55 protein-coding genes and 1 pseudogene (1 of these 56 cut by a window edge) are annotated in these 57,187 nt (G+C 69.2%); 40 read left to right on the top strand and 16 right to left on the bottom strand.

All coding sequences use genetic code 11. From position 1 onward, the window contains the following. From Vau01_RS65515 to Vau01_RS64195, 4 genes are all read right to left on the bottom strand, one after another. Positions 1–409, bottom strand: a 409-nt coding sequence (locus Vau01_RS65515; RefSeq protein ID WP_204011101.1) for an IS3 family transposase, incomplete at its 3' end; no start/stop codon positions are given. Then, on the bottom strand, positions 406–729 hold the full coding sequence (locus Vau01_RS65520; protein ID WP_204011107.1) for a transposase: 324 nt from the start codon (positions 727–729) through the stop codon (positions 406–408). The genes Vau01_RS65520 and Vau01_RS65515, both read right to left, overlap by 4 nt. Before the next feature lie 111 nt (positions 730–840). After that, positions 841–1,965, bottom strand: coding sequence for a hypothetical protein (locus tag Vau01_RS56495; protein ID WP_204011109.1), 1,125 nt, complete (start codon positions 1,963–1,965; stop codon positions 841–843). 245 nt (positions 1,966–2,210) lie between these two features. After that, entirely contained in the window at positions 2,211–3,512 is a 1,302-nt protein-coding gene (locus Vau01_RS64195) for a ricin-type beta-trefoil lectin domain protein (protein ID WP_239152853.1), read from the bottom strand. 351 nt (positions 3,513–3,863) lie between these two features. Here Vau01_RS64195 and Vau01_RS56505 point away from each other — a divergent pair, with 351 nt between their 5' ends. Then, entirely contained in the window at positions 3,864–4,226 is a 363-nt protein-coding gene (locus Vau01_RS56505) for a hypothetical protein (RefSeq protein WP_204011111.1), read from the top strand. Between the two features lie 254 nt (positions 4,227–4,480). Beyond that, entirely contained in the window at positions 4,481–5,512 is a 1,032-nt protein-coding gene (locus tag Vau01_RS56510; protein ID WP_204011113.1) for a hypothetical protein, read from the top strand. A gap of 362 nt (positions 5,513–5,874) precedes the next feature. Here the strand turns inward: Vau01_RS56510 and Vau01_RS56515 are convergent, their stop codons facing one another. Then, positions 5,875–8,961, bottom strand: a complete 3,087-nt coding sequence (locus tag Vau01_RS56515) for an AfsR/SARP family transcriptional regulator (RefSeq protein WP_204011115.1) — start codon at positions 8,959–8,961, stop codon at positions 5,875–5,877. A gap of 133 nt (positions 8,962–9,094) precedes the next feature. On the opposite strand from Vau01_RS56515, the gene Vau01_RS56520 reads away from it, so the two are divergent. The 8 genes from Vau01_RS56520 to Vau01_RS56555 all read left to right on the top strand — a co-directional run bounded on the left by Vau01_RS56520 (position 9,095) and on the right by Vau01_RS56555 (position 16,079). Beyond that, positions 9,095–9,958, top strand: a complete 864-nt coding sequence (locus tag Vau01_RS56520) for a hypothetical protein (RefSeq protein WP_204011117.1) — start codon at positions 9,095–9,097, stop codon at positions 9,956–9,958. Between the two features lie 675 nt (positions 9,959–10,633). Next, the gene (locus Vau01_RS56525; protein WP_239152855.1) at positions 10,634–11,596 is read left to right on the top strand and encodes a phosphotransferase family protein; all 963 of its coding nucleotides are present in this window, start codon (positions 10,634–10,636) and stop codon (positions 11,594–11,596) included. Positions 11,597–11,726: 130 nt separating this feature from the next. Then, complete coding sequence (locus Vau01_RS56530) at positions 11,727–12,242, top strand: P-loop nucleotide/nucleoside kinase family protein (RefSeq protein WP_204011119.1); 516 nt, start codon at positions 11,727–11,729, stop codon at positions 12,240–12,242. Positions 12,243–12,421: 179 nt separating this feature from the next. Then, positions 12,422–12,781, top strand: coding sequence for a hypothetical protein (locus Vau01_RS56535; protein WP_204011121.1), 360 nt, complete (start codon positions 12,422–12,424; stop codon positions 12,779–12,781). A gap of 227 nt (positions 12,782–13,008) precedes the next feature. Beyond that, a complete protein-coding gene (locus Vau01_RS56540; protein WP_204011124.1) occupies positions 13,009–13,512 on the top strand; it encodes a DinB family protein in 504 nt (167 codons plus the stop codon). Positions 13,513–13,782: 270 nt separating this feature from the next. Then, a complete protein-coding gene (locus Vau01_RS56545; protein ID WP_239152857.1) occupies positions 13,783–14,256 on the top strand; it encodes a hypothetical protein in 474 nt (157 codons plus the stop codon). A gap of 330 nt (positions 14,257–14,586) precedes the next feature. After that, positions 14,587–15,099, top strand: coding sequence for a SigE family RNA polymerase sigma factor (locus tag Vau01_RS56550; RefSeq protein WP_204011126.1), 513 nt, complete (start codon positions 14,587–14,589; stop codon positions 15,097–15,099). Further along, a complete protein-coding gene (locus Vau01_RS56555) occupies positions 15,096–16,079 on the top strand; it encodes a hypothetical protein (RefSeq protein ID WP_204011129.1) in 984 nt (327 codons plus the stop codon). The genes Vau01_RS56550 and Vau01_RS56555 overlap by 4 nt, the downstream gene beginning before the upstream one ends. A gap of 241 nt (positions 16,080–16,320) precedes the next feature. Here the strand turns inward: Vau01_RS56555 and Vau01_RS56560 are convergent, their stop codons facing one another. The 3 genes from Vau01_RS56560 to Vau01_RS56570 all read right to left on the bottom strand — a co-directional run bounded on the left by Vau01_RS56560 (position 16,321) and on the right by Vau01_RS56570 (position 18,979). Beyond that, positions 16,321–16,620 (bottom strand): class I SAM-dependent methyltransferase, encoded by a 300-nt coding sequence (locus tag Vau01_RS56560; RefSeq protein WP_204011132.1) that lies wholly within the window; start codon positions 16,618–16,620, stop codon positions 16,321–16,323. A gap of 49 nt (positions 16,621–16,669) precedes the next feature. Continuing rightward, positions 16,670–17,776, bottom strand: a complete 1,107-nt coding sequence (locus Vau01_RS56565; protein ID WP_204011135.1) for an outer membrane protein assembly factor BamB family protein — start codon at positions 17,774–17,776, stop codon at positions 16,670–16,672. A 273-nt stretch (positions 17,777–18,049) separates the two neighbouring features. Next, positions 18,050–18,979, bottom strand: coding sequence for a hypothetical protein (locus tag Vau01_RS56570; RefSeq protein ID WP_204011138.1), 930 nt, complete (start codon positions 18,977–18,979; stop codon positions 18,050–18,052). 153 nt (positions 18,980–19,132) lie between these two features. Here Vau01_RS56570 and Vau01_RS56575 point away from each other — a divergent pair, with 153 nt between their 5' ends. From Vau01_RS56575 to Vau01_RS56660, 18 genes are all read left to right on the top strand, one after another. Further along, a complete protein-coding gene (locus Vau01_RS56575; RefSeq protein ID WP_204011141.1) occupies positions 19,133–19,801 on the top strand; it encodes a response regulator transcription factor in 669 nt (222 codons plus the stop codon). Then, complete coding sequence (locus tag Vau01_RS56580) at positions 19,798–22,293, top strand: lantibiotic dehydratase (protein ID WP_204011148.1); 2,496 nt, start codon at positions 19,798–19,800, stop codon at positions 22,291–22,293. The genes Vau01_RS56575 and Vau01_RS56580 overlap by 4 nt, the downstream gene beginning before the upstream one ends. After that, positions 22,286–23,131, top strand: coding sequence for a lantibiotic dehydratase C-terminal domain-containing protein (locus Vau01_RS56585; protein ID WP_204011151.1), 846 nt, complete (start codon positions 22,286–22,288; stop codon positions 23,129–23,131). Before Vau01_RS56580 ends, Vau01_RS56585 begins: the two co-directional genes overlap by 8 nt. Continuing rightward, on the top strand, positions 23,128–24,174 hold the full coding sequence (locus Vau01_RS56590) for a thiopeptide maturation pyridine synthase (RefSeq protein WP_204011152.1): 1,047 nt from the start codon (positions 23,128–23,130) through the stop codon (positions 24,172–24,174). The genes Vau01_RS56585 and Vau01_RS56590 overlap by 4 nt, the downstream gene beginning before the upstream one ends. Position 24,175: 1 nt before the next feature. Next, complete coding sequence (locus Vau01_RS56595) at positions 24,176–25,609, top strand: SagB/ThcOx family dehydrogenase (protein ID WP_204011156.1); 1,434 nt, start codon at positions 24,176–24,178, stop codon at positions 25,607–25,609. Continuing rightward, complete coding sequence (locus tag Vau01_RS56600; RefSeq protein ID WP_204011168.1) at positions 25,599–27,365, top strand: YcaO-like family protein; 1,767 nt, start codon at positions 25,599–25,601, stop codon at positions 27,363–27,365. The genes Vau01_RS56595 and Vau01_RS56600 overlap by 11 nt, the downstream gene beginning before the upstream one ends. After that, complete coding sequence (locus tag Vau01_RS56605) at positions 27,355–29,286, top strand: TOMM precursor leader peptide-binding protein (RefSeq protein ID WP_204011173.1); 1,932 nt, start codon at positions 27,355–27,357, stop codon at positions 29,284–29,286. The genes Vau01_RS56600 and Vau01_RS56605 overlap by 11 nt, the downstream gene beginning before the upstream one ends. A 16-nt stretch (positions 29,287–29,302) precedes the next feature. Then, positions 29,303–29,656, top strand: coding sequence for a hypothetical protein (locus tag Vau01_RS56610; protein ID WP_204011176.1), 354 nt, complete (start codon positions 29,303–29,305; stop codon positions 29,654–29,656). 93 nt (positions 29,657–29,749) lie between these two features. Next, positions 29,750–29,935 carry a thiomuracin/GE37468 family thiazolyl RiPP peptide gene (locus Vau01_RS56615; protein WP_204011178.1) on the top strand — a complete coding sequence of 62 codons (186 nt, stop codon included), beginning with the start codon at positions 29,750–29,752 and terminating at the stop codon, positions 29,933–29,935. 32 nt (positions 29,936–29,967) lie between these two features. Beyond that, a complete protein-coding gene (locus Vau01_RS56620; protein ID WP_204011181.1) occupies positions 29,968–30,297 on the top strand; it encodes a DUF6355 family natural product biosynthesis protein in 330 nt (109 codons plus the stop codon). Between the two features lie 111 nt (positions 30,298–30,408). Then, positions 30,409–30,600 carry a hypothetical protein gene (locus Vau01_RS56625; protein ID WP_204011183.1) on the top strand — a complete coding sequence of 64 codons (192 nt, stop codon included), beginning with the start codon at positions 30,409–30,411 and terminating at the stop codon, positions 30,598–30,600. Positions 30,601–30,614: 14 nt separating this feature from the next. Beyond that, on the top strand, positions 30,615–31,535 hold the full coding sequence (locus tag Vau01_RS56630; protein ID WP_204011195.1) for a SagB family peptide dehydrogenase: 921 nt from the start codon (positions 30,615–30,617) through the stop codon (positions 31,533–31,535). A 9-nt stretch (positions 31,536–31,544) separates the two neighbouring features. Next, complete coding sequence (locus Vau01_RS56635) at positions 31,545–32,582, top strand: hypothetical protein (protein WP_204011197.1); 1,038 nt, start codon at positions 31,545–31,547, stop codon at positions 32,580–32,582. Continuing rightward, positions 32,579–33,898, top strand: coding sequence for a YcaO-like family protein (locus Vau01_RS56640; RefSeq protein WP_204011201.1), 1,320 nt, complete (start codon positions 32,579–32,581; stop codon positions 33,896–33,898). Before Vau01_RS56635 ends, Vau01_RS56640 begins: the two co-directional genes overlap by 4 nt. A gap of 41 nt (positions 33,899–33,939) precedes the next feature. Then, a complete protein-coding gene (locus Vau01_RS56645) occupies positions 33,940–34,656 on the top strand; it encodes a CPBP family intramembrane glutamic endopeptidase (RefSeq protein ID WP_204011212.1) in 717 nt (238 codons plus the stop codon). 109 nt (positions 34,657–34,765) lie between these two features. Further along, positions 34,766–35,401, top strand: coding sequence for a CPBP family glutamic-type intramembrane protease (locus Vau01_RS56650; RefSeq protein ID WP_204011214.1), 636 nt, complete (start codon positions 34,766–34,768; stop codon positions 35,399–35,401). Positions 35,402–35,569: 168 nt separating this feature from the next. After that, complete coding sequence (locus Vau01_RS56655; RefSeq protein WP_275424052.1) at positions 35,570–36,292, top strand: tetratricopeptide repeat protein; 723 nt, start codon at positions 35,570–35,572, stop codon at positions 36,290–36,292. Positions 36,293–36,331: 39 nt separating this feature from the next. Then, positions 36,332–36,799: a DUF5959 family protein gene (locus Vau01_RS56660; RefSeq protein WP_204011218.1), complete on the top strand. Its 468-nt coding sequence runs from the start codon at positions 36,332–36,334 to the stop codon at positions 36,797–36,799. Positions 36,800–36,929: 130 nt separating this feature from the next. Here Vau01_RS56660 and Vau01_RS56665 read toward each other — a convergent pair whose 3' ends face one another. The 3 genes and pseudogenes from Vau01_RS56665 to Vau01_RS65525 form a co-directional block, all read right to left on the bottom strand. Beyond that, positions 36,930–37,430, bottom strand: coding sequence for a DinB family protein (locus tag Vau01_RS56665; protein ID WP_204011221.1), 501 nt, complete (start codon positions 37,428–37,430; stop codon positions 36,930–36,932). Positions 37,431–37,681: 251 nt separating this feature from the next. Next, positions 37,682–38,140 (bottom strand): hypothetical protein, encoded by a 459-nt coding sequence (locus tag Vau01_RS64200; RefSeq protein ID WP_239152861.1) that lies wholly within the window; start codon positions 38,138–38,140, stop codon positions 37,682–37,684. Between the two features lie 128 nt (positions 38,141–38,268). Beyond that, a pseudogene (locus Vau01_RS65525) lies at positions 38,269–38,616 on the bottom strand (GNAT family N-acetyltransferase); the annotation flags it as partial. Positions 38,617–38,752: 136 nt separating this feature from the next. Here Vau01_RS65525 and Vau01_RS56675 point away from each other — a divergent pair. Beyond that, entirely contained in the window at positions 38,753–39,115 is a 363-nt protein-coding gene (locus tag Vau01_RS56675; RefSeq protein ID WP_204011233.1) for a nitroreductase/quinone reductase family protein, read from the top strand. Positions 39,116–39,342: 227 nt separating this feature from the next. Here the strand turns inward: Vau01_RS56675 and Vau01_RS56680 are convergent, their stop codons facing one another. Beyond that, positions 39,343–40,179, bottom strand: a complete 837-nt coding sequence (locus tag Vau01_RS56680; RefSeq protein WP_204011235.1) for an SAM-dependent methyltransferase — start codon at positions 40,177–40,179, stop codon at positions 39,343–39,345. A 405-nt stretch (positions 40,180–40,584) separates the two neighbouring features. Between Vau01_RS56680 and Vau01_RS65805 the strand changes: the two genes are divergently transcribed. Further along, on the top strand, positions 40,585–41,058 hold the full coding sequence (locus tag Vau01_RS65805; RefSeq protein ID WP_506020669.1) for a transposase family protein: 474 nt from the start codon (positions 40,585–40,587) through the stop codon (positions 41,056–41,058). Between the two features lie 276 nt (positions 41,059–41,334). Continuing rightward, the gene (locus tag Vau01_RS56690) at positions 41,335–43,944 is read left to right on the top strand and encodes a DEAD/DEAH box helicase (protein ID WP_239152863.1); all 2,610 of its coding nucleotides are present in this window, start codon (positions 41,335–41,337) and stop codon (positions 43,942–43,944) included. 24 nt (positions 43,945–43,968) lie between these two features. Here the strand turns inward: Vau01_RS56690 and Vau01_RS56695 are convergent, their stop codons facing one another. Next, positions 43,969–44,988 carry a methyltransferase gene (locus Vau01_RS56695; RefSeq protein WP_204011247.1) on the bottom strand — a complete coding sequence of 340 codons (1,020 nt, stop codon included), beginning with the start codon at positions 44,986–44,988 and terminating at the stop codon, positions 43,969–43,971. 86 nt (positions 44,989–45,074) lie between these two features. On the opposite strand from Vau01_RS56695, the gene Vau01_RS56700 reads away from it, so the two are divergent. After that, positions 45,075–45,854 (top strand): phytanoyl-CoA dioxygenase family protein, encoded by a 780-nt coding sequence (locus Vau01_RS56700; RefSeq protein WP_204011259.1) that lies wholly within the window; start codon positions 45,075–45,077, stop codon positions 45,852–45,854. Between the two features lie 394 nt (positions 45,855–46,248). After that, positions 46,249–47,256: an RNA polymerase subunit sigma-70 gene (locus Vau01_RS56705; RefSeq protein WP_239152865.1), complete on the top strand. Its 1,008-nt coding sequence runs from the start codon at positions 46,249–46,251 to the stop codon at positions 47,254–47,256. 33 nt (positions 47,257–47,289) lie between these two features. Here the strand turns inward: Vau01_RS56705 and Vau01_RS56710 are convergent, their stop codons facing one another. Continuing rightward, on the bottom strand, positions 47,290–47,874 hold the full coding sequence (locus Vau01_RS56710; RefSeq protein WP_204011261.1) for a dihydrofolate reductase family protein: 585 nt from the start codon (positions 47,872–47,874) through the stop codon (positions 47,290–47,292). 206 nt (positions 47,875–48,080) lie between these two features. Here Vau01_RS56710 and Vau01_RS56715 point away from each other — a divergent pair, with 206 nt between their 5' ends. The 7 genes from Vau01_RS56715 to Vau01_RS56745 all read left to right on the top strand — a co-directional run bounded on the left by Vau01_RS56715 (position 48,081) and on the right by Vau01_RS56745 (position 54,692). Continuing rightward, complete coding sequence (locus Vau01_RS56715) at positions 48,081–48,641, top strand: RNA polymerase sigma factor (RefSeq protein WP_204011263.1); 561 nt, start codon at positions 48,081–48,083, stop codon at positions 48,639–48,641. Further along, entirely contained in the window at positions 48,641–49,780 is a 1,140-nt protein-coding gene (locus Vau01_RS56720; protein WP_204011264.1) for a CU044_5270 family protein, read from the top strand. The genes Vau01_RS56715 and Vau01_RS56720 overlap by 1 nt, the downstream gene beginning before the upstream one ends. 716 nt (positions 49,781–50,496) lie before the next feature. Further along, entirely contained in the window at positions 50,497–51,699 is a 1,203-nt protein-coding gene (locus tag Vau01_RS56725) for an FAD-dependent monooxygenase (protein ID WP_204011265.1), read from the top strand. Between the two features lie 62 nt (positions 51,700–51,761). Beyond that, on the top strand, positions 51,762–52,136 hold the full coding sequence (locus Vau01_RS56730; RefSeq protein ID WP_204011266.1) for a GntR family transcriptional regulator: 375 nt from the start codon (positions 51,762–51,764) through the stop codon (positions 52,134–52,136). Then, on the top strand, positions 52,133–52,975 hold the full coding sequence (locus Vau01_RS56735; protein WP_204011268.1) for an ATP-binding cassette domain-containing protein: 843 nt from the start codon (positions 52,133–52,135) through the stop codon (positions 52,973–52,975). Before Vau01_RS56730 ends, Vau01_RS56735 begins: the two co-directional genes overlap by 4 nt. Before the next feature lies 1 nt (position 52,976). Then, on the top strand, positions 52,977–53,633 hold the full coding sequence (locus tag Vau01_RS56740; protein WP_204011270.1) for an ABC-2 transporter permease: 657 nt from the start codon (positions 52,977–52,979) through the stop codon (positions 53,631–53,633). A 63-nt stretch (positions 53,634–53,696) separates the two neighbouring features. Continuing rightward, the gene (locus tag Vau01_RS56745; RefSeq protein ID WP_204011272.1) at positions 53,697–54,692 is read left to right on the top strand and encodes a toll/interleukin-1 receptor domain-containing protein; all 996 of its coding nucleotides are present in this window, start codon (positions 53,697–53,699) and stop codon (positions 54,690–54,692) included. Positions 54,693–54,717: 25 nt separating this feature from the next. Here the strand turns inward: Vau01_RS56745 and Vau01_RS56750 are convergent, their stop codons facing one another. Continuing rightward, complete coding sequence (locus Vau01_RS56750) at positions 54,718–55,656, bottom strand: phosphotransferase (RefSeq protein WP_204011274.1); 939 nt, start codon at positions 55,654–55,656, stop codon at positions 54,718–54,720. A gap of 578 nt (positions 55,657–56,234) precedes the next feature. Beyond that, positions 56,235–57,187 carry the final stretch of an FxSxx-COOH system tetratricopeptide repeat protein gene (fxsT, locus tag Vau01_RS56755; RefSeq protein ID WP_308440533.1) on the bottom strand. It continues 1,681 nt past the right edge of the window, so only the last 953 of its 2,634 coding nucleotides appear in the window; the start codon falls outside the window, past its right edge — the gene reads right to left on this strand; its stop codon occupies positions 56,235–56,237.

Here is a 57,187-nt window from a genome sequence, read left to right on the forward strand (position 1 = left end):
CGTTCGGCGCCGGGGCGGTGAAGTCCCGGCCGATGAGGTCGGGTGCCTTGGCCGCGGCCGGGTCCGCGATCGTGGTCCGGGTGCGGCGACGCAGCCGCAACCCGGCCAGACCGACACCGCGCATGACACGGGCGACCCGCTTGTGATTGACCCGCTCCTGCCCGCCGTGGCGGCTGGCGGGGTCGCGGAGCTCGGCGGTGATCCGGGGCACGCCGTAGGTGCCGTCGAACGCGGTGTGCACGGCCCGGATCCGCATCGCCAGCGCCGCATCGGCAGCCTGGCGGGCGGCCCGCGCCGCCGCGGTGGCCTTCCAGTGGTAGAACGAGGACCGGGCGATCTTCAGGACCTGGCATAACCGCTTCACGCCGTAGCGTGGCGAGTGGTCAGCGACGAACTGGAAGCGGTTCACCAGCGCGTCTCCCCGGCGAAATACCGGGCCGCCTTCCGCAGAATGTCCCGCTCCTCCTCCAACTCGCGGACCCGCCTGCGCAACGCGGCATTCTCCGCCTCAACCTGCGACGCCGCCGACCCCGATCCCGGCGCCGACGCGGCCGGTTCGGCCCGGACCACCGCCGGGCCCTTGCGCCGCCCGTCCGCGAGCCGGATCCAGTTCCGTAGCGTCTCCGGGTTCACACCCAGATCCTCGGCAACGGACCGGATCGTCGCGTCCGGCCGGGAGTGGTACAACGCCACCGCATCGGCCCTGAACTCGGCCGAATAGTGTTTCATCGCCATCTGTCTATGGACTCCTGTCCACCCGGACCATCAAGATCCAAGTCTCGGGTGTCCAAGATCGGGGGTCAACTCCCATCAGTATCAGTGGTCTGGTCGTGGTCCCGGTCAGTTAGGCGGGATACCGATCCGCACGCTACCGACCGTGTCGCCGTCGTAGTGGACGAGCAGTGCCCGGTTCCGATCGGGAGTCAACCAGTGCTGCCTGGCGCCGACGTCCGTGACCGGCGGCCCCAGCCGCGCTGCGAGCGACTCCCGTGTGTCGCTGAACGTGACGCCCCACGGTAGGGGACCGTCGAATGCCCGGAAGCGGGATCCGTAGGGGTGGGCCCGGCCCAGGCCCGGCGGCGCCCACGCGTTGTGCATGGTGACGCTCCAGAGCATGCGCCGCCGGGCGTCCTCGAACTCGGTACGCAGGCTCGGGGTGTAGCGGGTCTTCAGCGTCTGATTGCGGTACTCCCATGGATAGGCGAACTCCAGCTCGAACCCGGCGTCGAAGCGGGCCAGCGACCGGAACTCGTCCGGGCCGGGCACCGTGCGTAGGTCGATGCCGAGGGACGCGCAGTAGGCGACGATCTCCGGCTCGTCGGTGAACCGACCGAGCATCGGTTCGGCTGTCGCGGCGACGGTCAGCGCGGCGGCGGCGGTCAGAGCCGGATCCGCGGGCACTATCGGCGGGAGAGCGGCGATCCTGGCCACCCGGTCCCGCTCGGTGCGCTCGGTCACCTCGTCGATCCAGGCGCCGAAGTCCGGCGCCGGTGGGACCTCGGGGACGACGAGACCCTGAGTGCGCAGCCACGCGGCGAGGTCGGCATGGCGGGACGGCTCCCGATCCTCCTCGTCGTCCTCGTCGTCCCGGTTCAGTTCCCACACGCCGCAGGCGCGGTCGCCCCAGCCGAGGAGAAACGCCTCAAGGCTGTCGGTCAGGGTGCGGTACTCGCCCTCCGAGTCGATGTTCACCACTGCCGGCGCCGGACCACCGTGATCCCACAGGGCCAGCTGCGAGCCCTCCGGCAGGGTGAGGAAGATCCCCACCCGTTCGCGGACCGCGAGCGACGCGTCCTCCAGCGGCGTGACGTACTCGTCCGACGGCTCGCTGGAGAAGGTGTTGAAGTAGCCGACGGACCCGTACGGCTGCTCCGCGAGCCACCGGCCCAGCGCTGGGAGCACCGGCGGCACGGACATGCCCGGCGGGAAGCCGGTGGCGAACGACGCGACGTCGACGTGGTACACGGCGCTGAACGTAGCAACGCCCCACCGCAGGCGCGACCCCGCCGGGCACAGATGTGGGACCTGCCCGGGAGGGGCTACAAGGGCACCGCGCCCGCGTAGATCGTTCTTTCGGGCTCTCGCGTGTTGGTCCATCGCCAGCGGGGCCGGGCGAACCCGGCGCGGGTCGTATCCCGGAACGCGCGGAAAGGGCGCGGGAGCCTGTCCGCTCCCGCGCCCTGACCGTCAGCGTGCCCCTCGGCCGGCCGTCACGCGGCCTTCACGAAATACTGTGCGGCCGATCCGTTGCAGTCCCAGATCTGCAGTCGCGCGCCGTCCGCTGTCGAGCCTCCCGGGGAGTCCAGGCACTTGTTGGAGTTCGGGTTGCGCAACCGGTTACCTTCCTGGACCCAGTTCTGTGCACCGCTGCCGTTGCAGTCCCAGAGCTGCACCTTCGTGCCGTTGGACGTACCCGCGCTGGCGACGTCGAGGCACCGGCCCAACGTCCGCAGGGTCTGGCCGTCCCAGCTCCACTGCTGGTCCTTCGAAAGAGAAGGCCCCTGGCACGTCCACAGCTGCACGGCCGCGCCATTGCCGCCCGTGTCGTTTCCGGCAACGTCCACGCACTTACCGCCCGGCCCGTTGATCTGCGTCGCGGGTCCGCCCGTGGGAGGCGGCGTCGTGCCCCCGCCGTCCTGGTAGTAGCGCACGTAGTCGATCGATGCGGTGAGCGGGAACTGGCTCTGCACGGGGTTCTGTCCGGGGTACGTGCCGCCCAGCGCCAGGTTGAAGATGACGTGGAACGGCTTGCGGAACTCCTCCAACGTCGCCGGTGTCGTGTCGATCACGTGCGTTTGCGCACCGTCCACGTACCAGCGGATCTGCGCGGCCGTCCACTCGATCGCATAGACGTGGAAGGCCGCGGCGTTGTTGACGGCGGGGTTCGCGACGTAGTTGGCGTTCTGACCCGCTGTCCACGGGAACACGCCGGTCCGCAGATCCCAGAAGATGTTGTTCGTCACGGTCGCGTTCGCGTTCGCGTGCTCCATGATGTCGACCTCGCCGCAACTGGCCCAGTTGGTGGGCAGGCGGTCGTAGTAGGTCTGCGCCGGGTTGTAGGCGCTCGTGGACGTCTCGTCGCACGAGTCACCGAGCATCCAGAAAGCCGGCCACGAGCCGGTGGCGGTCGGGAGCGCCATGCGCGCCTCGATGCGGCCGTACTGGAAGGACTTCTTCGTGTCCGTCGTCATGCGGCACGACGTCTGGTAGAAGTTGCGGCCGTTGACCGTGATGGGCGTCGTGAGCCAGTTGGCGCGCATCACGAGGTTGCCGCCGGACTGCGTGCAGTTCTCGGGGCGGTACCACTCCCACTCGCCGTTGCCCCAGCCGTCGAAAGCATTGAGGCCGGGGTTGAGGCCGTTGCCGACGTTGTAGTTCCAGTTGGCGCTGCTGGGCGCGCCGGACCCGTTGAACTCGTCGGCCCACACGAGGTTCCACGCGGCGTGTGCGGGCTGCTGCTGGACGACCGCGATGCCGACAAGTGCGGTGGCGGCCGCGGTGAGGAGGACCATGAGGCGCCGGTGGCCGCGTGACAGCGCTCGGTCGGCAGCGCGGCCACGGAGCCTGGGGGAGGTGCGTTCTTGTTGAGTCTCCACAGCGGGGGTGCCCTTCTCGAGCAGGGGCGGCGATGGGACGATTGGCGGAAATGCCTGTTCTAACCCCCACGTGGCGGACGTGAGAGCGCTCTCAGGATAGCTCAACCTCGATCTGTTACGAAGTATGGAATTGAGCGGCGTAGATACGACGAAAGTGCCCTTTGTGCTGGGATGATCGGGTTTGTTGAGGACCAGATCAGGGCCAGCGGGACGGGCACTTTCGGGGCGAATATCTCAAGCCTGGCGGGGGCGGAGCCGCGGTGTTCGATGAGAAGATCTCGTGTCAACAGTGCCCTCATCGACGCGCACGCCGAGCGGGTCGCGCGGGCGCTCGCGGCGGCCGACAAGGCGGTGTCGAAGGCGGAGACCGCCACCGAGAAGCGCTTCGAGAGCGTCGACGAGTTCCGGCAGAGGCTCTCCGACCAGACCAGGTCGCTCGTCAGCAAGGTCGAGTTCGACGCGGTCCGGGATAGCAGCGCCGTGCGCATCGCCGATCTGGCCAGTCGGTTGGACAAGACCGAGGGAAACGCGGTCGGGCTCAACGCCGGCTGGGTCTACCTGATTGGCGGGCTGTCGGTCGCGGCTACGCTGGCGAGCCTTGTCGTTCTCGTCGTCCAGTGGACGAGTTGACCGGCGAATAGGTGGGGTCCGGGAGACCCTACCGAGCATCAGGCTGAGGCGACCGCGATCGAACGGGCGCTGGCCGAACGGCGACACGACAAGCGGTGAGTGGGCTCCGGCGGCCAACTTCGGGACGGACCGGCGGGCTCTACATTTCGCCAGCACCTTGTTGCCTGGGGCTGCCTCCTTGGAGATGATCTCGACTGTCGCCACCGAGATCGAGTTCTCGGGGTGTGGATCAGGTATCGCGCGGGAGGCCTGAATTGGGGACCAGCTATCAGACGGTCGTGGTGGCCGCGTCGATCGAGTCGGTGCGATGCGCTTTGGAAGCGGACCAGGTCGAGGCGCTGCTGGTGCCGGCCGGACCGGACCGCACCGCGGTCCTGCCCAGTGAGGGCGACCACGACTTCGTCGACCCCGGCAGCGTCGCGGAAGCATTGAGCGCCGACCTGAAGGTCGACGCGTTGGCCCAGGTGGTCTTCGACTCCGACCTCATTTTCCTGGACCTTTACCGCGGCGGTGAACGGATCTTCGAGTACGTATCGGACCCGGCGATGCGGGCCAGCCTCGACGGCGAACCCGCCCCGCCGCCATCGGCCGACCCCGCAGGTGATGCCGCTTTCGCCGCCGCGGCGTTGGCGCCGTTGGGGGTTGGGCAGGTCGACCTGGCGATGCTGGCCGCCACGCTCCGCACCGATCAGGACGGGTGGGTGTTCGCAGAAGCGTGGCACGCGGAGATTCTGACCGTGTTGAACCTCGACCCGACCGCGGCGACGATGGCCTTCCGGTGGGCGGTCTCGGAGGACCTGCCCGGAGCCGTCCGCACAGTGGCAATGTCGGATGCCGACGCCATCGAGCAGTCGGAGTGGTGGCCGTTTCCGGTCATCATCTACACCGCGATTCCACTGGACGTCGACCCGGCCGACGCCGCACAGGTACTCGCCGACGCCATTGCCGACCAGACGATCGCGATGCGCACCCACGTCGGCTACGCACCCGTCGTCCCCGGCGCCGCCGTCAATCCGGCCAGCCGCTTCCCGGGAGTCCCGATCCGCACCGGCCAGCAATCGGCGACCTACTTCGCCCAGATACTGATCCGGTCCCCGGGACGCCAACCGAACTACGAACAGGTCATCACCGCCATCGACAACGCCTGGGTCACCGCCTGGCGCGACCGGTACGGCATCACCGCAGAACAGGAACCCGCATTCGCCCCCACCACGTACGACCGGTTCCGCATCGGCTTCGGCCACACCCACGAACGCCGGACCACAACCGACCACCCGATTCTCTGAACCTCTCTGACGGCCGCCGAACCGAACCCGACTCTCGCCAGACCGGTCCAAGCCCAGCTATGTGGACACCGGGTCGCGGCGACACTTGACGGTGTCACCGTCGACATCACCGAGGTGGTCGGCTTCGGCGGGCCGCTGGGCGGTCGGACGCACCTGGTGGTGTCCGACAATGGGCGGTTGGTCGTCACCTATGCCCGCGACGGTCCGAGCCCGGTGATGACGCCGGCCCGGCCAACGGTTCTCGACCGAGTTGTGGCGACGCGTCCCAGCCGGTACTGCCCGTCGGACCGACTCGGAGGCTATGCCGCCTCCGTTGCCGTACCTGTATGCCTTTGACTGCCGATCCTTGATCGCTCCGAGGGTCACGTGCCGCGGGGTAGGGCGTACCCGGTGGCAGCCCGGATGCCGGCGTCCGCCCGGGCGTGCCGGTCGGCCTCGTCGGGGTGGCCGCAGGCCTGGGCGACACGCGCCAGTACGGCGTGCGCGTCGGCCGCCAGCACCCGGTACCCGCAGGTCGTGGCCTGGTGCAGCGCGAGCGCCGCGTGGCAGCGGGCGGCGGCGTGATCGCCGTCGGCGAGCGCCACCGCCGCCAGCCCGGTCAGCGCCTCGATCTGCTGGCGCGGGGTCGAAGCCGCACCGGCGACGTCGTGGGCCCGGTGGTGGTGCTCGGCGGCGCGGCGGCGATCGCCGGCCCGCAGGTACACGGCGGCCAGCACGTTAAGTGCGGCGGACTCGGTGCGCGGGTCGCCGATCTCCCGGCTCAGCGCCAGCGCGGTGAGCGCGTGCGTACGGGCCGGCGCGACCTGGTCGAGGGCGAGCCCGACCGCGGCCAGCCGGTGGTGGATGAGCGCCTGCCCGTCGCGGTCGCCGACCTCGGCGTACAGGGCGCCGGCGCGGTCGAGGTACCGACCCGCCTCGGCGAGGAGTCCCCGCTCGTGGCAGACCTGCCCGAGTCCGGTCAGCGCGAGCGCCTCGCCGTGGCGGCTGTCGAGGGCGGCGTTGAGCGTGACCGCCTCCTGGAAGTGCGCGGTGGCCTCGCGCAGCCGACCGGTCTGGTGGTACACGGCCGCGAGCTGGCCGAGGTTGTTGGCGATGCCGGCGCGTCGGCCGATGTCCCGGTCGACGGCCAGCGCCGCGGCCAGCAGGCGGGCGGCCGCCCGCAACCGGCCCTGCGTCTGGCCGACGATGCCGAGGTTGCCAAGCGTGGTGGCCTCGCACGCGCGCCACCCACAGCGGCGGGCCAGCCGCAGCGCCGCACCGTAATGGCGCAGCGCCGCCCGGTGCTCGCCGACGCTGCGGCACGCCGTACCGAGGCTGAGCCGGGCCGCCGCCTCAGCCCACGGGTCGCCGGCGCGGCGGGCCGCCGCCAGCCCGGCACCGGCGACCACCATCCAGTCGGCCATGTGCCGGCCCAGGTGGAAGTAGCCACGCAGCCGGTCGGCGAGGCGGGCGACGGTCGCGGGTGGACCGACGGCAGCCCGGACGGCCGCGACCAGGTTGACCCGTTCGGCGTCGAGCCAGGCGACGGCGGCCGCCCGGTCGGCGAAGCGGCTGTCCGGCGCCACGCCCGGCAGCCGGAGCATGTGCGGGTAGAGCAGATCGGCTGCACCGTCGACCACGGAAAGGTACCAGTCGTGGAGCCGGGCGGTCGCTGCGGCGCGCTCGGCCGGCAGGTCGTCGCGGTGCGCCCGCTCCGCCGCGTAGCAGCGCAGCAGGTCGTGTGCGGTGTACCGGCCGGGCTCCGGTTCGTCGAGCAGGTGGGCGGCGGCGAGCCGGGCCAGGGCCGCCGTGATGTCGCGTTCCGGCTCGGCAGCGAGCGCCGCGGCGGCGCCCGCGTTGATCGTCGGCCCCGGCACCAGCCCGAACAGCCGGAACAGCCGGCGGGCCGGCCCAGGCAGCGCCGCGTACGACGCATCGAACGCCGCACCGACCGCCGTCTCCGGGTCGCCGTCGACGGCGAGGGCGGCGAGCCGGTTGGCGCGCAGCATCGCCACGTACCCGCCGATCGACCGGCCCGGGTGCCAGGCCAGCGCCGCCGCCGCGACCCGCAGCGCCAGCGGCAGGTGGGCGCATGCGTCAGCGAGGTCGTCGGCCGCCCCGGGTTCGGCCGCCACCCGGGCCGGGCCGAGCAGCCGGGCCAACAGGTCGCGGGCCTCGTCCGGCCGGAGCAGGCCGAGCCCGATCGGCAGCGCCCCGTCGCGGGCGACCAGACCGGTCAGCCGCTCCCGTCCGGTGATCAGGACCAGGCCGCCAGCGCCGGGCAGCAGCGGCCGGACCTGGTCAACATCGCGGGCGTTGTCGAGGACCACCAGCAGACGCCGCCCGGCGGCCAGCGTCCGCAGCAGCGCGCCGGCCTGATCCAGCCGTACGGGTACCTGCTCCGGCGGTACCCCGAGCGCCCGTAGGAACCCGGTGAGCGCGTCGATCGGCGGTACCGGCGGGTCGGCCGCCCAGCCGCGCAGGTCGACGAACAGCTGGCCGCCGTCGAAGTTGTCGCGGACCCGGTGCGCCCAGTGCAGCGCCAGCGCCGTCTTGCCGATCCCGGCCGTACCGGCGATCGCCGCGATGACGAGCCGGTCCGGGCGGATCTCCGGGATGAGTTGGTCGAGCCGGTCCAGGTGCGCGGCACGACCGGTGAACCCGGTGGCCGGCGCAGGTAGCTGCGCGGGCACCGGGCCGGCGGCCGGCCGGTCGAGCGCCCGGTCGGCGCGCACCGACTCGGCGCGCACCGACTCGGGCGCGGCGAGGATGGCGGTGCGCAGGGACTTCACCTCGGTCGCCGGTTCCAGGCCGAGATCGGCCAGCACCGCCTCGTACGCGAGGAACGCCGCCAACGCGTCGGCCTGCCGCCCGGTACGGTGCAGCGCGACCATGAGCGCCCGCCAGGCGCGCTGGCGCAGCGGGTGCTCGCGGGTCAGCGCGCCCAGCGCCGCGACCGCCTCGTCGGGGCGGCCCAGCGACACCAGCGCCTCGGCGTGGTGCTCCCGCCCGGCGAGGTGCAGTTCGACGAGCCGCGCGGCCTCGGCCGCGGCGGGTCCGTGGTGGGCCAGATCGGGGTACGCCTCGCCGGTCCACAGTTCGAGCGCCCGGTCGAGCAGGTCGACGGCTCGGTGCGGCCCGGCCGCCCGCGCCTCGACGACGAGGGCCTCGAACCGCCGGGCGTCGACCGCGCCGCCGTCGGCCCACAACGTGTAGCCGTCGCCGGTGCGGGCGAGTACCTCGGCACCGAGCGGTCGGCGCAGCCGGGAGACGTAGGACTGCACGGTGTTGACCGCCGACGGCGGCGGGCGCGGTCCCCAGACGGCGTCGACCAGGGTCGGCATCGACACCGGCCGGCCGATGCGCAGCACCAGCGCGGTCAACAGCCGGCGGGGCCGGGCGCCGGCCGGGCCCACCTCCTCGCCGCTGATCGTGACCCGCAACGGGCCGAGCACCCGGAAGCTGAGCACGCGCAGATTATCGGCCAGCGTTACCGATCGACGACGGTGCACGTCGGATGCACGTCAGATGCACGCACCGAACGGTTGGCTGTCGGAGCCGGGCAGCGCTTCGTACCCGGTGCCGAATTTATTGGGGGGTGTGATGACGAGACGATGGAGCCGCGTCGCGGCCGGGACCGCGACGCTCGTCGCGGGAATGGCAGCGGCGTTGGTACCGGTGACGCCGGCCGCCGCGTCGACGATTCCGAGCGCGACGGTGGTCGCGACGAGTCCGGTATTCAACTCATTGCCGGAGAAGTCGGCGGAGGCCCGGTGCCCGGACGGCATGCGGGTGCTCGGCGGGGGCGTGCGGGTGAGCTTTCCCGACCACATCGTGGTGGTGCGGCAGGAGCCGGTCCACACGCAGGCCGTCGACAGCTTCCTGGTGACGGCGCTCGAAGACGAGGTGGGCACGACCAACGAGTGGGCGGTACAGGCGATCGCGGTGTGCGCGGCCGACGTGCCCGGGATCGAGATCGTCGCCGCGGTCTCGGCGACCGGGTCCACCGGGTTCATCGGGGTGAGTTCGCGGTGCCCAGCTGGGAAGAACGCGATCGGTGCCGGGGGGCGCGTGGTCGACGGGTTCGGCCAGGTGGCGCTGGTGACGCTGATCGAGGGCGGCTTCATGTTCAACACCCGCACGACGGCGGGCGGGCTGGAGGACCTCAACGGGTTCGCCGGCAACTGGAGCGTCACGTCGTTCACCGTGTGCGCAACCCTGAACAGCCCGTCGGACCTGCAGGTGGTCAAGACCTACGCGAACAGCACCGACCTGACCAACGTCATCGCGGCCACGTGTCCCGCCGGCATGTTCGCCACCGGCGGCACGGGGTGGGCCGACCTGCCCAGCGCCGTGGCGTCGGTCAACATCAACGCGGCGCGCAGCCGGGTGCAGTTGGTGAGCCGGCAGACCGGCTCATCGACCGCGACGTGGAGAGCGTCGGCGATGGCCTTCTGCGTGTCGTGATCGTTCTCTGATCGGTCCTTCTGGCCGGGGATCCAGGTGCTCGCATAGGGTGTCGGGTTCCCGGCCTTCGGGGTGCCCCCATGGATCTGTCAAGCGGCTTGATTCTGGTGGCCAACGCCGATTTCACCGCATCAGCCGGATGCAGACCGGCGTGCCCGGGCTGCCGATAGGCGATCCGCCCGACGACGACCGCCGACCACGGTGGCCAACGCCCGGTCCGGCCGGTCTCCGCCCGCCCGCCGCGCCACCCTGCCGGCGTCGACCACCTGTTCCAGCTGCGGCTCGCAAGCCCGCGCAGGTCGTAATGTTCCTGCAGACCCCACCGCGCCACCTGACGGAAGTGGCATGTCCTCGAACCGAGGAGGGGCGAGCGTTTCGACCGTGACTACCGGGCCCGAACAACTCGGGCTGATAGTCAGCGTCAACCTGCCGACCCTGCGCGACCCGCACCCGGATCGCATCGAGGATCTCCTCATCGGTCACACCGTCATCCTTCCAGCCACCCCGTCCCACAACACCGGCAACCCGCGCACAATCAGCGGCCACCCACGGGCGCGCTCCTCGTGGCAGAAGCGTGCATGTGACCTTGCGACACTTTGCCCGGCGTCCTCATCTGGCGCGACGTCGTCCTGCCTCGCGGTCCGACACGCCACGGGCGCATGTGAGGATGCCCAGATGTCACCTCGCGCACGTGTCGTCGATCCGGGCCGCCTCGCGCGGTGGTGCATGGAGCATCTGGGCAGCCCGCTGGCGGATGAGCTGTTCCGGTCCGGGCATCTGTCCGCCGTCATAGGACTCCGGCTGGCTGACGACCGTGAGGTCGTGGTCAAGGTTCGTCCGTACTCCCCGCGGATGGCGGCATGCGTCGAAGTCCAGCGCCGCATGTTCCAGGCGGGCTTCCCATGCCCTGAGCCGCTCACCGGCGCCGCACCCTTCGGCGGCGACGTCGGTGACGACGTCGCTACCGCCGAGGCCTACATTCCCGACGGGGCGTTGCTCCCGAGCGTGGACCACGCGGCCTCGGCGTTCGCTGAGGCGTTCGCGCGGCTGATCCGGCTGGCCCCCCGTCCGGCCGAGGTGTCCACGCTCGACCCGGCACCGTCGTGGGCGGCGTGGAACCACGCCGGGGACGGACTGTGGCCATGTCCGGAGGACGGCGTCGACCTCGGCGAGGTGGCCGGCGCGGACTGGATCGACGACGCCGGGCGCCGTGCCCGTGACCGGCTGCGAGCCGGGCACGGGCACGGCGGGTCCGAAGCCGTGATCGGCCACTGCGACTGGCTTGCCGGCAACCTGCGCTGGAGTGGAGACGAGCTGCTGGTGGTGCACGACTGGGACAGCATGACCGCTGACAGCGAAGCCGTCCTGGTCGGGTTCGCTGCCGCGCTGTACTCGACCGTCAACGCAGACGAGCTGGCCAGCGTCGAGGACACCGAACGGTTCCTCGACGCGTACTGCCATGCCCGTGGCCGGCAGTTCAGCACCGACGAACTCCAACGGTCGTGGGCCGCCGGCGTCTGGACCAGGGCCTACGACGCCAAGTACCAGCACACGGTCGGGCAGCCCATCACCGCACTGTCCGAGCACGAGGCCCACGAGCGACTCGGTCGCACCGGCTCCGGCTCGCACATGCCATAGACGACCCGCCGCGCCACTGGACCGGCCCCCTTACAACACCGGAGAGCGGCAGATGTTCGCGCTCCGATCGAAGAGCGCGGTCAAATAGCGTGCGTCGATCGCTGACGGCCGGTTCTGCGATGATCGCGAGGTGGTTGATCTGATTCTGGTCAACGGTCTGCCGGGGTCCGGCAAGACCACCCTGGCTAATGGCCTGGCGCGGCTGCTCGACGCGCCTTTGATCGCCAAGGACGCGATCAAAGAGGCAGTGGCTGACGTCGTCGTCGCCGCTCCTGGAATGGCCCTGGGGATGGCCGCCGGCGAAATGATGTGGACTCTGGCAGCCGCCATGTCCGGCACCGTGGTCCTTGAGTCCTGGTGGTTCCGGCCCCGTGACCTACGTTTCGTCCAAGCCGGATTGCGTCGGTGCAGCCCGACGAGTGTCATCGAGGTCTGGTGCGACGTGCCGTCTCACGTCGCGAAGAGCCGGTTTGCGGCTCGGCAACGTCACCGCATCCACGATGACCAGCGCAAGCTCGCTGATGCCTGGCCGCGGTGGGAAGTAGAGGCAGAACCTCTCGGCGTAGGCCCGGTTGCGCGGATTGACACCCGCAGTCCGGTGAACCTGGCCGACGCGTCCAACCAGATAGCGAACGCCAGGATGTAGGTCCGGACATCGTGGCACGCTCACTCGGCGGCATAGCGTAAACCCGATCAGGCTGGGAGCCTTCTCGCGCACCTAACTCGAGCGGCAGTGCCCAGCCAGCCCGCTGGCGCCCGCGTACGATTTGCAGGGCCCAGGTCGAGCGACGTTCGGGTCCTGTCGCGACGACGTTCGTTGCCGCGATGATGGACGTGCCTTTGGACGATATTGAGAAGCGCTTCTGGTCAGCCCTGGAATTCCGGATATGCGCAGAGTTCGCCGGCTTCGACGACAAGGGTCTGCGTAGCCACTGGTGCGATGGCCTCATTCCGGAGGAGTACGACCTGGGAGCTGAGGAACCGTGCGTCCGAGGCACCGCCTACTGCGGGCCGAGCGGGCAGGACCTGTGGCGGTTCACGCTCCTGATCGGATCCGGCACGAAATCTTCTGCGGAGATCGACTGGATATCGCTGCTGCCGTCAGAGGACGTGACGGGATGGCTCTCACCGCATGCGCGTGAAAAGACGATGATCCTCGATCCACACTCGGCCTACCCCGACTGACGAGGCGTTGCTGCTGCCGACTGTCGCGACACCACACCAGCAGGACTCTCCAGCACTCCGCGCGGCCGCGCTCCTCGCGGCTAGATCCGCTCACCTGATCATGGCTTGGCTGGTCCATCGAGTGCGGTGTCGTCGTGTCGTACAGGGGAATCGGCGCGATCGCCGACGGCTCAGTGTTGCCAATGAAGGTGGAGGTCCGACACAGAGCGACTCTGTACGGTGACATCATGGCCAGCCCGGAGATCAACCGAGTTGTTCCGCCTCGCTACGGGGACGAACGCACACAGCTTGATGCCTGGCTCAACTTTCATCGCAACACGCTGCTGATCAAGTGCGCCGGGCTGAGTGCACAGCAGCTGAAGATGCGCGCCGCCGCGCCATCCTCGCTTTCGCTACTCGGCCTGGTTCGCCACATGGCCGACTCCGAGCGCTACTGGTTCCGGCGTCAGTTCCGCGCAGCATCTGTCAGCGCCCTCTACTGGGACGACGACGGCGATTTCCTGGCCGTCGACGACGCGGACGTGGATGCTGACTTCGCGGCCTACCTCGGCGAGGTGGAAGTCGCAAACACAGCAACGGTGGACCGATCGTTGGACGAGACGTTCACGAGCACCCGTGGAGTCACTATGGGTCTACGCTGGGTTTATCTACACATGATCGAGGAGTACGCCCGGCACAACGGTCACGCGGATATTCTGCGTGAGCGGATCGACGGTGAGACCGGCGTATAGGACCAGCCCGCATCCACATCTGAAGGACCGCCTCGCTTGACTTCAAGGTCCGGTCTGAGCCTCCGCTCATCGGCATGTTGGCGCTTCCGGACCGGCGCTTTCCGATTTCTCCGGTGGCTAACAAGATCGAGGAGCCGGCCGTCATCCTTGCGGGTTCATGGCGACCGACTCCTCGACGAACGATACGGTCCGCTGGGCTGGACCGTGGTCACAGCGCCGGTCGCGTACGGGTGCGATCGAGGGTGCTCACGGCGGCGGTGAGGCTACGACGTGGATGATGAATTCGTGCTGATCAGGGAGACGAAGCCTTTGCTGACGTCGATGCTTGGCCATGCCGGGGTGCGCCCCGGCAAGGCCGCCGCAGCCGATGTGCTGACGACGGTCGAGGTCTTCCGGCGATTCGCCGCCGTCCCGGTCGATGACGCCGCCTCGCCCCAGGATGACGGCGACGGGGTCCTCGCCCAGTTCGGAACGTTCGACTTCGATGGCGTGCGCGAGTTCTGGGCCGATCTCACCCGGCAGTTCATCGAGGCCGACGACGAGGATGTGATGTGGCAACTGCGCTGCACGTTCCACTGGACTCCCAACGCCGAAACCGAGGCCCTCGGGTCCGGGGACCTGTGGTCCTTCGGCATACCGCTCGACGACTTCTTCGCCGAGGCTCTCGCCCTTCCCGGCTGGGCATGGGCGCTGGCCGGCGTACGGGCCCCTCGACACCTCACGATCGAACTCGGGCAGGTGTAACCGCGCTTGTCGGCACGGGCCGGTACCGGCGTTTGGGTCACTTCTACCGGAGTGGCGTACGGAGCGTGATGATCAAAGGCGAGTTACTCACCCGATCGGCGGCATAGAGTGCGCCTTGTTCGCATGTGGCAGACCCTCGCCGAACGGCGATGGTCGTCGGGTCTGTTAGTTCCACTCGTCGGATCGCCTCGCCCCGCCTGCCTTGCGCGCCGGGCGTCTCTGTTCCGGCCCCCGGGCGCCGGCCTTGACGCATCTGAGGCGAGGCAGACTGCACAGATCGTGCCTCCCGCGTCGTTCCAGTAGCGACCCGAGGAGAGGGGTGTACGGCTTGTGGCTGACAGCTTCGATGTGTTCATGACCGGTCGGGGACCGGCTTTGCTCCGGTTCGCATATCTGCTGACCGGTGACCGGCACTTGGCCGAGGACCTAGTTCAGGAGGCGCTCGCCCACGCCCATCGACGGTGGTCGCGGATCCAGCGGACCGATTCACCGGACGCGTACGTGCGGCGGATCGTGCTGAACCAGTTCCTGTCATGGCGGCGGAGGCGGTCCTGGCGCGAACGCGTCATGGCGGCGCCGCCGGATCCCACGACCGCGCCGTCGGCCGATCCGGCTGAACACCACGCCGCACGAGACGAGATTTGGGCGTTGCTCGGCACGCTGCCGCCGCAGCAGCGTGCCGTGCTGGTTCTGCGCTACTACGAAGACCTTGACGATGCGGCGATCGCCGCGGTGATCGGCTGTGCGCCGGCCACGGTGCGCGCACACGCGTCCCGTGGTCTGAGTCGACTGCGTGAACTGCACGCCGGCAGCCCCGCCCTGGAGAACGGAGGATCGCGATGACCGACCTGACCGACGCGCTGCGGCGCAGCCTGACCGACAACGCCCACCACGCGCCCGACGTCGTTGGCCTCGACGCCCGCGTCTACGCCCGGTCGCGGCGGATCGGCTGGCGCCGTCGTGGGCTCGTGGCGACCGGCATGGCGCTCGCTCTTGCGATCACCACGCCGATGGCCGTCCGCCTCATGCCGGACGACAGGATCGACCGGCCGGCGGACGTGCCGGCCCTGGAACCGAACACAGCACCGCCACCAGAGGTTCCGGTCCGGGTCACGTACCTTCCGTCGCAGGTGTCCGACGTACAGCCACTCGTCTGGACCTGGCCGGGCGGCTCCGGCCTGCGTTACCACACCGCCGGCCACGGCGCCGGCACGGTCCCGATGATCTGGGTGAACGTGCAGGCGGCCGACCCACGCACGGAAGAGGGCACGGAAACCGTCAGTGACACCACGGTCCACGGAAAACCGGCGACCGTGATCGAGACCAGCATGGGTGACTGGCGTGGCATCGCCTGGCAACGCACGCCCGACGCCTGGACAGTGGTGTGGGGCGACGTCAGCGCCACAGCCGTGGCCCGGGCCGACGCGCAGATGCTCACCGCGGTCGCCGCTGGGATCGCCGACGGAGGCACGACCGGCCAGGTGCCCGTCACCCTCGCCGTGGTGCCGCGAGGCTACGTCGTCGGCGAGATCCGGGACGTCACCACGCGGCTGTGTCCGGACCCCTGCGCGCCCGAACCCGGCTCCCGTGACATCACGGTCGAACTGGAACGCGCCGACGGCAGCCCGACTCCGCCCGGCACGCGCATGCCGGTCGGTCAACGGACCGGCTGGCTCGACCGCACCGAGACCGGGTCGGTGCTGCGGGTTCCGCTGGACGACGGCACCGTACTGCGGGTCCAGGCGCCGCTGCCGGACGCGGATCTGGTGGAACTCGCCGCAGGGGTCACCGTGACCCCGGGCTTCCGCCCGACCGGCGGGTAACGGCCACCACGTCTCCGATGCGGCCCGGCACGACCCCAATGTCCACATCGGACGTGCGCCCGTGCCGGGCCGCCGCCTGGCCCTCACTCTGTCGAACCGGACGCGAACGACCGGGTTCCCCGACAGACGGGTTCCAGCCACGAAGTCGTGACCGGATGACCAGCCCGTCGAAGCCGGCCGGGCCGACCAGCCGCGCCGCCGACCAGTCCTCGAAGGTGGGACCTCCACATGCACAGCTGCGTCACCGACGAACTTTCGCCGACAGCACCGCCGCCATCTTCGGATCCGGCTCGACACAGGTCATGGCCATGCCGCAGCCGGCGAACGCGGCGGTGGCGATGCCGGCACCGACCTCAAGGACCCGCCGGCCAGGCGGCATCGCCACGACGTCATCGACCAGTTGGTTCGAAACCACGAGAACGGCCCGCGACGGTACGGCCGCACCGCGTCGTACGCGCTGGCCGAACTGGTCAACCCCGAAGACCAACCGACACGGACCCGAGCGCGTCAACCCGCGACACCGGGTCACGCCGGGCAGCATCGCCCTGCTGGACACCGACACGTACACGATGGAGTACCTCCACCGCAGGTCAGCGGTCGGATCGGAGCATGGTGACTGTGGGTCCGGCCTGCCAAAGCACCCCATGGGCGGTCGGGACGACTGTGACCACCCGATCCCAGGTGGTGACGGCGGCATTCTGCGGATTCTCCAGGGACCACAGCTGTTCGCCGCTGGCGACGTCGACGGCGCACAGTTGTGTCGTTGTGGCGAGCAGGGCGCGCCCGCCGGTGACCGCTGCAGCGTCCGCCGGGATAGGCTGGATCAGCCTGGGCTTGCCGTTGTCGGCGCGAATGTGCTTGACGCCGTCATTCATGCCTCGGCCGCCTTGGTAACTGACCAGGATTCCCGTCTCGTCAGCTGCCAAACACGTGGCGAAGCTCTCGATCTCCGTACCGAGTGGAACAGTCGCCAGGAGACGGCCGGACCGCAGGTCGAATCGGTTCAGCCGGACCGCAGTCCGATCGTGTTCCCGGAAGACGAAGCCGATCATCCACACCGAGCCAAACGCCACGACGGGTGGGTCCGGGTTGAAATTCTGTTTGCTGCCATCGACCGCCCACAGCGGCTGGCCGGTGGCAAGGTCGGTAACCCGCAGGCCGCCATGGATGTGGTGGCCCTCAAAGTCCTCGGCGGATACGCCGATTCCAGCCGCAACGTCCAGCGCGGGTGGCGCCACGGCCAGGTTGCCCTCGGTGTCCATCCAATGCCGTGTTCCGTCCGCCGAGTAGGCCGCCAGGCCGTACGGCGTGTGGTAGTACACGGTGTCGCCGCTCAGGCTGGGAAACCGTGCACCCTCTGGATTTTCGTGCTGCCAGCGCAGTGTGCCGTCGTGATCGAGTGCATGCACTACACCACCCGCATCTGGCGTATTCGTCTCTACCGACGTGTTCAACACCCAGGTGTGCGTGCGCTCGTCGAACACGGCGTTGGAGCAAATGACAATGAGGTTGTCATCGGCGTCGCCGGACGTCACCACGGGGCCACCAGCGTCGTAACGCCACAGCTCGCGACCGTCCGACAGCGCAAGACAGCGTACCGTGCCATTCATGCTACTCCAGGCCACCCGGTCCGGCAGCACGACAATGCCCGACTCCCGCCCACCGCTCGGACAGTGCGAGCCGAAGCCAGGCAGCACGTCCCGCCACGCTACGATCGGCTCCCGGTCCGGCACCTGCTCGGCGCACCGACGGGTCCTGCGAAGATCTCCCAGGTAAGGCACGAAGGGGGATCCTACGTCGTGCACGACCCGCGGCGTACCCGTGGAACACCTCGCGCCAAATTAGCAGCACAAACGAAGATCAAGCGACTTTGAAATCCCCCTGGATTCCAAGGGGTGGCTCAGGTCGGCCGGTGCGGGCGGCCTTCCACGCTGACCGGGTGGCTTTCGAACAGCGGTTCCTCGACTCGCTCAACGGGCGCCGCTGACGTCTGCGCCGATGTCGACGCAACGGTATCCGTCGCCGTCATCGTGGAGGTAGAGGCGACTGCCGTGGCAGGCGAGGACGGCCCACTCCCGGATCGGTTGCCCATCCACGTCGACGATCCCCGCCGCCTCTGACCGCTGGATCACCCCACCCACCAGCGCGCACCACGACAGCTCGTCGCCCGGACCCCCCGGTTCCACGGCACCGGCCACCAGCAGGCGGTCACCGTCGACGACGATCGCGTGCACCCCGTCCACCGGGCTGTCGAACTCCTGCGTGACGCCTTCGCGGACCCGGATCAACGTGGCACGCCATCGAAATGCCCATGCCAGGCCGTCGCTGGCGTTGACCGCCGCGTCGCAGCAGGCGACGCCCGAACCCCACAACCGCCTGCCGTTGCCGTCCCACCGGATCAGACCGGAGAAGTCCACATCGTCATCGCTCCAGCCTTCATCCCCATGGGCCGTCCAGATCGTGCCGTCGTCGTCGACGACGACCTGCTCAAGCTGATCGCCGAGGGCGAACGCTCGCCGGTGCGCGCCGTCCGGGCCGAACACATGGGCGTTACGCCGTTCCCAACCCTGACCGGTCCACGGCTTGCAGAGAGAGACCACGAGCACCTCGCCGTCCGGCAGTAGGGCGATGCACGGGTACGACACGGGAAGAAACGCGAGGTCGACCCTGCGCCACTGGCCGGCCTCGAACACGAGCAACACCGCCGGGCAGGATCGAGGCGGAACATAGAAGGGCAGGCGGTTGCCGTGTGGCCCGTCGACGAAGCCACGAGCCACCGCCGGCTCCGTCGTGGCGAGTACCGCGAACCCGCCCGTCGCGTTGGCCGTGGCGGACACCATGAATTCCCCGTCTGCCAGCGGCGCCGGCGGAGCCACGCGCCTGGCGATGAACTCGATCATCCGCCGGCAGCGTAGCACCGGAGCCACGTTGGCCGACCCCCCTGAAAGGCGTCAGAAAGTGGATTGAAAGCCTTGATCAGTAGCGTCACCGCTCCATTGAAGGTCTTGGACGCGTGGGTGGCGGCGGGGCGAATGCGTAGGGATCAGGCGGACGTGATCGACCTCATCGTCGGCGGTGACGAGATCTACGACATGGCGGAGATCTACCGCGTGATACTGCGCGGCGCACCGGACATCAACGTCGTGGCCGGATTGCCCGCCACGACCGGCGACGGCAGGCGGCTGGTCGTCCTGGAACGCGTCGGCGAGCTGACCACCGACTATTTCCGGCGGCCCAGATTTCTGGGTATCGCGGCGAAGTACGGCGCCAGACGGATGCTGATGATGGCGGTGAAGGTGCCGACGGACGCGGCGTTGGCCGGGCTGCGGGCGGGCGTCCGCGGCATCGCGCGTTTCGATACGACGCCCGAGTTCGTCCGGCAGTACGTCGTCGCGGTGGCCGACGGGCACGCGGTGATCGAGCCATGCGTGCTGGGCACGATTCTCGATGCCTACGCGGCGGACTTTCCGGCGCCAGAATTGGATGTCGTCGAAGCGATGCGGGATTTCACCGACCGCGAATGCGAGGTCCTGACGTTGCTCGCCAGCGGCCTGGCGAACGTGGAGATCGCGAGGGCTCTGGGGGTGGCGGAAGCCACCGTGAAATTCCACGTCCACAACCTCCGGCACAAACTCGCCGTGCAGGAGCGGACGCAGATGGCCGCGTTCGCCTTCAGGACCGGTATCGTCCGGCCGCGCAACCTTCGCAGGGCACAGCGGTGACGTGGCTGGTGTCCGGGCCGGTGGTCGTCCGGTCGGCGGAAACGTCCGCGGCCGGGATGGCCGACCTCGGTTGTCACGAAACGGCGAGGCTCGCAGGGGTTCTGGCGAGGGACGCGTCCACCCGGCGCGTCGAGGCGGCCGCCATCGCCGACGAGCTCCACATGGTCATCGGCCGGTTGCCGGACGACCTGCTGCGTCCGGAGCTGGTAGGCCTGCGGAGGTCGGTGGTCAACCAGCGGGCGCCCGATGGCCGGGAATGGAACAGCCGGACCAGGTCGAGGCTGACCACCGGGCTGATCGAGCGGATCGAGGAGTTTCTCGCGGCATGCTCAGCGTCGGCGGAGGCGCGGCGGTCGCTGGCCGACGCGCTGGAGCGGGACATCGGAACCTGCGCGACCCGTCTGGCGCGAACGATGTCGGGTTCCTCGTTCCGGCGTGCGGTTCTTCACGCGGATCCCGTGCTGTCCGGGACCCTCGAACGCTGGCTCCGCGACGGCCGCCCGCCACGGGCCGGAAAGCTGCGCCGCCTCGTCCGGTACTTCTCCCGTGCCGCGACGAAGACGAGCCCATACAGCAGTTTCATGCTCGCCGGATTCGCGGCCGACGATCAGCCGCGACGCACTGTCGTGGAAGTCGACGAGGGCTTTTTCGGTGCTGTGGTGGACGCGCTCGGCTCCGGGCGGCTTGTTCGCATCAACCCGAGCTGCGTCGAAACCGACGGCGTGATCGAGTTTCTGGGCCGTCCGCCGGGAGAACCCATCGTCCAGCTCCGGCAGACCCCCGCGGTGGCCGGGTGTCTGGGCGTCGTGCGCGATGGGCCACAGAGCCCGGCCTCGCTGGCCGCGGAACTCGTGCCACGGCTCGGAGTGCCGCCGAAGCAGGCGTCCCGGCTGGTCGACCGGTTGCTGGAGATCGGCCTGCTGCAGGCGTACGTCCCGGTGCCGGATCTGGCCACGGACCGCTGGCAGGCTCTGATCCGTTCGTTGGAGCCGACCGACGTCCTGACGGCGTTGCTCGCCGACCTGCGAGCCGAGCTGCGCCGCCGGGTGCCGCTGTCCGACATCGCCGGTGAACGTGCGCATCAGGATCGCCTACGCGCGGTCGCCGGTGCCGTCGCGGACAAGGTCGGGCTGGACGGCGGTCACGAAAAGCCTTTCTACGAAACGACCGTCGGCGGAAAACGTGCGGCGCCGTCCTTCGACGCGGTCGCGGACGATCTCGGCGAGGCGCTGCGGTGGATGGTCGCGTTCGACTGGAAGATGCCGATCAGGGCGGCCGCCGGCGCGTTCTTCCGCGAGTGCTTCGGACCCGGCCGCTCCGTGTCGTACCTGCGGTTTCACCGCGCGGTGCAGGAGTGTCTCGCCGCGCCGGCACACGTGCGTGTCGGCCCGGCCGCTCGTGACATGTGCGCGCTGTTCGGCCCCGGGTCGCTGGCCGGCCTGTTCGCCCTGGAGCGGTGTGCGAACGCTCGGCTGCGCGAGCTCGCAAGCTGGCGGTGCGACACGCGCACGCGGATGCTGCGCGACGTGTCGCCCGACGGCGTGGTGCGCCTGACGCGCGCCCGGATCGCCGAGTCGGTCGCCCGGCGGCCCGGCTGGATCGCCGATCCGCTCGCGGTCGCGTGTTACGTACAGGTGGTCGGGCCCGCCCGAGTCGTCCTGAACGCGGCGCACGACGGCCACGGACGGAACCGTACACGGCTCGCTCATCTCTTCGGGGAGGCCGGTCTCCGCGTTCCCGGCGGCGCCATCGACGCGGCGGCCGGCGCGGACGTCGTCATGGCCGAACTGGCCGGCACCCTGGGCTCGACGCTCAACCGCCGGGAGCCGGCCGCGCCGTACGAAATCGACTACCCGTTCACGGTCAGCGATCGGCCGGCGGACCGGCGGCTTCCGCTCGGTGAGCTTTCCGTGCGCCACAACCCGGCCACGGATCTCGTCGAGCTGTGGTCCGCGAGCGTCGGTCGCAGGGTGGTTCCGCTGCACCTCGGCATGCGCACGGACGTGGCCCTGCCGCCCGCCGCGCGCCTTCTCCAGTACGGCTTCGGCGTGGACGTTACCGTGCACCAGGGCGCGCCGCCGCTGTCGCCGATCGACGTCTCTCCCGCCGACGCACAGATCCGGCGACGGCCGCGGGTCGACGTCGGCCGGGTGACCGTGCAACGCGCCCGATGGGACATTCCCACGGTCGCGGTTCCCGTCCGCCGGTCATCGGAGTCCGACGCCGACTGGCTGCTCCGGCTGACCGGGTGGCGCCTGGAGCACGACCTGCCGACCCGCAGCTTCGTCCGCACACCTCAGATCTGGCGGGGAGATGTCCTCCCCGTGTTGGGAAAACCGATCTTCGTCGACTTCGACAGCTGGCATCTGATCGACGTCTTCACGCGCGAGATCGGCGGCAAGCCGGTCGTCGCGATGGAGGAGGCGCTGCCGTGTCCGGCCGACGGTCACGTCGAGGAGTTCCTGGTTGAAATACGGCGTTCCGATGACTGACCACCGCTGGATCGGTGTCCACCTGTTTCACAATGACGATCTCGACGTCGTCCTACGCGGCCCGGTCAAATCGCTCGCCGCCTCCGACGCCGTGCGTCGCTGGTTCTTCCTCCGATACTGGGAAGGAGGCCGGCACATACGGTTCCGGATGCTGGTGGCAGACGCGTCGGCCGGTGCCGTGCGCGCCGAGGTCGCACGCCGCGCGCGCAGCTTCTTCAAGACCGTGCGGTCGTCATCGGTGCTCTCCGCCGACGAGTACCGGAGAACCGCCACCGTGCTGGCCGGGCAGGAGCGGCTGGACAGCTTTCTGACCCGGCAGCTTCCGGTCGACACGGCGCAGTTCATCGCCTACCGGCCGGAACATGACAAGTACGGTACGGGCGAGCCGCTGGCGCTGGTGGAGCACCATTTCGCCGAATCGAGTGCGATCGCGCTGGCGTTGATCGACAAACGCGCGACCCGGCAACGCCGGCAGGCGGCGTTCGTCGTGCTTCTTGCCGCGGCATGGCTGTTCGGCGGCGCGCCCAATCCCGCGGCGCCGGCCATGGACGGGCTGGACGCCGCGTACGTCCAGCGTCATGCGGAACTCCGGCGCCTGGTGGAGAAGGCGCGCACCGCGGTCGAGGGTCGTGGGCACGACGCCCTGCTGGATCGTTGGCTGCGGTCGCTCGCACCACTCCGCGACCGGCATCCCGCCGCCGACCGTGGACTGCTGGACAACTGCGCGCACCTGCTGGCCAACCGGCTGGGAATCGACCTGGTTTCGGAGGCGGGTCTGAGATATCTGACCTCCCGCGCCGTTGCGGATCAACGGCCTATCGAGGAGACACGCACATGAGCTGGCACAGTGTGCATATCGGCTACCACGACGCGGACCTCGGTCCGCTGCTGCTCGACGGTGTGCGGCCGGCGATGGAACGGCTGGCCGGGGATCGCGCGTTCTTCGTTCCGCACTGGCGGCGCGGCCCGCACGTCCGGCTCAACTTCGACGTCGCGGGCAACCGCTACCGGGAGACGATCCGACCGGTGCTCGACGAGACGGTCGGCGGCTGGCTGGCGGCCCATCCGTCGACGACCCACCTCCGTCCGGACGAGCACCTGCCGGCGCACCGGCGTCTGGCCGAGCTGGAATGCGACACCGGCCCGCTCGTCCCGTGGTACGCCGACAACTCGATCAACGACGCGGACCACGACGACAGATCCGCCGTCCTGGGCGGTACGGCGGCGGCGCTGGTGGCCGACTTCTACGTGCGTACCAACGATCTCGCCTTCCAGACGTTCGCGGCCGTTCGCGCCGGAGAGTCCCGCATGGCCGTGGCCTTCGACCTCATGCTGGCCACCGCGCACACGTTCGTCGAGGGCGGCCTGGCCGACGGTTTCGTCTCGTTCCGCTCGCATGCCGAGGGGTTCCTGGAGAACTTCGCCGAGGGCCGCGGCCAGCGAGCCGGCTGGGATGCCGCGTACGCGCGTCGCCGCGGCGCGTTCGCGCGGCGGTTGCGGCTCTTCCTGGACGCCCCGGAGCCGGCGCCGCTGGTCGCCCGGTGGCTGGTGGCGGCCGGGGAACTGGCCGGCGCCGGTGAATCGTCGTTGAACAGCGGTGAACTCACGTTCGACAACGGGACCGGACCGGCGGGAGTCATCGCGAACCGGAGCGGTTTTCACCGCGCGCTCGCGGAGAACCGGACGTGGCGGGAGGAGGTGCTGCCGTCGACCTGGTTCGGCGTCTTCCGCCTCGTCCTCAACGCCCTCTACCTGCACCTGACCAGAGTGGGGATCACACCCGTCGAGAGGTTCTTCCTGTGCCATGCGGCGGCGAACGCCGTCGAGGAGGAGTTTCGGCTGTCGGCAGCCGATCTCGTCACGAGCGAATGGAGGCGATGACATGACAGCGACCGGCACCGCGACGTCGGCGACCTGCGGCGAGCGGTGGAAACTCCGCGCCGGTGTGGCGAAGACGACCGTACCGGAGACGGGAAGCTTCCTGGTCGCCTGGCCGGTGGACGAGCTGCTCGGCCGGTTGGACGACCGGCAGGAGGCGGTGCTGAGAGCGCTCGCCGAACGGCCGCACACGATCGAGGAACTGGCGGCGCTCGCCGGCGACGCGGGTGCCGTGCGGACGTTCGTGTCGGTCCTTCGCGACGGCGGATGGCTGGAGCTGACGGTGACCCACCACGGCCGGGACGTCTACACCGTCCGCCCGCTGCGTGCGGTTCCGCCCCGCCCACCTGAGCCGCCGGAGGCCGCGCTCGAGCTTTCGCGTTTCGTGCAGGTGCGTCCGACCGGTGGCGAACTGGTGGTGGAGTCCGCGCGATCGTGGTGCGACATCGTCGTCCATGACGCCGGCTGGTTCGCCCACTTCGCCGCGCTCGCCACGAGGTCCCCGGAGCCGGTCGGCCGCGACCCCGAACTCTCGGCGCGCGGCATCCGTGACCTGCGCTGGGCCGGAATGCTGGTGGCCGGCGAAGGGGAGAACATCGCGGCCAGCCAGTGGAAACCGCACGAGCTGTGGTTTCACGAGCGCAGCCGGCTCGGTTACCGGAGCGCGTACGGCACGCGGTACGGCCGGACCCAGTGGGCGAAGGGCCGCGTCGATCCGCTGCCGGCCGTGCCGGGCCTGCCGAACGGTGCGCGCACGGCCCTGTTCCGGCCCGACCTCGTACGCCTCCGCGAGTCCGACATGACCCTGACCGCGGCGCTGGAGGATCGGGCGTCACGGCGCGAGCACGACGATGCCGAGCCGCTGACCCTCGACCAGTTGGCGGAGTTCCTCTATCGCTGCGCCCGGATCCGCATGATCCGAGAACACGACGGGGTCGAGTACGCGAGCCGCCCGTACCCGTCCGGCGGAGCGAGCTACGAACTGGAGATCTATCCGGTCGTGCGGAACGTCGACGGTCTGGCGACCGGGATGTACCACTACGACTCGGAGAACCACGAACTGAGAACGGTGGCCGACCGGGCGAACCGCTGGGTGCGCCGGCTGCTGCGATCGGCCGGCCAGGCCACCGGCCGGACGGACCGGCCGCAGGTCGTTCTGGTGTTGTCGGCTCGGGTGGGCCGGGTGATGTGGGCCTACGAGAACATGGCCTACGCCCTGGTTCTCAAGCACGTAGGCGTTCTCTACCAGACGATGTATCTGGTCGCGACCTCGATGGGCCTGGCCGGCTGTGCGATCGGTGGCGGCGACTCGATGGCGTTCAGCCGCGCGACCGGCCTGGACCCGTTGGTCGAGTGTTCGGTCGGCGAGTTCACTCTGGGCCGCTTGGTTCCGGAGATCTCGGTATGGGACCTGGCGGGGGCGGGCGATGGGGATTGAGTTGCGCCGCGACGCGCGCTACGTCGAGATGCCGGCGGGGGTCTATGTCCTCAGCCACCAGGGCGAGGTCGTGCTCCGCGGCACCTCGGTGGCCGCGTGGCTGCGGCGGCTGGCGCCGGCCCTGGACGGCAGCCGGTCGATCGCCGAACTGACCCGCGGCCTGTCCGCCGAACGCGCGTCGCATGTCGGGTCGCTGGTCCGCACGCTGGTCGACGCCGGCGTGGCCCGCGAGGTCTCCGGCATGACGGAACCAGCCGACTTCTTCCGGTATTTCGGCGGAGACCTCGCGGACGCGCTGGCCGACCGGGTACTGGTGACCGGGTCGGGTCCCCTGCTCGCGGAGGTCGAGGCCGCGACGAGGCGATGCGGGATGTCGTCGGTGCGCGTGCCGGGTGAGCCGGAGGATCCGTCCGTCGCGGACGCGGATCTGGTGATTCACGTGTCCGCGTCGCCATCGTCGCCGTACGCCGGTGTCGTCGAGCGACTCTGCGCGGAGGCCGGCGTCCTCCTCGCCGAGGCCGTGCTCACCGGCGGCGAGGTGCTGTGGTGCGTCGGTGGCCGGTGGTCGAGCGCGTGGCGGCGGCTTCTGGCCAACGGTGTTCCCCCGGCGGGCGCGGATGATCCGGTGGCGTTGCGGATCGCCGCGAACTCGTTCGTGCACCACGTCGTGCGCGTGCGCACCGGCACGCTCACGACCTCTGCGAACACGCTGACGTCGGTGCGGCTCGACTCGCTCGACACCCGCCAGCACCGATTTCTGCCGCATCCCGCGCTCAGGCCGGCCGCGGAGGCCGGCGAAGGGGCGTTCCTGGCGCGGATCAACGCGTTGGCGGCAGGTCCCGAACTGACCGTCGAGGAGTTCGACCGCCGGGCCGCCACGCTGATGGACGACCGGTTCGGGGTCTTCACCGACATCACCGAGGGCGACTACACCCAACTGCCGTTGCACGTCGCGGAGAGCACCGTCAGCGACCCGATGAACCGGTTGTCCGGTGAACGGCCGGTGGTGTACGGGTCCGGGCTGACGTTCGAGGAAGCCCGGTACGCGACCGCGCGGGCGGCGTTGGCCACCGCCGGTGTGCTGACCGTCGACCGTCGGCGGCTGATCCGGCACGACCGCGGCGACCGCGCCAGGGGTGTCCGGCTGACCGACGGGAAACCGGTGCTGATCGGCGCGCAGCGGGTCTTCGGCGAACGGAGCGCCGATCCGACCGGAGCCGCCGCCGGCGCCAGCTGGCGGGCGGCCGTCGAACATGGTCTTCTCGGCTACGCGACAGATCTCGCGCTCTCCGCCGCGACCGAGCCGCCAACGGTCCGCCTGGACGAGTCGCGCGATGCCGAGATCCGCCAGCTGGGGATTCTGCTGGCCGCGGTCGACGAGGACTTCACGCTCTACGACGCGACCGACCCGCTCGGCATCCCGACGTTCGTGTGCACCGGCGGCGACCTCGTGGCCGCCGCGTCGGGGATGTCCAGCCGCGCGGCGGCGGTCGCGGCCATGTACCGGTTGCTTCTGCGTCATCAGGCGAGAACGAGTGGCGAACGGGCGTACGAGCCGGCCGCGCCACCGGGGCTGCCCCGGCTCGTCCCGCGCGCGGTGACGCCGCTGGTCGACCGCACGGTGGACATTTCCACGGCCGCGGGCATCCTCGGCCGTTCCGGCAGGACATTGGCGGCCGTGCCGCTCGACCACGACGAGGAGGTCCACGACATCATGCCGTACGTCGTCCGGGTGGTGCCGACCGATGCGGGCTGACCCGCCGCCGGCCGTGGTGGGGCGGGGCCGGTTGGCCGCCGCGATCGCCGGCCGTCTCGCCGTCTCCGTTCTGGACGGACCCGACCTGATCGACGCCGACGCGACGGCGGTGGTGCACGCCGTCGACAGCTGGGACGCCGCCGCCCGGGAACCGGTGCGGGAGGCCTGTTCCGCGCGCGGCGCCTCGTGGATCCCGGTGTGGACGGAACTCGGCCGCGTGTTCATCGGTCCGATGGAACGGCATGGCACCACCGGCTGCGTGCGGTGCATGGAGCTGCGCCGGCAACGTGCGCACGAGTACGGCCGGGAGCGGGCGGCGGCTCTCGAAGCGTACGACGACCGGCGTTCGCTCTGGATCACCGACCTCGCGTGTGACACCGTTGCCGCGCTGGTCGCCGACGACCTGGCGTGGCTCGGCACGCGCACGTCCGGTGCTCTGCTCGAGGTCGCGCTCGACACCCTCGCGGTGTCGAGCCACCGCATCCTCCCCGACCCGCTGTGCGAGGTCTGCGGGTCGCTTCTGGACGACAGCGCGGCGCTGGCCGAGTTGGTGCTCAGCTCGCGACCGATGGCGGAACCGGGCTCGCTGCGGGCCGCCGAGGCCCGCGATCGGGTCGCCGGACTGCTCGATTCCTATGTGGACCCGGAAACCGGCCTCGTGCGGACGGTGGGCCGTGGCGTCCAGGGCTCCCTGGTGGTCGCCGTCGCGCCGCTGCACATGCGGATCGACGACCGCGTCGAACGGGGCTTCGGCCGCACCCGGAGCTACCGTACGAGCGAGGCGATCGCGGTCTTCGAGGCGCTGGAACGCTACGGCGCACGGCCGGGTGCACGGCGGACCGTCGTGGAGGGCAGCTTCGCGACGCTCCGTCGGCAGGCGCTCGACCCGCGCCGGCTCGGCCTGCACGCTCCGGAGAGCTACGAGCGGCCGGGCTTCTATTACCGGACGTTCGACGAGAACGCCGTGTGTCGCTGGTCGTGGGGATACTCGCTGAGCCGCGCCGAACCGGTGCTCGTACCGGAGCCGACGGCCTTCTATGGCGTGCCCTACGACACCGCCAGCCGGCCCTTCGCGTACGAACTGTCCAACGGCTGCGCACTGGGCAGCTGCCTCGAGGAGGCGATCATCCACGGACTGCTGGAGGTGCTCGAACGCGACTCATTCCTGATGACCTGGTACGGCCGGCTCCCGGTGCCGCGAATCGACTTCCGGGGCGCGACGGACCGCGCCGTTCCCATGCAGGCCGCCGCCATCCGCGCGGAAACGGGGTACGAGGTCCGCGTCTTCGACACCACGATGGAGCACGGCATCCCGTCGATCTGGGCGATGGCCGTCAACCCGGACCCGGCGGACGGCCGGCCGGCGACGCTGTCGACGGCCGGCGCCAACCCGGTTGTCGAACGCGCGATCCTCAACGCTCTCAGCGAGATGGGGCCGATTCTCGCCGATCTCGACGGCCGCTACCGGCGCGACGGCGCCCGCACCGAAGAGATGCTGCGCGATCCTTTCACGGTGGAGCACATGCTGGACCACTCGCTGCTCTACGCGAACCCGGAAGCCGCCGTGCGGCTGGGATTTCTCATCGGCCCCGATCGGCGCGCGCGACCCGACGTCGTTCTGCCGATCGCGACTGGTGACCCGCACACCGATCTGCTCGACGCCCTGCTGGCGATGGTGAAGGCGCTCGCCGACGTCGACCTGGAGGTGATCGTCGTCGACCAGACCACGCCGGAACACCGGGTGGGTGGGCTCGCCTGCGTCAAGGTCGTCGTCCCCGGAACCCTCCAGATGAGCTTCGGGCACGCGCAGCGCAGGCTCGTCGGACTGGAGCGCCCGATGTCGGTGCCGGCCCGGCTCGGGTATTCCGCCGGCCGGCTGAGCATCGGGGACCTGAACCCGCATCCGCATCCGTTCCCGTGAGGATGGAGTGTGTCTGATGTTTGTCGCGATCGTGGCGTGGGACCTGCGCGCGTCGCCCGTGACCTTCGACGAGCTGCGGGCCTGGGTCGCACGGACCGCCGCGGACGAGTACGCGCGGCTGCCGGGCGTCAACGTGAAGGCGTGGTTCTCCGATGAACGCAAGCGCATCTGGGGAGCGGTCTATCTGGTGGAGTCGATCGGAGACCTCGATCCCGAGCGGATACCGAGGCTCCCCGACGGACGGACCGGCCCGATCGGGACCCGGCCGACGTCGACCGCGTGGTTCGAGCTGGAGGCATCGGTGGTCGGCGACATCGACGTCGCCGGACTGCATCGACAGGGACGGGCATTCGACATCCACGAATCCTGATCTGCGGGTGGAAGGCAACACCCGTACCGGACCCTAGGCTCACTGCACGTGGCCACGTTCGAACCGGACCGGAGAAAGGAAGGAACCGCAACAGTGGAACCCAATCTTCAGACCCTGGACCTAGGGCTCGACGTCGACGATCTCGACGTCGACGTGTTCGAACTGGTCGGCGGAAATCTCACCACGGAGTCGCTGACCGCCGGCCACGGAATGACCGAGCTGGTCGCATCCTGCGACATCATCGTGTGCATCACCAGCTGTCCCATCTGCAGCGGCTGACCGTTTCGCGCCCAGACTTTCAAGGAGGCACCGTGCGAAAATCGTCCATCGCGATCGGACTGGCCGCCGCCGCGGCAACCGTTCTGCTGGCCGGCGCGGCCCCGGCCGCCGCGGCCCCGGCCACCAGCGGCGTTCAGACATCCGCCGCGCAGTTGAGGGAGCCGGGCTATCCCTGCGGCTACCACACCTTCGTCGGCACGACCGGCAACATGGTCAAGTACTACAACAACTGCTCCGGTTTCGGTGCGGGAATCAGAATCGTCTACGCGGACGGAAGCCTCGGGTACGCCTGCGTGGGGCCGTACCAGATGATCTACCTCAATTGGAACTCCCGGAACGCGTACACGTTCCGGACCTGCTGAGCCAACCCCGAGCACATCGGGAGAGGGCGTCCAGCCCCGAACGGGCGCCCTCTCCCGGTGTGCGCTCTCGAATCATGAAGCGGTATACACACCTGTCAATGGGAGGTTGAGATGAAGGTCTCGACGGAGATGTCGATGGAGTACCGGGTGCGGACCATGCAGTACGGGTTCACCGCGTTCGGAAACGAGCAGTCGGCGTGGCGCGACCTGCTCGCCCCGGGCGGCTGCACGTGCTCGGCGGGATCGACGTGCTGCTGCACCACCTGTGGTGCGGTCGCCAGCGCGGAACTCGTGGCACAATAGCCATCCCGGCCGACATGTTCGACAACGGAGAAGCCGCGGCGAGCCTCGCGATCAACTCGTACCGAACCGTCAGTCCCGGTCCGGCCTCGATCGGAGTCCGGACCGCCGGCCTGAAGCTCGAATCGCTCGACGACCGCGGGGTGTCACGTCTGGCCGAAGAGTTCCTGCTCGCGTCGCGGGTAAGCCGGTGGGATGCCGAGATGGCGATCTCGGTCGCCGAGTTCTTCGCCGATCCGATGGTCGAGAGCTACGGAAAGCTCGACGCCGACAACCAGGTCGAGGGCGACGTCATCCAGCTTCCGAAGAGCGTCCCCGCCAACCTTCCGGTCGACGCGGCGATTCAGCGTCGACGGAGCGTCCGGTACTTCTCCGGCGACCCTCTCTCGCTCGAACAGCTCTCCGCGTTGCTGCGCAACGCCGCCGGAGTCACCGCCCGCGCGGAGGTTCCCAAGTCCGACGGCACAACGGTGACGTACTGGTACCGGGCAGCGCCCTCGGCCGGCGGGCTCTATCCGGTGCAGCTGCTGGTGGCCGCGCTCAACGTCAGCCAGCTTCCACGCGGGCTCTACCGGTACTCGCCGCGGCGCGACAGCCTCGTCACCTACAGCGGTGCCGACCATGTCGACCGGTTGATGGCATCGCTATCGGGAGACGACGAGTTTCGCGCCGGCGCGCAGAACGCGGGCGCGTTCCTATGCATGGTGGCGTCCCCGTGGAGGTCGATGAGGAAGTACGGGCCCCGCGGTCTCCGGTTCGTCTTCCAGGAGGCCGGCGGGATAGCCGAGAACGTTCACCTGACGGCGACCGCTCTCGGCCTGGGATCGATGGACAACTCCAGCTACTACGACGCCGAGGCAAATCGTGCCATCGACTGTGACGGAACTCTTCGAACGATCATTCACATGCTGATCCTCGGCGTACCGGCCGAAGGTTGAGGAGAAACCATGGCGGAGACCACCGTGCCACGTTTGTCGGCACGCTGGACGGTCGTCGCGCACGACGCCGACACGGTCGAGTTCAGGACGGGCGTCTGGAACTCGCGAAACGTCACACTGCAAGACGAGGAACGGAGAGGGATACTGTGGCCGGCCGTCACGTTGCTCAAGAACGGCGTAGCGCCTAAGGAGATCGCGCGGACGGTCGGGGTGCGGGCGGGAGACCTGAACGACACCCTCGACAACATGCGCGATCTCGGGCTCGTTGTCGACGCTCCGGAGTCCGCGCTCGACGCGTACCTGGAAGAGGCTCCGTCGCTCGGCCACGACGACGGGTTCCGCTTCGACCGCGTGGTTCTCACCGGCGACCCCTCCATGGTCGCGAATGTCCGCTCACAGTTGGACGCTTCGCTCCGCCAGCCCAGGATCGACGTCGTCGAGTTTCCGTCGGCGCCGTCCGCGGCCGGGTACGCCGCGTGGGAGGACAGCCTCGTGCGCGAGGGCGAAGCGGAGAAGTACCTTCCGTACCGGCGTAGCCTGATGGTGGCCGTGACGGCGTCCAACGACCCCGACCGGTTCCGGTTCCTGGATCTGGTGGCGTCGATGGTCGGCTTCACCTGGCTGCACGCCACCATCGACGGCCCCTTCCTGTTCGTCGGTCCGACGGTGATACCGGGTCAGTCGGCGAGCTATCGCGACTTCGAGAGTCGAGTCGCGATGAATCTCCGTGAGCGCGAGTCGTATCTCAAGTTCAAGTCCGCGCTGGCCTCGGAGCGGCACCTGAAGGCGCACGGGAACGTCGTCCCGCCGCTTGCCTCGCTGGTCGCCTCGTTCACGGCGCTGGAGGTCGTGAACCTCGTCGAGTGCGGCACGGCTCCCACGCTCAACAAGGTGCTCTCGATCTACGTTCCCACGATGGAGATCGCGTATCAGGAAGTGTTGCCGCTCCCCGGCGGGGAGGACGGCCCGTTCGCGCGTCGAGACGCCACCGCGCTGTACTTCGACGCCCGGGAGTGGCTGCTCGATCCGAGACTCGATGCCGAATGACCGTCACCGTCAGGCAACGCCCCGAGCACCGGATCTCGGATCTCAAGGCACGGATGTACAGCCCTCTCTGCGGCCTGGTGACCACGGCGGGCTACACGATTCGCGGAGCGTCGGACGCACGCGCCTTCGTCGCCGGTGCGCAACTGTGCGGCGTCCACATCCTCAACGGCCAGCCCCCACCCAACGAGGGTGGGTACCACATCGGCGGCTCCGGGTTCATGCCGTTCGAGCCCGAGATCCGCGTCTACGCCGAGGCGGCGGAACGGTACTGCGGAGCGCTCGGCGGAGCCCTCGGACGGGATACACGACGTTTCGGCACCAGGAGCGACCTCGACGGTGACTCCTCACCGGTCACCGAAGCATCGTTCCTCAGACTGTACGACGAGGAGCACCGCGGGCCGTTCCACCCGTACTCGGACGACGCCACCCTGACCTGGATCCGTGCGCCGAAGGTGGGTGGCGGGTTCCTCTGGGTCCCGGCGCAGTACATCTTCCTCGGTTACCGGATCCGACGCGAGGTCGGAGAACCCTGGATCCAGGCGGCGTTCAGCACCGGAACGGCGGTACACGGCACGGTGGAGCGGGCGATCGAGGCATCGCTTCTCGAAATCGTTCAGATCGACGCGACGATGGGCCACTGGTACGGCACCGTCGACCCGGTGGAACTGGTTCCCGACTCCCGCGTGTCGCGCCTGACCGGTGTGATGGGCCGCTACCTGCGTCGCGACGCGTCGCGATATCGCTTCTTCCGCCTGCCGAGCGCGGACCTCCCCGGGTTTGTCGTCGCGTGCCTGCGCCAGACCTCGGATCGTTCGGTTCCACGGGTGGCGGTCGGGCTCGGGGCGGACCTCTCCCTGGAGCGGGCCATGTACAAGGCGCTGTTGGAGGTGTTGGGGGTCGCGTCGTTGGCCGAGTGGACCTACATCAAGGCGAGGGTAAGTGGTCAGGGCCTCAAGGGCACGAGCGCGATGTTCGATGTCGACAGCAACGTCGCGCACTACGCCGCCCTCGACGACGGATATGTCGAGAGTCGCTTCGCATCGGGTCGATCGTCGCGGACGAGCAAGGTCGAGGACGACATCATCCCGGACGGGTCACCGGCCGAGTTCCTCACGAGGGCCTTCGTCCGTACGGGGAAGCGCCTGGTTCACTTCGACCTGACGACCGACGACGTCGCCTCACTCGGTTTCGTCGCCACCCGGCTGTGGAGCCCCGAGGTGCTCTCCCTCGCCTACCCGAGCGCACCGCCGAACCTTCACCCGAGGTTCGCCGACTACGGCGGCTTCCGGGAGAGTCGCCCGCATCCGTATCCGTGAGTTCCGGGGCGGCCGTCAGCTACGGGACCGCGATCATCTGGTTGGGAGCCGCCGGGCTCAACGAGTTGGCGCGGTTCGTACGCGACCTGTTCTGGCGTGGATCATCCGAGAATCTGGTCAGGGCGTACGCGATCGCCACGGGCGTCCTCGCCGTCGCTGCCGTGGTGCTCACCCGCCGCGAATGGACGCCGAGCGAGGTCCGGTTCCCCTGGATCGGGGTGTCGATCCTTCTGGGAGCGCTTCTCGCCGCACCTGTCGGGCACCTCGACGAGCGCATCGCCAGAGCGCTGATCCGCAGGACGGCAACCTCGGGCGCCCCGACCCGGCGTTCGGCTGTGCCCCGTGCCCGGGTGATCCCGCGTCCGGTACCCGCGGGTCTCGGCGGGGCTGTCCCAGCGGTCCCGGGGAAGCCCGGCCGAGGCGGCCGTGCCGCCGGGAGGCGGGAACGTGTCGTCCTGATGGTCGTGACGGCGTTGTGTGAGGAGGTGATCTTTCGCGGCTTCCTCGTCGGCTCGGCGTTGTCGACATCGTGGCCGGGGTCGTGGTTGCTTCTTCTGGTCGGATCGTTGCTCTTTCTCGCCAACCATCGGCACCTGGGCACGCATCAGGTCGTCGTGAAGATTCCCCTTCTGGTTGCCTGCCTGGCCGTCACTCTGGTGACGGGAACAGTGGTCGGGGCCATCGTGCTGCATGTCCTGTTCAACCTCATGCGCCACCGGCGAATGGTGCGCCGGGAGGCATCCTTTGGGAACAGGTAGCGTCAGCGCGTTCGGACTCACCGTCGCGGCCGGAACGTTCCTGACGGTCTACGTGCTGGGAAAGCCGCTCATCGGTCACTCGGCTCGGCTGCTGGCCGAACGAACGTCATTGAACGGCCGGTACACGCCGATCGAGTCGTACTCGGTGATCAGGACGATCCTCGTCATCGCGCTGCAGGTCGTAGTGATCACGACGTTGCTCCTGCACTTCCGGAATCTGAGCCTGCCGGCCGTCTCGGCGGACCTCACGCTCGGCCTGCTGGTGCCGGGCGTCGCGCTGGGGATCACCGAGATGACCTGTTTCGGCGTCGCGGCCGAGTATGTCATCGGCGCCTACAACGTGGCGGCCAGGCACAGTCGCTTCGGCAGCGTTCCGCCGTCGGTCTGGATGGACTCGAGCCGGGCCGGCTGGATGGGTCAACTCCATGTGGCCATCCGGGTCATGCCGGGTCCCACGGGTCCGATTCTCGTATGCCTGCAGGTGGCTTGCGAGGAGGTGATGTTCCGGCATTGCTTCCCGCTTCTCATCGGCGGAGCGGTAACCGGCCCCGTCGTCTCCGGCGCCTTGTTCGTGGGGATGCAGGCAACGGGAATGCCGCGTGCGCGTTCGGCCGTGTTCCCGATGGTCGGAGCGGGCATCATGGCGGCCGTCCATTCCGCTCTGTATTCCCGGACCGGGCAGCTCCTGCCGCTCGTTGTCGCGCACGCTGCCTGCTTTCTGCTCGCGTCCCGGGCACATCGTTGATGTCGTGCCGGTCGGTTCGCGGTCCGGGGCTCCGGTCCATATCAGCGTGAACCGGAGCCCCGGTCGGGCGTCAGCCGGTGCGGATACTGGAACGACATCATCGACCAGCGCCGATGCGCCGCCACCGTCGCCGAACGGCTCGGCGACCTGCCTGCGCAAGCGCTGGCGATCGAGGACGTCGGCTACGTCGAGTTCGGCGCCGGGCGTTCGGCGAGCGGCATCGCCACTCTGCTGACGGCGCTCGAACGGCACCGGCGCACGGGTGACCGGGTCGGCGAGGCATACTGCCTGAGTAGCATCGGCGGCTCCTACAGCATGCTGCACCGGTACGACGAGGCCCTCCGGTACCTCAGCCTGTCCACCGCGCTCAGCAACGGAATGGGGCACGCGCGTGGCGAGGCGGTCGGTCAGAATCTGCTCGGCCTGGTGTACCAACGGCTCGGCCGGATCGACGACGCCGTCGCGTGCCACGACCGGGCGGTGGCGCTGCACGCCTCGCTCGGCGAGAGCCAGAGCATGGCCGTGGCACTGACGAACCTCGGCTGGGCGCACCACCGGGCCGGCCGGCACCGCGCGGCGATCGGATACTTCGAGCGCAACCTCGACACCGGCCGCGGGGCGTGCGGTACGACGACGCCGAGAACCTGTGGGGCGTCGGTCAGGCCCTCGACGCCCTCGGCAGCCGGGCTGACGCGCGCGTCCGGTGGCGACAGGCACTGGACATCCTGGCCGAGATCGACGCCGTCACGCCCGATGACCTGGCTCTGCTACGGCGTCAGGATCCGCCCGACACGCCGTCGATCATCGCGCGAACACCTGATCTGCTCGGCGCGGATCGTTCGACGAGCTACGGGCGGTAACCGCCGGCGCCCGACGAACCCGCCAACGTGAGTGCTGACATCCTGGGGGGAGTCGTTGAAGGAGGTCTGGATGTCCGAAGCTGGCACAGTTGAGCTCATCCGGTTGGCGGATGAGGAGAACAGCGTCATCGTCCGTGTTCTCGGCCGCTTCTCGCCGGGCGTCCTGACCTTCCACGATCACTTCCGGGCCGAAATCGTCGTAAACAGCGGGTTCGCCCGTGGCCAGCTCGACGCGTCCCTGTCTCGTCGCGACCTTGACGACTGGGAGCAAGCGCTGGACGGACTGCACGCAGGGGAGAGCGTCCGATGGATGGACGACGGCCGTAATCCAGAGATCCAGATCGAGCGGACCGACAACCCCCAGTATGTAGAGGTCGTTGTGATGGACCCTGTGATGTCCATGACCTCGGTTCGCGTCGCAGTGTGCCTACCCGATGGATGGCTCGACGACCACCGCGACCGGCTGCAGCTGGTGCGGCGAACCTGGCGCAGCGAGGTCATGGAGACCTCTCATGGCGCACTGACCTGGCGTCCCTGACCCACTGCGACGGATCGAGCTGCCGGGCCCACGAGTCCGGCGGTACTCGGCGCAAATTATGGGCGATCGTCCTCCTCGACCAGCACGGCGCCCGGTCGGGGTCGGACCGACCGGGCGCGCCTGCGGCGGTCTACTCTCCGGTCACGCCGTCGGCGAGCTCGCGCAGGATGTCGAGGTGTCCGTTGTGGCGGGCGGTCTCCTCGATCATGTGCAGCAGGATCCAGCGCAGCGAGCAGGCCCGCTCACCGTCCGGCGCCGACCGTTCGACGGTGTCGAGCGGAAGGCCGGCGACGATCTCGTTCGACCTGGCGCACTGCTCGTCGTACTCGTCGAGCAGTCGGGCCAGTGGCACGTCGTCGACCATCATCTCCACGTCGGGATGGCCGTCTTCGGTCCACGGGCCCCGGTTGGGCAGCCCGAGCAGGCTGACCTCGAACCAGCTGTGCTCGTTCCAGCGCAGGTGCGAGACCAGGCCGGCGACCGTCATGAGAGGCGACGGCAGGAACGCCCGGTGGGCGTCGGCCTCGGACAGCCCTTCGGCCTTCTTGCGGACCGTCTGGCGTTGGAAGCGCAGCCGGTCGATCAGGGCGGCGCGCTCGTCGAGCGGTTGGGGATCGGTTTTCTCACGCATTCGATGACTCCAGGTTGGCGGGTGCCCCGCCCGGCCGGAGACGCCGTGTCAGCGCGCGCGACGGGAGGGGGACACCGATGGATCGAGGGCTTTCACCGGCTCACACCTCCTTCCGTCCTCGCGCTTCCATCCTCATGTGATCGACCGAGTGTACGACAGGCCTGAGGCCCTCCAGCAGACAGGCGAACGCCACCCACGACTTTCTCCGCCATGACACCAGCGGTCGTGCGGAGTGCCGTCCAGCTTCAAAGTCAGGTGTCCCCTTCATCGGCAGTGAGATCGACTCCGACAACGCCCGACACCCGAAGCGAGCACACCACGGTTCCGGATGCGTGGTGCCCGCTGGCCTCAGGCCTGCCGAGGCATAGCTGCTGGACGGCCACCGAGCGCGCGGCGGATGCCACGGGCCATCCTTCGCGACGAGTGGGGCGGCTGAGGATGGTCAGGAGTGCCGGCCGGTCCGCGTTGGGATGGCCGGCGATAGCTGCCAGGACGCTGTTGCGGGTCCACCGGTCCAGATCATCGGTGACGACAGCGGCCAACGTCGCCGAGTCTGCTCGTGGGCATCCGGCGACCGCGTGGCGGACGAACGGGTACGGGCTGGCCGCCAATGCCCGCAGCCCCGCCTGGTCAAGTCGGGGATCGGCGACGACGTTGAGGTAATCGACCGGGGTGCGTGCCCGCGGCAGTAGATCATCGATGCCCGCCACCGACGAACTGTGGCACGACGGCTCCAACCTGAGCAACGTCGTATCCGACCGGAAAGCGGCCTGACCGGACGTGCCTCGGGTGGGCGGCGCTGGACCCGGACGGTGCCGTTGTCGACGTAGCCGACCTTGCGGCTGACGGCCAACGATGCCGGGTTGTCGGTGAACGCCGCGGAAGTGATCTCCTCCGCGTCGAGGTGGTCGAACAACAGCGCGCACATCACCTGGCGCATGGCGGTACCGATACCGCGGCCCTGGAACCGTCTGCCGAGCCAGGATCCGGTCTCACCGGTGCGGACCACGAGGTAGTCCGCCACGTGGATGCCCTGCACACCGACGACCTGACCGTCGAGGCGGACGATCAGGTCGAGGATCCAGTCGGCGGGCGAGAACGATGCCCTCGTCCGCCAGTAGTACGCGGCCGTGTTGCCCGGTAGCTGCTCCGCCGGGGCGTCAGTCCACGGCATCATGAAGGGCATCCGGTCCGGCTCGTGATTCTCCACCACCGGCCATCCGCGGCACTGGGTCAATGGCGCGCGAAATGGGGACGGTGTCCGCGCAACCGGGTGGGGTCATTCCGGGATGCCCCCGTGGGCAGTCGGTACCGTCCAGGGTGTGGATGACCGCCTCGTTACTCGACTCGCTGCTACCCGCACGATCGAGATCACCACGATCGGGCGTCGCAGCGGGCAGTCGGTACGCATTGAGATCTGGTGGTTCCACTTCGAGAACCGGTTCATCATCACCGGAACACCCGGACGACGGGGCTGGCTCGCCAATCTTCGAGCAGAACCCCGGATGACCGTTCATGCCCTGGGCCAGGACCTTCCAGCGAGCGCGCGGCTGGTAACCGATCGAGCGTTCCGGCGCCGGTTCTTCACCCAGCCGAACGCGGAGGTCGGCTGGTACCTGTCCCAATCGTCACTCGACGAACTCGTCGATACGGCTCCCATGATCGAAGCTCTCCTCACGACGTGATGGGGCCAATCGCAGAGAGCGGATTGTGGCCAGATCAGCAAGGCCTGTCCGCGGCAGAAGGGCGCACGTGACCTTGGGGTTGTGGGGCCGGCGCCAACGCCCGGGCGCCGTAGAATGCCGGAAGATGCGTCGCCGAATGGCGGTGCTCCTCGACCGGGTCCGGTCGGGCCGTGGTCGACCCGGCGCGGACTACGCGATAGCCCTGGGAAGGCTCTTTCCATTCAACCTCAGGGCTTGCGCGCCACACCACACCAACACGACACCTGACGGTCCTCCAACGCATCAGGATTCTCATCCGGGTCAGGACGCCAACGGTGCACCAGTGCGACACCCGGCTCAGCCAGCTCCAAGCCATCGAAAAAGCCATCTGCGGTTGCCTGATCGCGCACAACCATGGTGTGGGGCGTGCCGTCGTATTGGCTGGAAATATACCGCCACGTCGGACGGTCGAACTCGCCCGTGAGGTGAGACAGCGCTAGGTAGCTTCCAGGCGAGAGCCGGTCAAGGTATCGACGAACAAGGCCATATGGATCTTCCTCGTCCCTCACAAAGTGAATGATTGAAAGAAGAAGAAGCCCAACCGGTTGGCTGAGGTCCAGCACCTCTTGCGCCTGGTCAAAGACCTTGTCCGGATCCCGTACATCGGCGTCAATATACCCGGTCCTGCCCTCTGGCGAGCTGGTAAGTAGCGCCCGTGCATGAAGGAGCACAATCGGGTCGTTGTCCACATACATGACCCGGCTCTCAGGATTCGCGGCCTGGGCTACCTGGTGAACGTTTGGCGATGTCGGAAGGCCCGTTCCTATATCAAGGAACTGGCGGATGCCCACTTCTGTCGCAAGGTAGTTGACAGCTCTTCGCAAAAACTCTCGGTTTTGCCTGGGCGGTGTATTCGCGTGGGGAAATCTCGCCAGCGACCGATCCGCAACCTCACGATCGGCCGCGAAGTTATCTTTACCTCCCAGTAGGTAGTCATAGACTCTGGCTGGGTGCGGCTCATCGGTCCGCAAGTCAACCGGTGGTTGTGCTGTCAGATCCGGCTTCGCCCAATTCCCGTTGCTCATGCGATCACGGTCCCCTCAGACACCCTGACCTCGGAAAACGTCCTCACGGTATCGCCTTCCCGTGCATCCGATACACCGTTACGGCCCGATCGATGACCATACGCATCGACTCTGTCGCCGACAACCTCCGGCGGGAGCGAGCTGGCAATCGGATAGGCCGGCGTCAAATAGGCGTCCAATAAGGTTCGCTCGGCGAGGAACCCGGCGATGTCACCGGACAGCTCCACCGGTTCCAGCAAGGGGAAAGGTGGGCGACTTCCTGTCGTGCGCCGGCCTGGCCAGGGCTATTGCGTAGTCGGTTGATGGTCTTCTGACCTGAGTGTGGCCGGTTGCGGTGACCCGTCCAGGAGCAGTCGGCTGCTGGCGGTACTGGGGACGATCCCCGCTCCCCGTGATCCGCGTGGGGTGCGTTACTCGCTGACGAGCATGCTCGGGGTGACGGTGTGCGCAGTAGCGGCCGGCGCGGTCACCTTCGCCGCGATCGCTGACTGGGTCAGGGATCTGGACTCTCCGGCGTGGGTCAGGCTGGGATACCGGCCGGGTCCCGGTGGCGAGCACGGTCTGGCGGCAGCTGGTCCGCGTCGACGCCGAGGTGCTGACGACCGTGCTGGCCGGTTGGCTGCGCGCACGATGCGAGGCGAGCACGCCGGCATCCACATCGGCGGCAGTCAGGTGCACCTGTTGTCGGGCTATGACACCGACATCGGCGTGATCCCGGCCCAGGTGCAGATCGCGGCGAAGTCGAACGAGATCCCGGCGTTCGCGCCGCTGTTGGACCGTCAAGGTCCAGCCGACCCGGGCCGGCCACCGGCTCCGTGCGCGCTGGCCAGGGCCGAACTGGCCATGCTCGACGTGCCGCTACCTCAGCAGGCCACATGAGCCACCCGTAGCGGACAGCAATGACGCCGCCCCGCTCACGCCGAACGTCGGGCAACGTCGGGCAACATCGGGAACGGCTCGGCTCCGGACCCATGGTGATCGAGGAGACGTAGCGAGCCTGGCGTGCCGCGCGACGCGCCTTTGCACAAATTGGCACCGAGGAGTGCGCGCGGCAGTGCGGTCACCTCGGGGGTGCGCCGATCTCCCGCGTGAAGGACTCGACCGCTGAGTCGGGGCCTGCTGGGGCCACCGGTGTGCCCAGGCAGACTGGGGGTCATGGACCGGACCGAGCTGCGTGCCCTGATGGCCGACTTCACCCAGTGGAGCCGACAGGCCGCGGCCGTCCAGCGCCGGCACGGCACCGTGCGGGAGGCGGCGGAGGCTGCCGAACGCCTCCTGGAGTCACGCGCCGTCGTTGTTCAGCACGCACGACGCAACGCGTGGCGGGTGGTGCCGCTGGAGCGCAAGCACAGCTCGGTCGTGCGGCCCCTGCGCGAGCGCGCCGTCCTGCCGACGTTCACCCGCGGCGATCAGGCACTGATGCGGCTGTTGACGGTCGAGGTGCCCCGCGCGCGGGCCGACGTGAACGCCGCCCTGGGCCTGCGGCGCTATCTCGCCGGGCCGTGGAAGCGCCAGCGGGCCGAGGCATCGGCCGCGTTCCTGCGCCGTCAGCACGACGTGTTCGTGGAAACGGGCTGGCCGCAGCGGCTCAAGGAGCTGAGCGAACATACCCTCGACGACGCCGCCGGCTTCGAGGCGTTGGTCGATCCCACGCTCGGTGTCGTTCCCGAGGACCCGGCCCACAGCCCCGAGGTGATCGAACGGTCCGCGCTCGACGGCCTGTCCAAGGCGCTGGCAGCCATCGACAGGATCGTGCAGGCCGAGGCGGGGTACCGCGCCGCGGCCAGGGACGCCGCGATCACCGTGCGGCGGGTCGACACGATGCGCGTGCTGCGGGAGATGTCGACCGATGCGTTGAAGACAGCGACCCGTGACCGGCTCCGGCTCGGCGGCCTCACCCCGGCCGGCATCCACACCGTCGCGCAGGTCCTGGCCAACGCCGCCACGCTGTCGACACTGCCGGGCCTCGGCGAGGTGTCGGCGCGACACATCCTCGGCGCGGCGCAGACGTTGCGGCACACGACCTTCGAGGAGACGCCGGTACGCATCGACGTCACCCGGCGCACCCCCGAGGTGACCGAACTGCTGCGCTGCCTCGCCGAGTGGGACGCCCGCCGCCGCACCAGGGGCGCTGCCGCCGACCTCGAACGCGCGGCCGAACTGGCGCCGATCGTGGCGGGGCTCACCTTCTCCACGACGCATCTGCTGGTGGTTCCGTTGCGGGAGCTGCCGGTGAGCGAGCTGTGGGAGAGCATCGACGTCGTGCGGCACCGCGCCGAACAGCTGCGCCGCACCAAACCGTCGGGCCACCGGACCCGCGACCCCTGGGAAGACTTCCTGGCCCGGCCGGCCGACTACTTCGCGATGCTCTCCGAACTCGGCTTCCTCACCGGCGACGAGGAGGCCACGCACGGCAATCTTCCCGACGACATCGTTAAGGCGGTGCGTGACCAGCCGCTCAACGGCGAACATCTGAAGGCATCGCTGCGCGGCTATCAGAGCTTCGCGGTGCGTTTCGTCCTGGTGCAGCGCAAAGTGATCATCGGTGACGAGATGGGCCTCGGCAAGACGTTCGAGGCGATCGCCGTGCTGGCACACCTGCGCAGCCGGGGCGAGAACCGCTTCGTCGTGGTGTGTCCTGCGGCCGTCGTGACGAACTGGGTGCGCGAGGTGACCAGCAAGTCGACGCTGAGCGCCCACCGGGTGCACGGTGCCGACCGGGACCACGCGGCCCGCGTCTGGGAAAGCGACGGCGGCGTCGCGGTCACCACGTTCGAGACGCTGGCCGCGTGGCAGCCCGGCCCCAACCTCGCCTGTGTCGTCGTCGACGAGGCGCACTACATCAAGAACCCGAACGCACAGCGTTCCGTGCGCACCGCCGCCATCGTCGAGCGCGCCGCCCGCGCCGTCCTGCTCACCGGCACACCGCTGGAGAACAAGGTGTCGGAGTTCCGCAGCCTCGCCTCCTACGTGCGGCCCGACCTGACCGTCGACAGCGAGGGCGCCGCGCTGTCGGCGAAGGCGTTCCGCCGCCAGATCGCACCGGCGTACCTGCGGCGCAACCAGGAGGACGTGCTGTCCGAGCTGCCGGGGCTGGTGGAGGTCGAGGAGTGGCTGCCACTGTCCAAAGAGGACGCCACCGCCTACCGAGCGGCGGTCGACAGCGGGAACTTCATGGAGATGCGTCAGGCGGCGATGCGTCAGGGCGCGAAATCCGAGAAGTTGCGGCGGCTTGTCGAGCTCGTCCGCGAGGCGGCGGAAAACGAGCGGAAGGTCATTGTCTTCTCCTACTTCCGCAGCATCCTCGATCTGGTGGCGGAAGCCCTGCCGGGCCCGGTCGTCGGGCCGCTCACCGGTTCGGTCGCCTCCGACGAGCGACAGCGCATGGTGGACGAGTTCTCGGCGGCGCAGCACGGAGCCGTTCTCGTGGCGCAGATCGTGGCCGGCGGTGTCGGGCTCAATGTCCAGGCCGCGTCGGTGGTCATCATCTGCGAGCCGCAGCTCAAGCCGACCACCGAGGCGCAGGCGATCGCGCGGGCGCACCGGATGGGTCAGGTGCGTTCGGTACAGGTGCACCGGCTGCTGTCCGAGGACAGTGTCGACCAACGCATCGTCGAACTGCTGGAGGCCAAGCGGAAGCTGTTCGAGGACTTCGCCCGGGGCAGCGACATCGCCGATGCGGCGCCGGATGCGGTCGACCTGTCCGAGGCGCAGCTGGCCCGCGAGGTCGTCGCATCGGAACGGAAACGGCTCTTCAGCTCCTGAACCGGCGGCCCCGCAGAGCTGCGCTCATGTCGCGCGGGCCGCCAGAACGGTGTAGGCGGTGGTAGTGCTGATCTGGTCGACGAGTTGCCAACCGGCTGCGTCGAGCAGGGCAGCGTATTGACTGTTGGTGCGTTCCTTGCCGCCGGTCATGACGAGCATCGTGATGTCCACGAGCGCCGAGCCGAGGTCGTTCTGAGCGGGGTCGAGGACTCGTTCGACTACGAGCAGCCGGGCGTGCGGCGGCGCCGCTCGGCGGATGGTGTGCAGGATGGTCCGGCACTGCTCATCGGTCCAGTCGTGGAGGATGTCTTTGAGAACGTAGGCGTCGGCCTCGGGTGGAGCGTCGGTGAAGAAGTCACCGGCGACGCTGCGGAGCCGGTCTCCGTCGCCCGCGCCCTGAGTATGGGGCAGACCGGCGACGACATCCGGCCGGTCGAAAACCACGACGCTGGTCTGCGGGTACGTGTCCAGGATCGCGGTGCCGATGGCGCCGTGACCCCCACCCACGTCGACCACCGCGGTCACATCGTTGAGGCCGAACGCCTCAGCGAGCGTTGCCGCATCGGTGGCGGACATCGCCGTCATGTTCGCGTTGAAGACGGCGGCCGCGTCCGGGTTGCGACCAAGGAACGGAAACAGCGATTCGTGAAAGACGCTGTCGAACGCGGTCCGGCCGGTCCGGACCGAGTCCAACAGGTTTCCCCACGGCCGCCACCACCATGGCTGCCCATAGCTCAGTGCCGCGGGCCGCATCGAATGGGCGACATCCGAGCGCATCAACACACCCATGGCGGTCAACCGGTAGCTGCCGTCCTCGCCACGGTCAAGGACTCCGAGGAGCCTGAATGGTTCGAGGAGCCGGTCGAAGGTGGCCGGATCCGCGTCAACCGTCGCCGCCAGCTGCGCCGGATGCATGGGTCCGCCGGCCAGCCGATCGGCCACCCCGAGGGCAGCAAAGACGTACAGCAGCTGCGTCGCCTGATATCCGCGAAGGAGTCCGGCGAGTCGATCAGCTGACGATCCGCCTTGCGTATCTCCGGACACGAAGTCATGGTAAGCGCGGCGCCGCACGACGCCCGCCGGGGATAAAGGCGTTGCGGGACGGTGCGGGCGAGGGCGACTGTCGAAGGATGGGTGCCGAGCTGGTCCAGCGGTTCGTCGAGGACGGGTTCGTGAAGATCGAGCGTGCGTTCCCGGCGGAGGTCGCCGAGGCGTGCGCCGGCCTGCTGTGGGAGCAGATCGACGCCGACCCTGAGGACCGGTCGACCTGGACCCGGCCCGTGTACTGGGTCGGTGACATGCCCCAGGAGCCGTTCGCCGTGGCGGCGAACACACCGGTGCTGCACAACGCGTTCGACGCACTGCTCGGAGCGAACCGCTGGTCGCCGCGGCAGTCGTTGGGTTCGTTCCCGCTGCGATTCCCGCACCCGGAGGAGCCCGACGACGCCGGCTGGCATGTTGAGGGCAGTTATGAACTGCCCGAGGAGACGGGCTGGTGGACCAACGTGCACTCCAGCGGCCGGGCGTTGCTCATGCTGTTCCTGTTCACCGAGGTCGGTGAGCAGGACGCGCCGACCCGGGTGCGGGTCGGTTCGCATCGGGACGTGCCGGTGGTGCTGCGCCCCTACGGCGACCGGGGGACGTCGATGATGACACTCGGGCCGCTGGTGGCCGCCGCGAGCGCGCACCGGCCGGTCGCCCTGGCCACCGGTGCCCCGGGGGACGTGTACCTGTGTCACCCGTTCCTGGTGCACGCCGCCCAGCCACACCACGGCATCAACCCGCGTTTCATGGCACAGCCACCCCTGTACCCGTCGCTGGCGTTCATGCCGCAGCCGTTCGGCCTGGCCGTCACCGACGACGAGCCGTCACCCGCCGCCCGGGTCATCCGCGAGGCACTGCGCTGCTAGCCGGATCGCCAGACATACGGAGCGCGGGGCTCAGGCGGTGTGGTGCTCGTTCCTCGACCAACCCGGCGAGCCGGCCGTGGGCGCTGTGCCGGCTCAGTTCGACGCCGCGGCCGAGCTCGCGGCGCGGGAGCAACGAAGTCGGCCCCGCTGATTGACGCTGTCACCGCCAGGTGCGCCTCCGGCCGCAAGGTTTGTCCGGCTATGACGGTTTGGAGTGGTCCCGGTGTCTGGGTTGCGGGGGTCGGGCGGTATCTTGATTTGGCCTCACCCGTTTGGGTGTTTCTGCTGGCCGCGTGAAAGTTGCTAGCCCGATCAGCGGCTTCGCCGATCAGAATTCTTCCGCCGCGTCGTCGGTTCTGGTGGCCCTCTCGCACCGGTGGAAGGATTGTTGACCATGACCGACGCTAGACCGCTGGGTGCTGACGAGGCCGCGTTCATGGCGGTGGTCCGCTCAGGCGATTCGGCGCGGTTCGCGCTCATTACGGAGCGCCACCGGCGTGAGCTGCAGGTGCACTGCTACCGGATGCTCGCGAACTACGAGGACGCCCAGGACCTGACGCAGGAGACGTTCCTGCGAGCGTGGAACAAGCGGGAGTCGTTCAAGGGCCACGCGGCGTTGCGGACCTGGCTGTACCGGATCGCGACGAACGCCTGCCTCGACTTCCTGGACAAGCGCAACGACCGCACACCCGTACCGTCCGGGCTGGCCGACGTCGGCTCCGAGGTGCTGTACCTGCAGCCGTACCCCGACCGGATGCTCCCCGAGGACCCGCAGGAATCGGTGGTGGCGCGGGAGACGATCGAGCTGGCGTTCATCGTCGCCGTCCAGCACCTGCCGCCGCGGCAGCGGGCGGTGTTCATCCTGCGCGACGTCCTCGGCTGGCCGGCGTCGAAGGCCGCCGAGGCCCTCGAGTTGACCGTCGCATCGGTGACCAGCGCGCTGCAGCGGGCCCGTGTGACGATGCGCGAGCAGTTGCCCGACCGCCGCCTCGACTGGCGGAGACCCGCCACCCACGAGCTGTCGAATGACGAGCGTGGCGTGGTGAAGTTGTACATCGACGCCCATGAGCGCAACGACCTCGACGGGCTGATGTCCCTGCTGCGCGAGGACCTGCGCTTCGTGATGCTGCCCGAGGCGGGCACCTCGTCGGTCACGGCCAAGGACGCGGTGGACGGCTGGGTCTCCGGTGGGCTCTTCCAGCCCGGCTACGACGACTGGCGCTGTATCACCACGACGTTCAACCGCATGCCCGCCGCCGCGCTGTACCGGCGCACCCCCGACGACCCGCAGTACCGGTTGTTCACCATCGCGGTCCTGCACGTCGTCGACGGGAAGATCGCCGAGCTCATCGGGTTCGACGCCACCGACAAGCCATGGCTGGACCTGCCCCCGACACTGTGACCAGACAGGTCCCCACCGCCTATTGGCCCGTGCTCATCGCCTCGTCTCGTACCGGGTCATCAGGATGCCGCCGGGAAATGTCCGCGTCTCCACGAGGTTCAGCCTCACCCAGCTGTCCAGCGCGGTGAAGAACGGCGTGCCGCCGCCCACCAGGACCGGGTAGGTGACCAGCATGTACTCGTCGATCAGCCCGGCCCGCATGGCCGCTGCGGCAAGTGTGGCGCCGACGATGTCCATCGGGCCGCCGTCCTCGGCCTTGAGCCGGGTCATCTCCGCGACCGCGTCGCCGGTGACCAGGCGGGTGTTCCAGTCGACCTTGTCGAGCGTCGAGGAGAACACCACCTTCGGCATGTCCCGCCAGCGGCGGGCGAACTCGATCTCCGCCGGTGTGGCGCCAGGTTGCTGGTCGGCGGTCGGCCAGTGGGAACTCATCGCCTCCCACAGCTTGCGCCCGTACAGCGCCAGGCCGGTCGCCCCCACCCGGTCGGACCACCACTGGAACAGCTCGTCGCTCGACGACGAGTCCGGCCCCTCACCCCCACTCCAGCCGAGGTCGTCACCGGGCGCGGCGATGTAGCCGTCCAGGGTCACGTTCATGCCGAAGATCAGTTTCCGCATCATGCCAGCCTCTCGTGATTCGATCTCCTACGTACAGACGGGCACGGCACGGAAACCTAATCGGTGCGCGATCCACGTCCGGGGTTTGCCGGACGTGAAGGGGTTCGGCGGTATCGGGCATTCATCGATGTCCGATACCGTCGAGCCGCTGGAGGCAAGCACGTGACGCAGTGCCGCATGAGACCACAGGCGCGGCCGTGGTGCTGATGGACCGGCCTACGGGCGAGGCCGCCGCGCTGTTCGAGGCGCTCTTCGAGGCTCACCACGATGAGATTCACCGGTATGTCGCGAGTCGGCTCAGTCGAACCCTTGCCGACGACCTCGCAGCCGAGACGTTCCTGGTGGCGTTCCGCACCCGCGGCCGGTACAGCGGCCCGGACGAGCACCGGCGGGCCTGGCTGTTCGGCATCGCCACCAACCTGATCCGGCGGCATCGCCGTGACGAGATACGCCGCTACCGCGCCCTGGGTCGGGCCGGCGGGCTGGCCGCCGTCGACGACGGTGACCCGGCCGCCACCGACGGCGTGGTCGACCGCGTCGTGGCGCACGGCGTCCAACGCGCGCTGGCCGAGGCGCTGGGCGCGCTCAAACCCGCCGACCGCGACGTACTGCTGCTCGTCGCCGTCGCCGACCTCAGCTACGCGGAGGTCGGTGCCGCACTCGGTGTTCCGCCCGGCACCGTCGGGTCCCGGCTCACCCGGGCCCGGAAGTCGGTGCGCAGCGCGCTGGGAGCCGAACCGAGCATCCACCAACGAGGAGAAGACTGATGGACGACCTGCGAACCCTGCGCCGGGTCCTGCACAGCCCGCCACCGTCCGAGCACGCCACCACCAAGGCGCGCGAACTGCTCATTGCGGAGGTCACCGCGTCCGCCGCACCCCGGCGGGCCTTCTCGTTCGGGCGCGGGCGCACACCGTCGTCTCGGAGGGTCTGGTGGGGCCGCGGCGCCGCGCTCGCCGGCGGCCTGGCGCTCAGCGGCCTCGCGGCGGTGGCCCTCATCGCACCCCACGACCCCGGCGGTACGTCGCCGCCGGACGCGCGCGAGATGCCGCCGGACGCGCGCGAGATCCTGCTGGCAGCGGCGCAGCACGCCGCGCAGCAGCCGACGACCACCGCAAAGTACTGGCACGTCCGCAAACTGAGCACGGGCGCCCCGGTCAAGGTCGGCACCGAATCGGCCCCGTACTACGTGGTCCAGCGCCTCATTGACGAGTCGTGGATGTCCCATGGCCCAGGCGAAAGGAACTGGAATGGTTTGTTGCGTCTCGGCTACAAGCCGCAAACCGCGGCCGACGAGGAGGCCTGGCGCGCGGCGGGATCGCCGACGTCGTGGAAACCGCTACCCGTCCCGACTGACGGCAAGCCGTACTCGCCCGATGAGCGGCTCACCTCCGAGCCAGGCAAACCCGAACTGTACGGGTCCCCGCCGCGGGTCCCGGGCGCGCCGAGACCGCCTGTGCTGGCGGGGGGAATGAGTCTCGATTGGGACGAGGTTTCCCGGTTGCCGACGGACCCGGCCGCGCTGCGCACCGAACTGCTGAATCAGATCCGCGCCGGCAGGATATCGTTCCCGAACCCGGAGTCCCGGCTGTTCTCGTCATTGTCCCTGTTGCTGCTCGAGGCGCCGGCCCCGCCAGCGGTGCGGGCGGCGGCGTTCACGCTGCTGGCCGACGTCCCCGGCGTACGTGTCGTCGGTGAGGTCACCGATGCCGCCGGCCGCACCGGCACCGGCATCGAGCTCCGGCGGGATGAGCTTCGGCTTCTGCTGATCGTCGACCCGTCGAAGCACGTTCTCCTGGCGTCCGATCAAATCATGAAGTTGGGCCCGGACTCATTCGATCACAGTGACGTGGTGCTGACCGCCGAATGGACCGACGCCGAACCGAAGCCGCCGGTGGCGCCCTAGCGAGTCGTCCGGATCGCGGACGGCCGCGTGGTCCACACCGTCGAACTGCCCGGCGGCCGCGCCTTCGCCAACATTCAGTTGACGTCCACCGCCGGCCTGCCGAAGGCCGCGAGGAAACACGCGTTCTGAGACCGACACGACACAGCCCTGGCTGAGCCGTACCCGATGCCAGCGCCGACGCGGCGCCAAGGCTGGGCCCGGCCGGCCGACATGACGAAGGATTCCTCGGAAGGGATGTACAGGATGCTGCCGTTGTACCTGCCCTTGGCGGACCGCCGGTGAACAGCGATTGGATGACGACTCCATGGGCCGCGGCCCTGATCGTGTTCGCCCTGCCAGTCGCCGCGGTGGCCGCCTGGGGAGTGGTCAACGTCCTCCGGACACGGCGACCGACGCCGACAGGATGCGGCGGCTCGTCGCGCTCACGGCGAAGCACGGCTTCGAATTCGACTGGAGGGAACGACGTCAGGGCGCTGTGACGCGCGCACCTCGTCGAGCGACGTGGTGCTGGCCGCCGAATGGACCGACGCCGAACCGAAGCCGCCGGTGGCGCCCTAGCAGGTCGTCCGGATCGCGGACGGCCGCGTGGTTCACACCGTCGATGACGGCACAGCGATGAGTTCCTGGCCGTAGCCGAGTCTGATGTCTAGATGGGGCGGACCGAGGACGGGCCCGCCCCACACTATTGACACGAATCGGACGAACAAGGGGACGCTGTGAGCGGTATCAGGGTGTTGGTGGCGGGGGCGAGCATCGCGGGGCCGGCGCTGGCCCACTGGTTGGGCCGGCGGGGGGCCGAGGTGACCGTGGTGGAGCGGGCTCCCGAGTTGCGTCCCGGTGGGCAGGCGGTGGACGCGCGCGGGGTGGCCAGGGAGGTCATCGGGCGGATGGGGCTGGACGCGGCGGTGCGCGCGGCCCGTACCGACACCGCCGGCGCGTACACCGTGGACGTGGACGGGAACGTGCTGGAGACCTTCCGCGCGGACGACCACGGCGGCGACGGATACATCGCGGAGATCGAGATCCTGCGCGGGGACCTGTCCCGGGTGATCTACGACGACACCCGCGACGGTGTCGAGTACGTGTTCGGCGACCGGATCGCCGAGCTCAGCCAGGACGCGGACGGGGTCGACGTGGCCTTCGCGGGCGGCGACCGGCGGCGTTTCGACCTGGTGGTCGGGGCCGACGGGCTGCACTCGGCGCTGCGGTCGATGGTCTTCGGACCGCGTGAGCGGTTCATCCGTCACCTCGGACTCGTGCTGGCCTTCTACACCGTGCCCAACGAGTTCGGGGTGGACCGCTGGCTGCTCGACTATCAGGATCAGGAGTCCGGGCGCTCCGCCGGTCTGCGACCCCTCCCGGACGCCACCCGGGCGATGGCCATGCTCTCCTTCCCCGCGCCCGACTTCGACGTCGACTACCGCGACATCGAGGCCCAGAAGCGCCTGCTGCGTGAGCGGATGGCCGGCCTGGGCTGGTTGACCCCGCGCATCCTCGCGCATCTGGACGACACCCCGGACTTCTACCTCGACCAGGTCGCCCAGGTGGTGATGGACCGCTGGTCGAGCGGACGGGTGGGGCTGCTCGGGGACGCGGCGTTCAGCGCGTCGCCGTTCTCCGGTGGGGGCACCGGGCTGGCCCTGGTCGGCGCCTACCTGCTGGCCGGAGAGCTGGCCGCCGCCGGGTGGGACCCGGAAGCTGGGTTTGCCGCCTACGAGGGCCGGATGCGCCCGTACGTCGAGGCCAACCAGGAGATCGGCCGGTTGCACGTGCACAGCCGCGACGTCCCCGAACCGGACGCCGAACCGGGGCCGGAGCCCGACATGGAGGCCCTCACCGAGCTGGTCGAGCGCGCGATCAACGGCGTCGAACTGCCCGACTACGCAGGAGTGCCGGACGGTGCGACTTCGCCCCGTTGACTCCGATCGTCACCTACTGTCTATACTGAATATAGACAGTAGGTGCAGGGGAGGCATCGCGAATGCGCGTCATCGTCTCGCCGGTATCCGGGGTGCCGCTGTACGAGCAGATCGTGGAGCAGGTTCGGCAGCAGATCATGACCGGGGAGCTGGCGGCCGGGGCGGCATTGCCGTCGTTGCGAGCGCTGGCCGGCGACTTGCGGGTCAGCCTGATCACGACCACGCGGGCGTACAACGACCTGGCCGCCGAGGGACTGATCGTGAACGTGCCGGGCAAGGGCTCGTTCGTCGCGCAGGTCGACCCGGACGAGGCTCGCCGGAGCTCGCTGGAGCGGGCGCGGGCGGGGTTGCGGCAGATCGTCGCTCGTACCCGGCACACCGGGCTGGTCTCGCTGGAGGAGTTGACCGCGATGCTCGCGCAGGAATGGGAACGATGAGCACGACAGAGCACGCCGTGGAAGCCGTTGGGCTCGTGAAGCGCCGCGGGGGCTTCACGCTCGGCCCGCTGGACCTTCGCGTTCCGCGGGGATTCGTCACCGGGATGGTCGGGGCCAACGGCTCGGGCAAGACGACCACGCTGCGCACGCTGCTCGGCCTCATTCGAGCGGACGCGGGGAGCATCGCGATGCCGCCGATGGGCGAGGTCGGGGTCGCGTTCGACCAGCCGTTCGTGCTGCCGTACTGGCGTGTCCGCGACGCTGCCGAGGTCTATGCCACGTCCCGGCCCGGTTGGGACCAGAACTGGTTCGACCGGCTGTGCCGCCGGTTCGGGCTGCGTGCCGACGAGCGGGTGAAGGAGCTGTCACGCGGACAGGGGAACAAGTTGATGATCGCGCTGGCGATGGGCAACCATCCCGATCTGCTGATCCTCGACGAGCCCACCAGCGGCCTCGACCCGGCCGCGCGCGCCGACCTGGTCGACCTGCTGCGCGAGCACATGCGCCGGGAGGAGGCGTCGCTGCTGTTCTCCACGCACATCACCAGCGACCTGGAGCACTTCGCCGACTACCTCGTGTTCGTCGACAACGGCCAGGTCGTCTACTCCGGCCCGCTCGACGAACTCGTCGAGAGCTTCGCCTACGTCAAGGGGGCGCTGGAGGACCTGACCGCGGAGAACACGCCGCTGATCCGGGGCCTTCGCCGCGGCCAGGCAAACTTCGACGGCATCATCCCCACCGCCGACTCCGCCGCGTTCGGCCCAGGCGTCCATCTCGAGACCCCGACGATCGAGCAGATCGTGGTCCACTACGAGCGGCGCAACGACGAGGAGCACTGACATGCGCGCCATCGCCCGTTTCGTCGGCCTGGACCTGCGATCCATGCGGCCCAATGCGAAGTACATGATCATCCCCGCGGTCGTGGTCGTCGTCCCGGCCCTGCTCTTCCTCGGCCCGTACATGCTGATCCCCGCGATAGCCGGCTTGGCGGTTGTCAGCGCCCCGTCGTCCCTGTTCGCCAACGACGAAGTCGGCCGCCTCGACACCCTGTACACCGCGCTGGGCATCCGACGCCGCCAGGTCGTCGTCGGCCGCTACGCGACCTGTCTGCTGCTGCTGATCGCTCTCACCATCGCAGGGGTTCTCCTGGCTCCGGTTGCCGCGCTCGTCCTCGGCGCCGCGTTCGACTGGGCGATCGCCGCCGCCCTCACCGCTGGCAGCGTCGCGCTCATCGGCACCTTCCTCGCCGCCGGACTGCCCGCCTACTTCGGGCTTGACCCGGGCCCCGTCCGCGTCGTCGCCTCCCTTCTCCACGCCATCACCCTGACCGTCGTCTTCCTCGGATGGGCGATCCCCGATGTCCGCGCCGCGCTGCTGTCGTGGCTCGGCGACGCGAACGTCGCCTGGCTCACCGTCGCCGCGTTCGCGATCCTCGGCGTCCTCGGAGCCGCCTCCACGGCGCTCTCCACACGTCTGTACGCCCAGCGCGACCTCTAGCCTCCAACTTGCGTTGTCGTCAGGCCTCGCCGTTCTTCCAGCTGGTACCACGCCGTCGAACTCGTGACGTTCGATCCGGCACAGACACTGAGGGGCGGCATCATTGAGTGGGCGGCGCCGTCCGGGCCGCCGCGGAGGTGCGATGTGTCCACCGGTCCCACTCGCCGGATCTTCCTGAGCTACCGGCGCGACGACGTACCGCCGTACGTGCGCCTGCTGAAGGACCACCTGAGCAGGCGCATCCCCGGCGCCCAGGTCTTCATGGACATCGACTCCGTGTCGCTCGGCGTCGACTTCGCCGACAAGATCAGGACGGAGATCGAATCGAGTGATGCCCTGGTAGCCGTGATCGGAGCGAAATGGATGGGCTTGACCGACGAACCGGGCAAGTCCCGCCTTGACGACCCTGACGACTACGTCCGCTTCGAGATCCGAACCGCGATGGTTCACGGTGTACCCGTGATTCCGGTACTGGTCGACGGCGCGCGACCGTTCCGACGAGATCAGATGCCGGCCGAGATCGATCGTTTCGCGGGGCTCAACGCCCTGGAACTGACCCACCTCAGATTCGACGACGACATCGAACGCCTGGCTCGCGACATCCAGCAGGCGATCGAGAATCGGGTGCGAGTCGCGCGCATGACCGTGTCAAGCTCCGACGGCGCCGGCGTAACCAACTGGGGGGTCGCGATCCAACGCCTCTACCCGGTGGTCCGCGACGGCTCTGTGTCGACCGACCGTATTCCCATCGACGGCGGATTCGAGGTCATCGCCGAGGTCGCCATCGGCGGCCGGCTGATGGGAATGGTCGCCAGGCACATGCTTGACGTGGTTGTCGTCAATATGACGACTCTCCAGCAGGTCGGCCACGCCACGTTCGAGCAGCCGCTTGTGCCAACCAGCACGGCCCTCCGAGCGCAGATCCGTAGTGGGTTTGATCCGTTGGCCGGTACTTCCGTGGGGGACGTTCTCCAGGCCCAAGCCGTCTACAAAGTGACGGCCGGCGTTGACACCGAGACCACATCGGCGCAGGGTGAGCTGTTCGTCGTCAGCGGCTGAGTGGCCGTCCGTCAGACGCGGCCCGTCAGTAGCGACTTTCAGTAAGCGCGTCCAGGCGGTCCAGGGCCAGTGTGAGCATGCGAGCGGTTTGGCGCTCGTGGTTGGCGTATGGCGCTGGCCAGGCGAGGGCTCGGGCGTACGCGCGTGCTTCGTGAGCGCTCTTCACCGGGGCGACCACGTTGGCTCGCTCGATCAGAGCTCGAACGTCTCCCCACGGCTGCCAGCCCTGCGCGTACGCTTCGGTGATCTTGTCCTGCCAGTCCGCGGCGTCCTGGAGCAAGCGACTCAGCGACAGCAGCGGGCACCCGAGCGTCGCTTCCTCCCAGTCCAGGATGACGACCGGCCCGTGGTCGGGGATGATCGCGTTCGTCTCGTTCATGTCGCAGTGGTCGACCGATACCGGTACGGCGGCCACCAGGTCCTCGGCGTAGGCGTGCAGCGTCTCGGCCGCGGCGAACAGGCGGGCAGCTAGCGATGGGTCCTGGTAGTCAACGGCGCGGACATCGGCAATCAGGTCGTCGACCAGGTCCGGCAGATGGTAGACGGGCAGGCCCGGCGCCGAGCGATCGGCCGCAGCGACCTGGATCGCGGCGAGCGCGAGGGCCACTTCGACGCGGCTGGCCGGGCCGCGTGCCTCCGCCGTCGGACCCTCGACCAGCCCGAATGCTGTGCGCTGCCAGCCCGGCCCGTCCTGCGCAGCGAGCAGCGGTGCGACCGCGTGCGGCGCTACGTCCTGAACGAACCGGTGCACGGCCGGGCCGCCGGGGTACAGGGCCGGTTGGGTGTGCTTGCCCACCACCGGTACGCCGTCGGCCACAAACACGCCGGTCGCGCCCCAACGCTTCACTCGCAGCGGTGTCACCTCGGCCGCGATCCGTGGATGCCCCGGCAGCACAGTGGACAGCCAGGCGCGCATGTCATCGCGCGAAACCATGTGCTCGGGCCAGATGAGTTCGTCGGTCACGGGACGCTCCCAGCTAGGGGGCGCCCCGGCGGTCAGTGTGGCCGGAACGGGGCGCGGGCTGTCGTGGTGGTCTCCATCGGCACCGCACCTCCTCCTGCCGGCTGGTAGTCATCTGACGCCGGCCAGGTTACCCGATGATCGAGGGCGGCACTGCCCGGCCTCTGACGAATCACGGCCATGCGTCACGCAACATCGCCAAGATCAAAGTTGCGGGCAGCAGCGCAGTTTGGTGAGGAGCCGCCAGGTCTTGAGTGTCGACGTCGCTCGTTCGCCAATGGCGCGGACACCAGCCCTGAATCCGACTGCGTGTGCCGAGCGCGGCGCCTCCGGCGCCACGAGCGCTTGATCAACGGAGTCTGTCTCGAGGGCGATGGTGGAGAGGTCACCTGCGCGCAGCGCGGCGTGGATAGTTCTGTCGGACGCTCGCGTGTTGCTCCATCGCCAGCGGGGCAGATCCTCCGCGTCGGCCCAGCGGACGAGCGGGTGACAGCGGTACGCGAGGGCCGGCCGACGCAACGACGCCCGCATCCGTTGGATGCAGACGGTTCCGGGCTGTTTCGTGTCCTGGATTGCCTGGGTCAGGTCGGATCGGCCAGCCGGTTGGCGATGCGCCGAGTGTCGGGGTGGTCGTCGCCGAGGATCCGGCGCCGCCGGGCCAGGATGTCCTCGTCCAGGGTTCGCGCCGCCGCCACCTCACCCAACTCCCGCAGGTTGTCGGCGAGGTTGCTGGCCGAGGCCAAGGTGTAGGGGTGGTCGTCGCCGAGGACCCGCCGTAGCCGGGCCAGGGTGTCCTCGTTCACGGTTCGCGCCGCTGCCACCTCACCCAGCACCCACAGGTCGACGGCGAGATTGTTGGCCGAGGTCAGGGTGTACGGGTGGTCGTCGCCGAGGACCCGCCGTAGCCGGGTCAGGGTGTCCTCGTTCAGGGTCCGTGCCGCCGCCACCTCACCCAACTCCCGCAGGTCGACGGCGAGGTTGATGGCCGAGGCCAGGGTGTCGGGGTGGTCGTCGCCGAGGACCCGCCGCCGCCGGGCCAGGGTGTCCTCGTTCACGGTCCGTGCCGCCGCCACCTCACCCAACTCCCGCAGGTTGACGGCGAGGTTGCCGGCCGATTGCAGGGTATCGGGGTGGTCGTCGCCGAGGACCCGCCGCCGCCGGGCCAGGATGTCCTCGTCCAGGGTCCGCGCCGAAGCCACCTCACCCACCTCGCGCAGGCTCACGGCGAGGTTGCTGGCAGAGGTCAGGGTGTCGGGGTGGTCGTCGCCGAGGACCCGCCGCGACCGGGCCAGATTGTCCTCGTCCATGGTCCGTGCCGCCGCCACCTCGCCCAACCTCCGCAGGTCGTCGGCGAGGTTGCTGGCCGAGGTCAGGGTGTCGGGGTGGTCGTCGCCGCGCCGCTTCCGGTTGAGGGCATAGGCGCGGCGGGTGATCGGCAACGCGGAGCGGACGTCGCCGCGCGAAGTCAGAAACGCCCGGGCCCCGGACAGCAGCCGGCCGAGGTCGTCGGCGACCGGGTCGAGGAGTCGGTTGG

Origin of the sequence: Virgisporangium aurantiacum, from assembly GCF_016863635.1 — a bacterium.
In the GTDB taxonomy this organism is placed as follows: Bacteria; Actinomycetota; Actinomycetes; order Mycobacteriales; family Micromonosporaceae; genus Virgisporangium; species Virgisporangium aurantiacum.

Coding starts and splice junctions, on each gene's coding strand:
- Vau01_RS65520 (WP_204011107.1), bottom strand. CDS start 729: ATGAAACACTATTCGGCCGAGTTCAGGGCCGATGCGGTGGCGTTGTAC.
- Vau01_RS64195 (WP_239152853.1), bottom strand. CDS start 3,512: ATGGTCCTCCTCACCGCGGCCGCCACCGCACTTGTCGGCATCGCGGTC.
- Vau01_RS56505 (WP_204011111.1), top strand. CDS start 3,864: ATGAGAAGATCTCGTGTCAACAGTGCCCTCATCGACGCGCACGCCGAG.
- Vau01_RS56520 (WP_204011117.1), top strand. CDS start 9,095: ATGACGAGACGATGGAGCCGCGTCGCGGCCGGGACCGCGACGCTCGTC.
- Vau01_RS56525 (WP_239152855.1), top strand. CDS start 10,634: ATGTCACCTCGCGCACGTGTCGTCGATCCGGGCCGCCTCGCGCGGTGG.
- Vau01_RS56535 (WP_204011121.1), top strand. CDS start 12,422: ATGATGGACGTGCCTTTGGACGATATTGAGAAGCGCTTCTGGTCAGCC.
- Vau01_RS56540 (WP_204011124.1), top strand. CDS start 13,009: ATGGCCAGCCCGGAGATCAACCGAGTTGTTCCGCCTCGCTACGGGGAC.
- Vau01_RS56555 (WP_204011129.1), top strand. CDS start 15,096: ATGACCGACCTGACCGACGCGCTGCGGCGCAGCCTGACCGACAACGCC.
- Vau01_RS56560 (WP_204011132.1), bottom strand. CDS start 16,620: ATGCTGCCCGGCGTGACCCGGTGTCGCGGGTTGACGCGCTCGGGTCCG.
- Vau01_RS56570 (WP_204011138.1), bottom strand. CDS start 18,979: ATGATCGAGTTCATCGCCAGGCGCGTGGCTCCGCCGGCGCCGCTGGCA.
- Vau01_RS56585 (WP_204011151.1), top strand. CDS start 22,286: ATGACTGACCACCGCTGGATCGGTGTCCACCTGTTTCACAATGACGAT.
- Vau01_RS56590 (WP_204011152.1), top strand. CDS start 23,128: ATGAGCTGGCACAGTGTGCATATCGGCTACCACGACGCGGACCTCGGT.
- Vau01_RS56595 (WP_204011156.1), top strand. CDS start 24,176: ATGACAGCGACCGGCACCGCGACGTCGGCGACCTGCGGCGAGCGGTGG.
- Vau01_RS56600 (WP_204011168.1), top strand. CDS start 25,599: ATGGGGATTGAGTTGCGCCGCGACGCGCGCTACGTCGAGATGCCGGCG.
- Vau01_RS56605 (WP_204011173.1), top strand. CDS start 27,355: ATGCGGGCTGACCCGCCGCCGGCCGTGGTGGGGCGGGGCCGGTTGGCC.
- Vau01_RS56610 (WP_204011176.1), top strand. CDS start 29,303: ATGTTTGTCGCGATCGTGGCGTGGGACCTGCGCGCGTCGCCCGTGACC.
- Vau01_RS56625 (WP_204011183.1), top strand. CDS start 30,409: ATGAAGGTCTCGACGGAGATGTCGATGGAGTACCGGGTGCGGACCATG.
- Vau01_RS56630 (WP_204011195.1), top strand. CDS start 30,615: ATGTTCGACAACGGAGAAGCCGCGGCGAGCCTCGCGATCAACTCGTAC.
- Vau01_RS56635 (WP_204011197.1), top strand. CDS start 31,545: ATGGCGGAGACCACCGTGCCACGTTTGTCGGCACGCTGGACGGTCGTC.
- Vau01_RS56640 (WP_204011201.1), top strand. CDS start 32,579: ATGACCGTCACCGTCAGGCAACGCCCCGAGCACCGGATCTCGGATCTC.
- Vau01_RS56660 (WP_204011218.1), top strand. CDS start 36,332: ATGTCCGAAGCTGGCACAGTTGAGCTCATCCGGTTGGCGGATGAGGAG.
- Vau01_RS56665 (WP_204011221.1), bottom strand. CDS start 37,430: ATGCGTGAGAAAACCGATCCCCAACCGCTCGACGAGCGCGCCGCCCTG.
- Vau01_RS56680 (WP_204011235.1), bottom strand. CDS start 40,179: ATGAGCAACGGGAATTGGGCGAAGCCGGATCTGACAGCACAACCACCG.
- Vau01_RS56690 (WP_239152863.1), top strand. CDS start 41,335: ATGGACCGGACCGAGCTGCGTGCCCTGATGGCCGACTTCACCCAGTGG.
- Vau01_RS56700 (WP_204011259.1), top strand. CDS start 45,075: ATGGGTGCCGAGCTGGTCCAGCGGTTCGTCGAGGACGGGTTCGTGAAG.
- Vau01_RS56705 (WP_239152865.1), top strand. CDS start 46,249: ATGACCGACGCTAGACCGCTGGGTGCTGACGAGGCCGCGTTCATGGCG.
- Vau01_RS56710 (WP_204011261.1), bottom strand. CDS start 47,874: ATGCGGAAACTGATCTTCGGCATGAACGTGACCCTGGACGGCTACATC.
- Vau01_RS56715 (WP_204011263.1), top strand. CDS start 48,081: ATGGACCGGCCTACGGGCGAGGCCGCCGCGCTGTTCGAGGCGCTCTTC.
- Vau01_RS56720 (WP_204011264.1), top strand. CDS start 48,641: ATGGACGACCTGCGAACCCTGCGCCGGGTCCTGCACAGCCCGCCACCG.
- Vau01_RS56730 (WP_204011266.1), top strand. CDS start 51,762: ATGCGCGTCATCGTCTCGCCGGTATCCGGGGTGCCGCTGTACGAGCAG.
- Vau01_RS56735 (WP_204011268.1), top strand. CDS start 52,133: ATGAGCACGACAGAGCACGCCGTGGAAGCCGTTGGGCTCGTGAAGCGC.
- Vau01_RS56740 (WP_204011270.1), top strand. CDS start 52,977: ATGCGCGCCATCGCCCGTTTCGTCGGCCTGGACCTGCGATCCATGCGG.